59 protein-coding genes and 3 tRNA genes (1 of these 62 only partly in view) are annotated in these 55,014 nt (G+C 73.4%); 39 read left to right on the plus strand and 23 right to left on the minus strand.

Features of this window, described 5'->3' with window-relative positions; translation table 11 throughout:
• Positions 1–140 precede the first annotated feature (140 nt).
• From OZ948_15465 to OZ948_15500, 8 genes are all read left to right on the plus strand, one after another.
• The gene (locus OZ948_15465) at positions 141–662 is read left to right on the plus strand and encodes a hypothetical protein (GenBank protein ID MEB2346126.1); all 522 of its coding nucleotides are present in this window, start codon (positions 141–143) and stop codon (positions 660–662) included.
• Positions 663–675: 13 nt separating this feature from the next.
• A complete protein-coding gene (locus OZ948_15470) occupies positions 676–1,314 on the plus strand; it encodes a hypothetical protein (protein MEB2346127.1) in 639 nt (212 codons plus the stop codon).
• Between the two features lie 38 nt (positions 1,315–1,352).
• On the plus strand, positions 1,353–1,643 hold the full coding sequence (locus OZ948_15475) for a hypothetical protein (GenBank protein MEB2346128.1): 291 nt from the start codon (positions 1,353–1,355) through the stop codon (positions 1,641–1,643).
• Between the two features lie 163 nt (positions 1,644–1,806).
• Complete coding sequence (locus OZ948_15480; protein ID MEB2346129.1) at positions 1,807–2,097, plus strand: hypothetical protein; 291 nt, start codon at positions 1,807–1,809, stop codon at positions 2,095–2,097.
• Between the two features lie 14 nt (positions 2,098–2,111).
• Entirely contained in the window at positions 2,112–2,567 is a 456-nt protein-coding gene (locus OZ948_15485) for a hypothetical protein (protein ID MEB2346130.1), read from the plus strand.
• 116 nt (positions 2,568–2,683) lie between these two features.
• Positions 2,684–3,040 (plus strand): hypothetical protein, encoded by a 357-nt coding sequence (locus OZ948_15490; GenBank protein MEB2346131.1) that lies wholly within the window; start codon positions 2,684–2,686, stop codon positions 3,038–3,040.
• Complete coding sequence (locus tag OZ948_15495; protein ID MEB2346132.1) at positions 3,037–3,630, plus strand: hypothetical protein; 594 nt, start codon at positions 3,037–3,039, stop codon at positions 3,628–3,630. The genes OZ948_15490 and OZ948_15495 overlap by 4 nt, the downstream gene beginning before the upstream one ends.
• Positions 3,627–4,088 carry a hypothetical protein gene (locus tag OZ948_15500; GenBank protein MEB2346133.1) on the plus strand — a complete coding sequence of 154 codons (462 nt, stop codon included), beginning with the start codon at positions 3,627–3,629 and terminating at the stop codon, positions 4,086–4,088. The genes OZ948_15495 and OZ948_15500 overlap by 4 nt, the downstream gene beginning before the upstream one ends.
• Before the next feature lie 31 nt (positions 4,089–4,119).
• Here OZ948_15500 and OZ948_15505 read toward each other — a convergent pair whose 3' ends face one another.
• A complete protein-coding gene (locus OZ948_15505) occupies positions 4,120–4,674 on the minus strand; it encodes a hypothetical protein (protein ID MEB2346134.1) in 555 nt (184 codons plus the stop codon).
• A gap of 57 nt (positions 4,675–4,731) precedes the next feature.
• On the opposite strand from OZ948_15505, the gene OZ948_15510 reads away from it, so the two are divergent.
• Positions 4,732–5,598 (plus strand): hypothetical protein, encoded by an 867-nt coding sequence (locus OZ948_15510; protein MEB2346135.1) that lies wholly within the window; start codon positions 4,732–4,734, stop codon positions 5,596–5,598.
• A 2-nt stretch (positions 5,599–5,600) separates the two neighbouring features.
• Here OZ948_15510 and OZ948_15515 read toward each other — a convergent pair.
• Positions 5,601–5,677 (minus strand) — tRNA-Arg (locus tag OZ948_15515).
• A 159-nt stretch (positions 5,678–5,836) separates the two neighbouring features.
• On the opposite strand from OZ948_15515, the gene lnt reads away from it, so the two are divergent.
• From lnt to OZ948_15545, 6 genes are read left to right on the plus strand one after another with little or no spacing between them, the layout of a single operon-like run.
• A complete protein-coding gene (lnt, locus tag OZ948_15520; protein MEB2346136.1) occupies positions 5,837–7,429 on the plus strand; it encodes an apolipoprotein N-acyltransferase in 1,593 nt (530 codons plus the stop codon).
• Positions 7,426–8,268, plus strand: a complete 843-nt coding sequence (locus OZ948_15525) for a hypothetical protein (protein MEB2346137.1) — start codon at positions 7,426–7,428, stop codon at positions 8,266–8,268. The genes lnt and OZ948_15525 overlap by 4 nt, the downstream gene beginning before the upstream one ends.
• Complete coding sequence (locus tag OZ948_15530) at positions 8,265–10,622, plus strand: GAF domain-containing protein (protein ID MEB2346138.1); 2,358 nt, start codon at positions 8,265–8,267, stop codon at positions 10,620–10,622. Before OZ948_15525 ends, OZ948_15530 begins: the two co-directional genes overlap by 4 nt.
• Entirely contained in the window at positions 10,619–11,779 is a 1,161-nt protein-coding gene (locus OZ948_15535; protein ID MEB2346139.1) for a hypothetical protein, read from the plus strand. Before OZ948_15530 ends, OZ948_15535 begins: the two co-directional genes overlap by 4 nt.
• A gap of 20 nt (positions 11,780–11,799) precedes the next feature.
• On the plus strand, positions 11,800–12,420 hold the full coding sequence (locus OZ948_15540; protein MEB2346140.1) for a cohesin domain-containing protein: 621 nt from the start codon (positions 11,800–11,802) through the stop codon (positions 12,418–12,420).
• A gap of 35 nt (positions 12,421–12,455) precedes the next feature.
• Positions 12,456–13,544 carry a hypothetical protein gene (locus OZ948_15545; GenBank protein ID MEB2346141.1) on the plus strand — a complete coding sequence of 363 codons (1,089 nt, stop codon included), beginning with the start codon at positions 12,456–12,458 and terminating at the stop codon, positions 13,542–13,544.
• Between the two features lie 6 nt (positions 13,545–13,550).
• Here the strand turns inward: OZ948_15545 and OZ948_15550 are convergent, their stop codons facing one another.
• Positions 13,551–14,786 (minus strand): PQQ-dependent sugar dehydrogenase, encoded by a 1,236-nt coding sequence (locus tag OZ948_15550; protein MEB2346142.1) that lies wholly within the window; start codon positions 14,784–14,786, stop codon positions 13,551–13,553.
• Between the two features lie 131 nt (positions 14,787–14,917).
• Between OZ948_15550 and OZ948_15555 the strand changes: the two genes are divergently transcribed.
• Positions 14,918–14,994: transfer RNA gene (locus tag OZ948_15555), tRNA-His, on the plus strand.
• A 158-nt stretch (positions 14,995–15,152) separates the two neighbouring features.
• Here the strand turns inward: OZ948_15555 and OZ948_15560 are convergent.
• Complete coding sequence (locus OZ948_15560) at positions 15,153–15,611, minus strand: ester cyclase (protein ID MEB2346143.1); 459 nt, start codon at positions 15,609–15,611, stop codon at positions 15,153–15,155.
• A 215-nt stretch (positions 15,612–15,826) separates the two neighbouring features.
• Between OZ948_15560 and OZ948_15565 the strand changes: the two genes are divergently transcribed.
• Positions 15,827–16,828, plus strand: a complete 1,002-nt coding sequence (locus OZ948_15565; protein ID MEB2346144.1) for a threonine dehydratase — start codon at positions 15,827–15,829, stop codon at positions 16,826–16,828.
• A gap of 39 nt (positions 16,829–16,867) precedes the next feature.
• The gene (locus tag OZ948_15570; protein ID MEB2346145.1) at positions 16,868–17,824 is read left to right on the plus strand and encodes a nitronate monooxygenase; all 957 of its coding nucleotides are present in this window, start codon (positions 16,868–16,870) and stop codon (positions 17,822–17,824) included.
• A 27-nt stretch (positions 17,825–17,851) separates the two neighbouring features.
• On the opposite strand, the gene OZ948_15575 is transcribed toward OZ948_15570, so the two are convergent.
• The 3 genes from OZ948_15575 to OZ948_15585 are packed head-to-tail and all read right to left on the minus strand — an operon-like array spanning position 17,852 to position 20,767.
• Positions 17,852–18,271 (minus strand): HIT domain-containing protein, encoded by a 420-nt coding sequence (locus OZ948_15575; protein ID MEB2346146.1) that lies wholly within the window; start codon positions 18,269–18,271, stop codon positions 17,852–17,854.
• 1 nt (position 18,272) lies between these two features.
• Positions 18,273–19,511 carry a cytochrome P450 gene (locus tag OZ948_15580; protein ID MEB2346147.1) on the minus strand — a complete coding sequence of 413 codons (1,239 nt, stop codon included), beginning with the start codon at positions 19,509–19,511 and terminating at the stop codon, positions 18,273–18,275.
• 29 nt (positions 19,512–19,540) lie between these two features.
• Complete coding sequence (locus tag OZ948_15585; protein ID MEB2346148.1) at positions 19,541–20,767, minus strand: hypothetical protein; 1,227 nt, start codon at positions 20,765–20,767, stop codon at positions 19,541–19,543.
• Between the two features lie 63 nt (positions 20,768–20,830).
• Here OZ948_15585 and OZ948_15590 point away from each other — a divergent pair, with 63 nt between their 5' ends.
• The 3 genes from OZ948_15590 to OZ948_15600 are packed head-to-tail and all read left to right on the plus strand — an operon-like array spanning position 20,831 to position 22,741.
• The gene (locus OZ948_15590; GenBank protein ID MEB2346149.1) at positions 20,831–21,592 is read left to right on the plus strand and encodes a DUF1295 domain-containing protein; all 762 of its coding nucleotides are present in this window, start codon (positions 20,831–20,833) and stop codon (positions 21,590–21,592) included.
• Positions 21,593–21,599: 7 nt separating this feature from the next.
• Entirely contained in the window at positions 21,600–22,340 is a 741-nt protein-coding gene (locus tag OZ948_15595; GenBank protein ID MEB2346150.1) for a type I 3-dehydroquinate dehydratase, read from the plus strand.
• Between the two features lie 11 nt (positions 22,341–22,351).
• Entirely contained in the window at positions 22,352–22,741 is a 390-nt protein-coding gene (locus tag OZ948_15600) for an SgcJ/EcaC family oxidoreductase (GenBank protein MEB2346151.1), read from the plus strand.
• Here OZ948_15600 and OZ948_15605 read toward each other — a convergent pair.
• From OZ948_15605 to OZ948_15625, 5 genes are read right to left on the minus strand one after another with little or no spacing between them, the layout of a single operon-like run.
• On the minus strand, positions 22,723–23,328 hold the full coding sequence (locus tag OZ948_15605) for a hypothetical protein (protein ID MEB2346152.1): 606 nt from the start codon (positions 23,326–23,328) through the stop codon (positions 22,723–22,725). The genes OZ948_15600 and OZ948_15605 overlap by 19 nt on opposite strands.
• Positions 23,325–24,509, minus strand: coding sequence for an NADH:flavin oxidoreductase (locus OZ948_15610; GenBank protein MEB2346153.1), 1,185 nt, complete (start codon positions 24,507–24,509; stop codon positions 23,325–23,327). Before OZ948_15610 ends, OZ948_15605 begins: the two co-directional genes overlap by 4 nt.
• 9 nt (positions 24,510–24,518) lie before the next feature.
• On the minus strand, positions 24,519–25,190 hold the full coding sequence (locus tag OZ948_15615; GenBank protein ID MEB2346154.1) for a CAP domain-containing protein: 672 nt from the start codon (positions 25,188–25,190) through the stop codon (positions 24,519–24,521).
• Positions 25,191–25,214: 24 nt separating this feature from the next.
• Positions 25,215–26,618, minus strand: a complete 1,404-nt coding sequence (locus tag OZ948_15620) for an ATP-binding protein (protein ID MEB2346155.1) — start codon at positions 26,616–26,618, stop codon at positions 25,215–25,217.
• 5 nt (positions 26,619–26,623) lie between these two features.
• A complete protein-coding gene (locus OZ948_15625) occupies positions 26,624–27,340 on the minus strand; it encodes a response regulator transcription factor (protein MEB2346156.1) in 717 nt (238 codons plus the stop codon).
• A gap of 135 nt (positions 27,341–27,475) precedes the next feature.
• On the opposite strand from OZ948_15625, the gene OZ948_15630 reads away from it, so the two are divergent.
• The 6 genes from OZ948_15630 (at position 27,476) to OZ948_15655 (ending at position 31,547) form a co-directional block, all read left to right on the plus strand.
• Positions 27,476–28,519, plus strand: coding sequence for a metallophosphoesterase (locus tag OZ948_15630; protein MEB2346157.1), 1,044 nt, complete (start codon positions 27,476–27,478; stop codon positions 28,517–28,519).
• 35 nt (positions 28,520–28,554) lie between these two features.
• Entirely contained in the window at positions 28,555–29,055 is a 501-nt protein-coding gene (locus OZ948_15635; GenBank protein ID MEB2346158.1) for a hypothetical protein, read from the plus strand.
• A 399-nt stretch (positions 29,056–29,454) separates the two neighbouring features.
• On the plus strand, positions 29,455–30,003 hold the full coding sequence (locus tag OZ948_15640; GenBank protein ID MEB2346159.1) for a ferric reductase-like transmembrane domain-containing protein: 549 nt from the start codon (positions 29,455–29,457) through the stop codon (positions 30,001–30,003).
• Positions 30,004–30,235: 232 nt separating this feature from the next.
• Positions 30,236–30,793, plus strand: coding sequence for an RNA polymerase sigma factor (locus OZ948_15645; protein ID MEB2346160.1), 558 nt, complete (start codon positions 30,236–30,238; stop codon positions 30,791–30,793).
• Positions 30,790–31,206, plus strand: coding sequence for a zf-HC2 domain-containing protein (locus OZ948_15650; protein MEB2346161.1), 417 nt, complete (start codon positions 30,790–30,792; stop codon positions 31,204–31,206). The genes OZ948_15645 and OZ948_15650 overlap by 4 nt, the downstream gene beginning before the upstream one ends.
• Positions 31,207–31,301: 95 nt before the next feature.
• Positions 31,302–31,547, plus strand: a complete 246-nt coding sequence (locus OZ948_15655; protein ID MEB2346162.1) for a helix-turn-helix transcriptional regulator — start codon at positions 31,302–31,304, stop codon at positions 31,545–31,547.
• 84 nt (positions 31,548–31,631) lie between these two features.
• Here OZ948_15655 and OZ948_15660 read toward each other — a convergent pair whose 3' ends face one another.
• Complete coding sequence (locus OZ948_15660) at positions 31,632–32,912, minus strand: C69 family dipeptidase (protein ID MEB2346163.1); 1,281 nt, start codon at positions 32,910–32,912, stop codon at positions 31,632–31,634.
• Between the two features lie 31 nt (positions 32,913–32,943).
• Positions 32,944–33,726 carry a phosphodiester glycosidase family protein gene (locus tag OZ948_15665; protein MEB2346164.1) on the minus strand — a complete coding sequence of 261 codons (783 nt, stop codon included), beginning with the start codon at positions 33,724–33,726 and terminating at the stop codon, positions 32,944–32,946.
• A 336-nt stretch (positions 33,727–34,062) separates the two neighbouring features.
• On the opposite strand from OZ948_15665, the gene OZ948_15670 reads away from it, so the two are divergent.
• Both OZ948_15670 and OZ948_15675 read left to right on the plus strand, forming a co-directional pair.
• Positions 34,063–34,139 (plus strand) — tRNA-Arg (locus OZ948_15670).
• Between the two features lie 226 nt (positions 34,140–34,365).
• Positions 34,366–34,647, plus strand: coding sequence for a hypothetical protein (locus tag OZ948_15675; GenBank protein MEB2346165.1), 282 nt, complete (start codon positions 34,366–34,368; stop codon positions 34,645–34,647).
• Between the two features lie 228 nt (positions 34,648–34,875).
• Here the strand turns inward: OZ948_15675 and OZ948_15680 are convergent, their stop codons facing one another.
• Complete coding sequence (locus OZ948_15680) at positions 34,876–35,235, minus strand: hypothetical protein (protein ID MEB2346166.1); 360 nt, start codon at positions 35,233–35,235, stop codon at positions 34,876–34,878.
• Between the two features lie 813 nt (positions 35,236–36,048).
• On the opposite strand from OZ948_15680, the gene OZ948_15685 reads away from it, so the two are divergent.
• Together OZ948_15685 and OZ948_15690 are read left to right on the plus strand one after the other, a co-directional pair.
• Entirely contained in the window at positions 36,049–36,468 is a 420-nt protein-coding gene (locus tag OZ948_15685) for a hypothetical protein (protein MEB2346167.1), read from the plus strand.
• A gap of 207 nt (positions 36,469–36,675) precedes the next feature.
• On the plus strand, positions 36,676–38,058 hold the full coding sequence (locus tag OZ948_15690) for a S8/S53 family peptidase (protein MEB2346168.1): 1,383 nt from the start codon (positions 36,676–36,678) through the stop codon (positions 38,056–38,058).
• Between the two features lie 597 nt (positions 38,059–38,655).
• On the opposite strand, the gene OZ948_15695 is transcribed toward OZ948_15690, so the two are convergent.
• The 3 genes from OZ948_15695 to OZ948_15705 form a co-directional block, all read right to left on the minus strand.
• Positions 38,656–39,186 carry a cupin domain-containing protein gene (locus OZ948_15695; GenBank protein MEB2346169.1) on the minus strand — a complete coding sequence of 177 codons (531 nt, stop codon included), beginning with the start codon at positions 39,184–39,186 and terminating at the stop codon, positions 38,656–38,658.
• Entirely contained in the window at positions 39,183–40,151 is a 969-nt protein-coding gene (locus OZ948_15700; protein MEB2346170.1) for a fumarylacetoacetate hydrolase family protein, read from the minus strand. The genes OZ948_15695 and OZ948_15700 overlap by 4 nt, the downstream gene beginning before the upstream one ends.
• A 184-nt stretch (positions 40,152–40,335) precedes the next feature.
• Positions 40,336–40,977 (minus strand): TetR family transcriptional regulator, encoded by a 642-nt coding sequence (locus tag OZ948_15705; protein MEB2346171.1) that lies wholly within the window; start codon positions 40,975–40,977, stop codon positions 40,336–40,338.
• Between the two features lie 71 nt (positions 40,978–41,048).
• Here OZ948_15705 and OZ948_15710 point away from each other — a divergent pair, with 71 nt between their 5' ends.
• The 3 genes from OZ948_15710 (at position 41,049) to OZ948_15720 (ending at position 44,689) form a co-directional block, all read left to right on the plus strand.
• On the plus strand, positions 41,049–42,569 hold the full coding sequence (locus OZ948_15710; protein ID MEB2346172.1) for an AMP-binding protein: 1,521 nt from the start codon (positions 41,049–41,051) through the stop codon (positions 42,567–42,569).
• A gap of 150 nt (positions 42,570–42,719) precedes the next feature.
• Positions 42,720–43,337 (plus strand): isoprenylcysteine carboxylmethyltransferase family protein, encoded by a 618-nt coding sequence (locus OZ948_15715; protein MEB2346173.1) that lies wholly within the window; start codon positions 42,720–42,722, stop codon positions 43,335–43,337.
• 386 nt (positions 43,338–43,723) lie between these two features.
• On the plus strand, positions 43,724–44,689 hold the full coding sequence (locus OZ948_15720; GenBank protein ID MEB2346174.1) for an alpha/beta hydrolase: 966 nt from the start codon (positions 43,724–43,726) through the stop codon (positions 44,687–44,689).
• A 60-nt stretch (positions 44,690–44,749) separates the two neighbouring features.
• On the opposite strand, the gene OZ948_15725 is transcribed toward OZ948_15720, so the two are convergent.
• Complete coding sequence (locus tag OZ948_15725; protein ID MEB2346175.1) at positions 44,750–45,226, minus strand: hypothetical protein; 477 nt, start codon at positions 45,224–45,226, stop codon at positions 44,750–44,752.
• Between the two features lie 4 nt (positions 45,227–45,230).
• Between OZ948_15725 and OZ948_15730 the strand changes: the two genes are divergently transcribed.
• Positions 45,231–45,410: a hypothetical protein gene (locus OZ948_15730; GenBank protein MEB2346176.1), complete on the plus strand. Its 180-nt coding sequence runs from the start codon at positions 45,231–45,233 to the stop codon at positions 45,408–45,410.
• Between the two features lie 9 nt (positions 45,411–45,419).
• Here the strand turns inward: OZ948_15730 and OZ948_15735 are convergent, their stop codons facing one another.
• Complete coding sequence (locus OZ948_15735; GenBank protein MEB2346177.1) at positions 45,420–48,620, minus strand: VWA domain-containing protein; 3,201 nt, start codon at positions 48,618–48,620, stop codon at positions 45,420–45,422.
• Positions 48,621–48,849: 229 nt separating this feature from the next.
• On the opposite strand from OZ948_15735, the gene OZ948_15740 reads away from it, so the two are divergent.
• The gene (locus tag OZ948_15740) at positions 48,850–49,989 is read left to right on the plus strand and encodes a DUF5050 domain-containing protein (protein MEB2346178.1); all 1,140 of its coding nucleotides are present in this window, start codon (positions 48,850–48,852) and stop codon (positions 49,987–49,989) included.
• 76 nt (positions 49,990–50,065) lie between these two features.
• Here OZ948_15740 and OZ948_15745 read toward each other — a convergent pair whose 3' ends face one another.
• The gene (locus OZ948_15745) at positions 50,066–50,650 is read right to left on the minus strand and encodes a hypothetical protein (GenBank protein MEB2346179.1); all 585 of its coding nucleotides are present in this window, start codon (positions 50,648–50,650) and stop codon (positions 50,066–50,068) included.
• 222 nt (positions 50,651–50,872) lie between these two features.
• Positions 50,873–52,192 carry a group II intron reverse transcriptase/maturase gene (ltrA, locus tag OZ948_15750; protein MEB2346180.1) on the minus strand — a complete coding sequence of 440 codons (1,320 nt, stop codon included), beginning with the start codon at positions 52,190–52,192 and terminating at the stop codon, positions 50,873–50,875.
• Between the two features lie 563 nt (positions 52,193–52,755).
• Here ltrA and OZ948_15755 point away from each other — a divergent pair.
• The 3 genes from OZ948_15755 to OZ948_15765 are packed head-to-tail and all read left to right on the plus strand — an operon-like array spanning position 52,756 to position 54,453.
• Entirely contained in the window at positions 52,756–53,289 is a 534-nt protein-coding gene (locus OZ948_15755; GenBank protein MEB2346181.1) for a hypothetical protein, read from the plus strand.
• Positions 53,286–53,915 carry a molecular chaperone TorD family protein gene (locus tag OZ948_15760; protein MEB2346182.1) on the plus strand — a complete coding sequence of 210 codons (630 nt, stop codon included), beginning with the start codon at positions 53,286–53,288 and terminating at the stop codon, positions 53,913–53,915. The genes OZ948_15755 and OZ948_15760 overlap by 4 nt, the downstream gene beginning before the upstream one ends.
• Before the next feature lie 19 nt (positions 53,916–53,934).
• Positions 53,935–54,453 (plus strand): hypothetical protein, encoded by a 519-nt coding sequence (locus tag OZ948_15765; protein ID MEB2346183.1) that lies wholly within the window; start codon positions 53,935–53,937, stop codon positions 54,451–54,453.
• Here OZ948_15765 and OZ948_15770 read toward each other — a convergent pair.
• A protein-coding gene (locus OZ948_15770; GenBank protein ID MEB2346184.1) for a choice-of-anchor L domain-containing protein crosses the window boundary here: on the minus strand, positions 54,450–55,014 show its 3' portion. The gene runs 335 nt beyond the window's last position; the window shows 565 of its 900 coding nt (coding positions 336–900); its start codon lies beyond the right edge, outside the window; the stop codon is at positions 54,450–54,452. The two genes, OZ948_15765 and OZ948_15770, sit on opposite strands and share 4 nt — an antisense overlap.

Genomic DNA, 55,014 nt, shown 5'->3' on the forward strand with positions numbered 1-55,014 from the left:
GGCCAGCCTGAGGCGTCCTTGCGCGGGCGAGCGGAAGGCGGCTGGGTCAGGTGCGGTCGAGGAGCGAGCGCAGCGGGGCCTGGGCGAAGTGCTGCTTCCAAAGCCGCGGCGTGAGCTGCGCCACTGCCGAGAATGGGTGCGTGTCGATGCGCTACAACGTCGTCGCCCTGGGCGCTCGCCGCTACGAGCTGCGCCCCGGTCTCTTCCCGAACCGGCCGCCCGCTCCGCGCCCGGGCTCGCTGCAGGCCCGCGTGCTGGCCCGCCTGCGCGTAGGCCCGGTCGACCCCGAGCGCGACGCCGGCCGCCTGTTCGGCGCGAGCCCGGCGAGGGTCATGAGGAGCGTCAACGCTCTTCGGCGTCGGCGCGACCTGAACATCCGGCTCGCGGCGCCCGGCGCCTACGAGGTGCTGCCCGGGCGCTACTCGGAGCGCGGCTATTGGGGCCGCCAGCGCGCCCGGCTGACGCTCGACCTGCTCGACCTGCTGCGCGTCGCGCCCGAGGTGGACCTGGCGCGCGTGGCGAAGTCGACGGGCTGGCCGCTGCCCAGGCTGCGCTCCGCGATGCAGTCGCTCCGCTACCGGCACCCGGTGGCGAGCCTCGGCCGCAACCGCTTCGCGCTGCGGCGCGAGGTCGACGACCCCGCCGCCGAAGTCGCTGCGTAGGAGGAGGACCGTGATGTTCCGCAAGAGCACCGACACCGTCGCCGAGGCCGAGCGCCGGCTGGCCGAGATCGAGCAGGCCGCGCGCTCCGCCGCCGAGGAGAGCGCCGCCGCCCTCGACGCCCTGGCCATCGCAGTGGCCGACGGCGACCAGCGCGCCGCCGCCACGGCACGCGAGCGCTGCGAGCGCGCCGACCGCCTGGCCGCCGAGCTGGCCGCCGCGCTGCTGCACGCCCAGCGCCGGGTCGACGAGGCGCGCGCCCGCGTCGAGCAGGAACAGCGCGAGGCCGCGCGCCGTCGGGCGCAGGAGCTGACGAAGCGGCGCCTCGACGCCGCCAGCGCGGTCGACGCCGCGCTCGGCGCGCTGGCCGCCGCCGTCGCCCAGCACGCGCGCGTGGGCGCCGAGCTGGCACCCGCGCTGCGCGCGGCGAGCCTCGACGAGATGGCCATGCTGCTCGCGCGGCGGCAGTCCGACGCGCTCCAGCGCGCGGTCTGGGCCGCCGGCCACGAGCTCGGCGCCGCGCTGCAGCTCCACCGCCCGACGGCGACGCACTGGCGGCGCCTCGCCGAATACGAGCGGAGCACGCTGCAGGTGCCCGGGCGTCTCCCCGAGCGGCCCGCGCCCGACGAGACCGACGCCGCGACGGCCGCCTAGCGCCGCCGCCCCGAACCCCCTCAGGAGGAGACCCGACCATGCCCCAGCTCGAGGAAGTCCTGGCCGACGCCGCGCGCGTCACGAAGAGCGCGAACGGCGCCGCGCCGCGCTTCGGCCACAAGGTGTACGAGGACAGCATGTGCGACCTCGCCGAGCGCGAGGCGCGCGGGGGCGAGTCGATCGGCGCCGCGCTGTCGCGCCTGCATACGGACCGCGACGAGCGGCTGACCGCGCTCGCCAAGGCCGCCTACCTCGCCGAGACCGCCGAGATCGTGCTCGCCGAGCGACGCGCCCGCGCGGGCGGCGGCCACGAGAAGGCGGCGCCCTAGCCGTGTCTCCCGAGCGCCGCGGGGCGATCGGCGCCGTCGGCGCCGCCACGTGGCGGTGCTACGCGCAGGCGCGCGTCGCGCGGGAGTCGCGCGGCGGGTGGCCGTCGGTGCTGACGCTCTACCGGCTCGCGCTGTCGGAGGGGGGGACCCCTGGGCGCTGCTCGTGCTCACGCGCGGCGAGCTGCCGGAGCGCGGCGCCGGCCGCGAGGTGACCGGCCGCCTCGTGCCGATCTTCGAGGACGGGCTCTACACGCGCCCGCCGGCGATCGTCCCGACCTGCGAGGCCCTCTGGGCGTGCGTGCTCGCCGAGGACCGCCTCGTCGCCCGGCTGCGCGACCCCTGGAACCGCGACGTGCGCCGGCTCGGGATGGTCGCCGTCGCGCGCGACTGGCAGCGCTCGCTCGACCGCGGCGAGTCGCTGGCGGAGCCGCTGCTCGCGGTGGCCGCCCCCTGACGGAGGAGACGACGATGACCCAGCAGGCCACCGACACCACCAAGCGGAAGAGGCGCGTCATGCGCAGCCTCAAGATCGAGGAGCTGTCCGCCGTCGACCGGCCGGCGCAGGAGGGCGCCCGCGTGGTGCTGATGAAGCGCGCCGCCGCGGACCTGCCCGCGTCGCTGCGCGACGTCGGCGGCGAGCCGATCCTCCCCGGCGTCGATGACGACACGCCCGAGGAGCGGGACGCGATCCGCCTGCACAACGTGCGCGTCCGCGACCGCGCCGAGCGCGAGGCCGCCGCCCGCCTGGGCAGGCCGCCCATGAGCCTGCGCGACCTCGACACCATCTTGGAGGGGATGGCCGAGGAGCAGCGCCAGCCCGGCGAGGCGATGCACGCGGCCTACTCGCGGCTGGCCGGCGACCGGGACTCGGACTTCGCGGCGCTGCTGGCCGAGCGCGACCGGGTGGAGCAGGGGGGACCGTAGCCGGACCTGTTCTGCGGACTTGGTGGCATTCCTCGGTTGGGCCCCTATATCATGCGCTCTTGACAGGAGTTTCCCCGCGGGGAATACTTCTGTCCGAGCGTGCCATGGAGGGCCGCGTGACCGAAGCCTCCGACCCCGCCCGACCGTCGAAGGTTCGTTTCCACTACATCAAGAGCAGCGACTTCCGAGTAGTCCACGTGGACGGGGCGCACGGCGGAGTGACGCCCTCCGGCTACGTGCAGATGAGTCTCTACTCGGAACGTCTCCCCATCCCTCGAGTGACGGTCCAAGCGATAACGCCTGAGGGCAAGCTCGGCACGGAGCTCGCCGATGAGCGGGTTAGCCGGGATGGGCCGGTTCGCGAGGTCGAGATCTGCGCGGTGTTGGACTTCGCAACGGCTGTGGCGTTGCGGGACTGGCTGGGCACGCAGATCGACTTGCTCCGTGCTTTGAAGGAAGGAAGGCATCAGTGACGCTTCAACCCTGTCTCAGCTCAGCGGTAGCAGAAAAAGAAGAGGATCGGCGGGTCCCGCTTCTCGGCGGAAGGGCGACGGACTCGGCCGACTACCTGTGCTTCGACTATGCCGCTCGGGCCGAGGCGCACGCGTTGGTGGCGCGTGCCGTTCAACTTGCTCACCAGGCTCTGTTTGCATCCAGTGCGTCGCTGCGAGCGGACCCATTCTGCGGCCTCCTTGACCTCAATCCCGGGACCACACCCTGGCCGGATCTCTTCAATCGCCTTACGGAGTTGGCGACCCTGAGGGTCGATTGGGATCCCGAGGGCGCTGCTCCGCCGAACGCTGAGGCTCTGACATCGGCGCGATCGTTTCTCGCTCTGCTGCTTGATGCAGAGTTCGCTCCGAGCAGCATCTCTCCTTCGGTTGAAGAAGGGATCACGTTCAACTTCCGATCGGGACCGCGGTATGCCGCCGTTGAGTTCCTGAACAGTGGAGAAGTTGGCTTCGTTCTGTCAGAGCGAGGAAAGGGACCTGTGGTCGCAAGCATTGCGGCGGAGGACGCAGGCCTGTGTGATGCCATCAAGCAGATCCACGAGTTCATTTGACGAGCCCGCCGCCTGATCGCGATCCGCACTTCGACCCGGACGAGCGCCTCTACTACGCCGTGGACCCGGCCGACATCGAGGGGGAAGGGGAAGACCGCTCTCCCAACGTGAGCTCTATTCGGTTTCCCGATCTCTCGGTGAATCGAGGCAAGTACAGCTCTCCGCCCGAGGTTCTGGTCGGGCCCCGCAAGGACTGGGAGTCTTGGTACTTCCTGGTCTCCGAAGTGCCGCCGACTACCACCTTCGTGCCTAAGCCGCGTACTACTGACACCTACTCGTTCAAGGTCGAGCACGACCCCATTCCGGATAACTACGCCCACTCAGAAGTTCGCGCGTACAAGAACGGCGAGCGCCACAAACGAGGTCGTCCCGTGGAGGTACGACTCCATTTCCGTGATCACCTGCGACAGCAGTTGAAGTTCGCCTGTGGGCCAGGCAATCCGGACGCGGGGGTGTAAGGGGCGCCCTCGTGCGCCCGCTGACCACTCCCTAGCCCAGTCTCGCCGCGATCTTCTTGACCGCGGCTGCGATCTCATCCTCGGCGGGTGTACCGACGCGGCGAATGCCCTGAAGTTGCTTCGGCGTGATAGCGAAGCTCGGCGCGAAGGTCCGCCCGAGTGCATTCCGAAACCGGGCGCTGACCTTGATCGCGGGGACAACGGGCTCTTTGAGCAGGTCGAAGGAGCTGCCAAAGGTGGTGCGAATCTCCTGCCCAGGGGCGAGCTGGGAGAGTCCGTTAAGCAACTCCAAAGAGTGTATCTCGACTCCATGCTGCTTGAGCAGGTTCGGCGCTGGGACTACCTCCCAGGTGATGCCAACGGCTGTCCCGCGACCGACGTTCCGAATCACAAGGTCGACGATGTTCAGGAACCGCTCGTTCGGCGTGATGAAGACCACGACCGCAGGCTCGGTTTCGAGTTCCCGAAGGAGCCGGGTCTCCTTGACGAGTCTCGCAGTCAGGATCGCGTAGACGAGCGTTGACGCAGCCACCACCGCAGAGAACAGGAGGGTCAGGATTCCCTGATTCGCATTGAGGTACGCCATCACGGCATTCATCGGCGCTCCCTTCAGGCGACCAACGACACGCTACTGTATCAGCTCATGAAAAAGGCCCAACGCGGTCGGAGCAAGTCGCGGAGGAAGCGGAAGCAGGGAAAGAGCAAGCCGCGCGACCGATGGGTGTACGCAAGGACCGATGGAGTCGTCTCCGAGATCGAGGTGCGAGTCGATCCGCTTACGGGCGACATCGCCTTCGTGACTCCCGTCAAGAACATGTACAGCGAGGTGTCGTACGAGCGCCCCAAGGGACCGAAGGTCGTCGCGCGCACCCCGCTTCCTGGGCCGAGTCTCCAGGCCTCGCCCGACCGAGCGATGCGCGTCAACTACGACGCCTTCCTGGCAGTCGACACCAACACGAGAGTCATTCAGGACCAGAAGCTCTCGGTCACAGGGATCGTCCTGGGCAGCCGGACCATCGACCCTGCCAACGGAGCCCCGGCCGTCGCATACCGTGTGCCCTACTGCCTGGAGTTTGTCGACGTCGCCGAGGATCCTGAGCGCGTCGGCTGGGTCATGGCACTTCGGCAGCTCCGGGATGACGGGCTGCTGCCGACGGGCCGCGTCGCGATGATCGTTGACTCGAGCCTCTCCGCGCTCTCTGGGATCAACGCGCGCGAGGAGCCGATCGCCAGCGGCTTCTACCTCCCCGAGGGCATCACGATGGCCTACGCGAGCTCAGATGTGGGCGGCGGCGGAGTGGCGAGCAAGCTGATCCGGAGCGCGGATCAGGCTGCCGATCGAGTACTCGCCTATTTCGCAGCCGGGCGCGCGCCGCTGAACCGGGACTACTTTTCCGGGTTCCCATTCAAGGCGTTCCGCATCATCCCCGACAGGCGAGCTGCCGCAGCTTCAGGCCTCTCCTTCCTTTGGCCTTACTTCTCGTGTCGGTGGGCGCGTCTTCCGCCGTAAGTTGGCGCCCCGGGAGGGACTCGAACCCCCGACCCGCGGATTAGAAATCCGCTGCTCTATCCAGCTGAGCTACCGGGGCGCACCCGCCTGGCGAGCCTAGCCCAGGGCGCGGCGTGCAACGCCGGGTATCCACGCGACCCGTCCTGGGGATCTTCGTGAGTTCTTGCCACGGACCTGCGAAATCACGCCACACAGTGGGCAGGGAAGTCACGGGGTACGAGGGAGGGTCGGCTCCGGCATGGCGATCGGCACCCGTGCGATCGGTACCTGGTCCGCCGGCGCGATCGCGCCCGCGCGGGCCCGCCATGCGCTCGGCAGGGACGCCATGCCGGCACGCCTTGTGGCCGGTGCCAGCTCGGCGGCGCTCTATTCCCTGCTCTTCCCGCCCTTCGACCTCGGCTGGCTCGCGCCCGGGGTGCTGGCGCAGCTCTTCTGGGCGATCGCCGGCCTGCGGCCTCTCGCCGCGGCGGCGCTCGGCCTCGGGTGGGCCGTGCTCGCGACCGCCGGGGTCGCCTGGTGGCTGCCGCGGATGCTCGGCGCCTACTTCGGACTCGGGCCGGTCGCGTCCACGCTCGGCCTCGCGGGCATCGGGCTCCTGACCGTCGGCCCCTTCGTCGCGACCTTCGCGGCCTGGCTCGCGTGGCGCTGGCGGCGCAGAGCCCCGTCGGCGCTGGCGGTGGGCGCCGCGTGGGCGCTCGTCGAGTTCGGGCGCAGCTACGCGCCGATCCGGAGCCCCTTCGGGCTCCTCGCCTATGGCGCGCCCGAGCCGCTGGCGCAGCTCGCGGACCTGGCCGGGCCCTGGGGCATCGGCGCGCTCCTGGCCGGGTGCGCGATGGCGCTCGCGCGCGTCCTGCGCGAGGGAGCGAGCGCCCCCCCGGCTCGCCGCGCGCTCGCCGGGGCGCTCGCAGCGCTCGGGCTCGCGGCGCTCTACGGCCACGGGCGGCTTGCGCAGCGCTTCGACGAGGGCGAGCCGCTGCGCGTGGCCGTCGTACAGGGCGCGGTGGTGAAGGAGCGCGGCTGGGATCGCCACCGCGCGGGCGCGAACCTCGAGCGCTACCTCGCGCTCACACGTGCGGCCATGCCCGCGCGGCCCGCGCTGGTCCTGTGGCCCGAGTTCGCGCTCGACTTCTACCTCGCCGAGCGGAGCGCCCCCGGCGCGCACCTGCGCGCGCAGCTCCGCGCGCTCGGGGTGGAGCTCGTGACCGGCGCCAACCACTACGAGCCTGCCGACGGGCGTACGCGCTACTACAACTCGGTCTTCGCGCTCGGCGCCGACGGACGCGTGCGCGGCCGCTACGACAAGACCCAGCTCGTGCCCTTCGCGGAGTCCGCGCCGCTCGGCTCGCGCTGGGTCGCCGCCGACGGGCCCTACACGGCCGGGGCGTCCCTGCACCCGCTCCCGCTGCGCAGCGCCCGGATCGGCGCCTTCCTGTGCGGCGAGGCGCTCTTCCCCGAGGTGCCGCGCGCGCTCGCGCGAGCGGGCGCCGAGCTGCTCGTGAACCCCTCGAACGACCACTGGTTCCAGGCGCCCGACGGCGCCGAGCAGCAGCTCCGCGCGGCGCGCCTGCGCGCGATCGAGAGCCGCCGCTGGCTCCTGCGGCCGACGACGACCGGCTTCTCGGCCGTGATCGACCCGCACGGCCGGGTCGTGGCACGCAGCCGCTTCGGCGGCGCCGAGGTGTTGACCGCGGAGGTGTGGCGCTCGCACGCCGTGACCCCCGCGCAGCGTGCGGGCGACGCGCCGCTCGGGGCCGCGCTCGCGATCGTCCTGTCGAGCTCGGCACGGGGCGCGCGTGGAGCGCGCCCCGCGAGAGGAGGAGGGCCCGCATGAGGACCACACGGATCGGATGCACCGCCCTGGCGCTCGCGCTCGGGCTCGCCGGCGCGGCGAGCGCCGGGAATCCGGACCCCGCGAGCCGGAAGGAGGCGGTGGTGGCGGCCTTCGGGCAGGTGGAGGTCTGTCAGGGGCCGCCGAACGAGGGCGGCGTCTGCGTCGACGACGCCGAGTGCGACACACCCGGCAACACGGGCCCTCCGACCGGGACCTGCTCGGGCGTGCGCGGGGCGCGGCTCGTCGCGCGCGGGTCGCTCACGGTGATCGCCGACACGGTGCTCGCGCCGGTGCTGCCGCTCGCCGACCCCTTCCTCGAGGGGGATCCCGCGGCGCCCTGCACCGGCTGCGAGGGCCAGCCCGGCCGGAGCAGCTACACGCTGCTGCTCGAGTTCACCCGCAACGGCAAGCGCTTCACCTTCGCCGAGACCTACCAGGGCGTGCAGCAGGACAGCGTGAGCTCCTTCGACGGCCAGCTTCCCGGCGGCGCCGGCATCCCGGACTGGAACGTCGGCGCCTTCGAGACCACGGTGGTGAACGGCTTCGAGACCTCGCCCGACTACAAGATCCGCTTCGCGCTCCTGCCGCCGGCGGCCTCCGCGGCGATCGCCGCGGCGCTCGGCGAGCCGGGCAAGGTGCCGGTCGTGCTCGAGGCCGAGGAGGTGCCGGCGTGCACCGATCCGGCCGCCTGCCACCACTGCACGGCGTCGGGCAGCGACGAGTGCCTGGTCGACAACACCCAGTGGTCGAAGCACTCGGACCCGAGCGACGCGCTCGCGAGCGTGCGCCAGCTCAAGATCGGGATCGGCTTCATCGATCCTCCGCCGCCGGCGCCGTGAAGCGGCTGCGCGCGCGCGAGCGGGTCTTCCTCGCCGGCGTGCTCGGGGTGTTCGGGGTCTGCCTGCTCCTGCACCTCGACCGCATGCTGCGCGGCGAGCTGGCGTGGATCCCCACCTACGTCCACGCCGCCGAGAGCGAGACCCACCATCCGCGCGTGCGCGGCTTCTGGAACGGCCCCGCGCAGGACGCGCCGGGGCTCACGGCAGGCGACCGGATCCTCCGGATCGGCAACGCCGACGCGCGCGGGCTCGGCGCGCTCGGCTTCGTGGCCACCGTCTACCAGCAGGCCGCCGGGGGCCTCGCCGTGCCCGTCCGCTACGCGCGCGGCCACGAGACCGGCAGCACGGTCCTGCACCTGAGCCCGGTCCCGTACCCGTGGCGCAAGACGCTCATGGCGCTCGCCCTGGTGACGGTGGGCACCCTCGTCTTCTGGCGCCTGCGCGGCGGCCCGACCGCGCGCCTGTTCCTGCTCGCGGCGACCGGCTACGCGCTCAACTGGACCGACTTCTGGGGCGGCCCGCCCGCCCAGACCTACGCGGCGGTCGCCGCCTTCGGGCTCGGCATGGCGGTGGCGCTCCCGCTCACGCTGCGCCTGACCCTGCTGGTGCCCGACGAGCTGGCCCGCCACGACCGCGTGGCGCGCCTCGCGCCCTGGGGCTTCGCGGTCGTCGCCGTCGCGCTCACCTCGTGGGCCTTCGCCACGCCCTTCTCGCCGGGGATCGGCCTGCCACTCAACCACGCGACGACGCTGGCCTGGATCGTGACGATGCTGGTCGTCCTCGCCTCCCGCTATCGCCGCGCCAGCGCGGGCGGCCGGCGCCAGATCAAGTGGGTGCTGCTCGGCTTCTACGTGGGCCTCGTGCCGGCGCTCGCCGGGAGCGTGCTCACGCTCGTGGAGCCGCGCCTGTGGTGGCTCTACCAGGCGGGGCTCGCCACCGCGATCGCGATCCCGATCGGACTCGCCGTCGCGCTCACGCGCCACCAGCTCTTCGACGTCGACCGCCTGATCACGGCCGCCGCGTCCTACACCGTGCTGTCGGTGCTGCTACTGGCGGGCCTCCTGGGGCTCGCGCCGCGCCTCGCCCACACGGGCGCCGGCGTGGTCGACCCGACGCTCACGCAGGCCGGCGTGTCGCTCGCCGTCGCGGGGCTGGTGTTCGCGAGCCGGCCCCGGGTCGAGGGCCGCATCGGGCACTGGCTCTTCCCCGAGCGGCGCGCGCTCGAGCAGGACGCGCAGCGGCTCCGCACGGACCTCGCCCGCTGCAGCAAGCCCTCGGAGCTCCTGACGCTGCTCGGGGAGCGGCTCCAGACGCTGCTGCGGCTCGCCACGGCGGCGATCTACGCGCGTACGGACGGAGCGCTGGTGCCGGTCTTCGCGCACGGGCGCGCGATCGCGCCGGCGCTCGATCCCGGCGGAACGCTCGTCGCGCGCCTCGCGCGCCAGCGCGAGGCGGTGCGCACCGTCGAGCTCGGTCGCGACGAGGCGGCGCCCGCCGAGCGCGCCGCGCTCGCGGCAATGGGCGTCGAGGTCCTGCTGCCCCTCTGCGTGGGCCCCCGCCTCGAGGGCGTGGTCTGCCTCGGCGAGAAGGGCTCGGGCGACGTCTTCACGGCCACCGACCGCGCGCTGCTCGAGACCATCGTGGACCGCGCCGCTGGCTCCCTCGAGCGCTTCGCCGACGCCGAGCGCCAGCGCCAGGAGCGCGAGATGCACGAGCGCCTGCGCCGCTACGTGCCCGGCACGCTGGCCGAGGAGATCACGAGCGGGGCCGCCCTCGAGCCCGAGGAGCGCGAGGTGACGGTGCTCTTCGTCGACATCCGCGGCTACAGCCGCTACGCGCTGCCGCTCGGCGCGAGCGAGGTCTTCTCGACCGTGAACCGCTACACGGAATCGGTGTCGGCCGCGGTGCGAGCCGGCGGCGGCACGGTGGTCGAGTTCAACGGCGACGGCATGATGGCCGTCTTCGGCGCCCCGCGGGAGCTTCCCGCCAAGGAGCGCGCCGCCGTCGAGACCGCGCAGCGGATCGGGGCGGCGATGGAGGCGCTCGCGCTCGACGGCGCGGCGGAGCGGCGCCTCGCCGTGGGCGTCGGCATCGCGACCGGCCCCGCCTACGTGGGCAACCTCCGGGCGGTGGACCGCCTGATCTGGAGCGCGATCGGCAACACCACGAACCTCGCGGCGCGGCTCCAGGCGCTGACCCGCGAGATCGGTGCGGCGATCGTGCTGGACGGCCCGACCTGGGCGGCGGCGGGCCCCGAGGCCTGCGCCCGCTTCGTGGCGCGCCCGGGCGTCGCCATTCGCGGGCGCGACGAGCCGGTGGACGTGTACGCGCTCCCGGTGGAGGAGGTGGCATGAGGATCCCGACGGGACGGGCATGGCTGGGGATCGGTCTGCTCGCCGTGACGGCAGGCGCCGCGTGGGGCGCCGAGCCCGAGCCGAACGACGACCGCGCGGCGGCGCCCTCGCTCTCGGGCGGCCTCGCGCTGGGCGCCTTCGCGCCGAGCGGGGTCGCCGTGGTGGACGGCACGCTCGGCGACGGCGACATCGACCACTTCGCGTTCGGTGTGCGCGCCGGCGAGCCGCTGAGCCTGGCGCTCTTCGAGGACGCGAAGGGCGAGCTCCACGATGCGCTGCTCGTGGTCTTCGACGGCGCGGGCACGGAGATCGCGAGCAACGACGACGGCGGGCCGGGCTTCTTCGCCCGACTCGGGCTCGTGCCGGCCGCCGACGACGAGTGGACCGTCGCGGTGACGCGCGCCCCCGACGCCGCCCGTGACGGCGACTTCGGCGCACCCTTCGACTACCGGCTGGTGGCGGCCGTGGCCGGCCCCGGCGCGCTGCCGGACGCCGACGCCCCGCCCGGCACGCAGGGCGCGAACGACTCCGACGCGAGCGCGCAGCCGCTCGGCGGGGCCGTCGCGGTGGTCACGGGGACGCTCGTCCCGGGCGACCGCGACGTCTTCTCGCTCCCGGTGGCGGCCTCGGACCTCGTCACGGTGTCGGTCTTCGAGCCCGGGAGCGGCGAGCTCCACGACTCCGTGCTCGCGCTGCGGCGCGCGGGCAGCGAGCTCGCCGCCGACGACGACGCCGGGCCGGGGCTGCTCTCGAACCTGGTGCGACGCGCGGGCGCGGGCGAGGCCGGCACCTGGCAGGTGGAGGTGAGCGGCTTCGCGAGCCCGGCCTCCGCACCCCACCAGCAGGCCTTCACCTACCAGCTCGTGGTCGTGGCCACCGGCGACACGCCGGCGCCGCGCACCTGCGACGCCAACGGCGACGCGGCGGTCGACCGCCTCGACCTCGACGCGATCTTCGCGGCGCGCGGCTCGCCCGCCGCGGGGCCCGGCGACCCGCGCGACGCCGACGGCGACGGCACGATCACCGTGCTCGACGCGCGCCGCTGCACCCTCTCTTGCGACCGGCCGGACTGCGCGCCGGCGCCGTCGTGCGGCGTCGGCGCCGAGCTGGTACTCGCGCTCGTGCCGCTCGGCGCGTGGCTGCGGAGGCGGCGATGAGCACTCGAGGAGGACGCGACATGCAGGACCGGAGCCTGGGGGTGCGAGCTCGCTGCCGGCGGGCGGCGGTGCTCGCGACGGCGGCGCTCGTGACGGTCCCGGCCTGGCTCGCGGCAGCGCCGGCGGGCGCCGTCTCGCTCGGGCTCTCGCCGCCCGCGGTGAGCCCCGTGCCGGGCGGCTCGTTCAGCGTCGACCTGCTCGTCGCGGACCTCGGCGGCACCGTCGTCGGCGCCTTCGACGTGACGCTCGGCTTCGACCCGCTGGCGCTCGCCGTCACCGGCGTGAGCTTCGACGTAGAGCTCGGCGCGATCCCGGCCGAGGCGAGCGCCGAGGCGATCGCTGGCAGCGGCACGCTCTCGCTCGCCGGGTTCTCGCTCCTCCCGGCGGCCGCGCTCGAGGCCCTCCAGGGCGACCCGGTCCGGCTCGCCACGATCGTGTTCGGGGTGACGAGCGCGGCGCCGAGCGCGATCACGATCACGGCGGCGCTGCTCGGCGACGGCGCGGGCGCACCGATCACGCTCACCGCACCCCCATCCGGCACGAACGTGACACCGATTCCGGAGCCGGCGGGCACCCTGCTCTTCGGGTCGGGCCTCTGCCTGGCGGCCGTCGTCTCGCGGAGGCGCGCAGCGCCTGCCTGAGCGTTGACGGGGCCGGCGGCCGGAGCTATCGGGCGATGGCCATGGCTCCCGCCGCCGCCTGCCCGAGCGCCGTCGCCGTCGCGCTGCTCACCGGCGTGCTGCTGCTCGGCTGCTCGCGGGCGGTGAACGTCGCCGGCGCGGCGTCGGACGGCCTCGTCTTCGTGCGCCAGACTCCCAGCGGCACCGACCTCTTCCGCGCGCGGCTCTCCGATGGCGCGATCGAGCGCCTGACCCGCACGCCCGGCCGCAACGAGGACTGGCCCGACTGGTCGGATCGGGCGGGCCGGCTCGCCTTCCTGAGCGGGCCCGCCGGCGGGAGTCCCACCTGGGACCTGCTGGTCTGGTCCGCTGCGCGCCGGGACCAGGCCGCCGTCTTCGTGCAAGGCCGGAGCGAGTACTTCCTCGACTGGTCGCCCGCCGCGCCGCTCCTCGCCTATTCCCATCAGACCGGGGCCGGGGATTTCGTCGTGGCCCAGATCGACGTCGCGAACGGGACGCGGCAGCAGCTCGCGAGCGCGAGCGGCGGTGCCTTCCTGGCACGGCCCTCGTTCTCCTTCGACGGCCGGCGCCTCGTGGCGCAGCGGATCGAAGGCGGCCTGAGCCAGCTCCTGATCCTCGCGCCGGGCGAGCCACCGCGCCGCGTGCTCGAGACGAGCGCCTACGACGACCACGGCCGCTTCACCCGCGACGACGCCTGGATCGCCTTCGACCGGCGCTCCTCCCGGCACGCGCCCGCCGACCTCATGCTCGTGCGGCCCGACGGCAGCGAGACACGCAACCTGACCAACAGCCCCGACCTCGACGAGCATTCGCCGCGCGTCTCACCGGTCCGCGACGAGCTCACCTTCGTCTCGGACCGCAGCGGCACGAACGACGTCTACGTCGTCGGGTATCCCGGTGGTGAGGCGCGCAACCTGACCCACACGCCCGACACGAGCGAGTGGATGCCGCAGTTCTCGCCGGACGGTGAGCGGATCGTGTTCGTGATCCTGCCCGGGGGCTTCCGCGCCGACCGCGACCGCCTCGACTACGGTACGGCGCGGATCGCGGTCGTGGACCGCGAGGGCCGCCGGCTCTTCGAGACGAACGGGATCGATCCCGACTGGATGCCGGCCTGGGAGTGAGAGGTCCTAACGGACCCGTTCGTTGCGCCGGCGCCGGAGCGCAGCGAGCGACCCGAGCGCGGCGGCGGCGACGGCAGCGGCTCCCGCGCCCGGCTCCGGCACCAGCCGGAACAGCTCGCCGCCGGCGTCCACGAAGTAGAGCTCCCCGAAGCCGTCCTCGGCGATCGCGGTGATGTCCTCGATCTCGGCGCCCTGCGGCGTGACGTCGATCGTGCCGGTGCGCTCGACGACCTCCTCGGCTTCACCGGTCGACCGGTTCCAGCGCAGGCTCCAGATCTTGTGGCGGCAGTAGTCGGCGAAGAGGTAGAGGCCGTCGAGCGCCGGGTAGGCGCTACCGCGGTACACCGAGCCACCCGTCACCGATCCGCTGCACCAGCCCGAGCCGACGTGCGCGTACTCGAAGACCGGCCTCACCAGGCTCGGGTCGCCGCAGGGCAGCGCGGGCCTCGAGTCGTAGCAACTGCTCCCCTCCTCGACGTCCCAGCCGTAGTTCCGGCCGCCCGGGCTGTCGGCCCGCTCGACGTCGATCTCTTCGAAGGCGTTCTGGCCGACGTCGCCGATGTAGAGGTCGGCGGTCTCGCGGTCGAAGGAGAAGCGGAACGGGTTGCGCAGGCCCTTGGCCCAGTGCTCGGGCTCCCAGGGCACCGACACGTCGTCGAGGTCGAAGCGCAGCATCTTGCCGAAGTCCTGGGCGTCGTCCTGCGCACGATCCCCGCCGCCGCCGCCGCCGTCGCCGAGCCCGAGGTAGAGCCAGCCGTCGCGGATCGCGAGCGTCCCGCCGTTGTGGTTCGCCGCAGGTTGGTCGAGCTGGTAGAGGATCTGCTCGCTGGCCTCGTTGGCGTCGTTCGAGGTGGCCGGAGTGCCGGTCACGATGAAGCGCGAGAGGCGGCTCTCGAGGTCTCCCCCGGCCGTGGCGTCGGGAGCCGTGTAGTACACGAAGAACTGTCCGCTGTCGTAGAAGTCGGGGGCGAAGGCGAGGCCCAGGAGCCCGCCTTCGCCGTTGGTCTCGACGTCCCCTCGGATGTCGAGGAAGGCGCCGGGCAGCACGGAGCCGTTCTGCAGGACCCGGATCGTGCCCGCGCGCTCGACGATGAAGAGCCGCGCGTCGCCGGGCGGAGCCGCCACGGTCATCGGAGCGTCGAGGTCCGTCGCCACGCGCTCGGCGGACAGCTCCTGGGAACGAGCGGCGGCGGCGCCAAGGGTAAGGGCCAGGGCGATCATGGAGGCGAAGCGCGGGCTCATGGGTCCCTCCTGACTGACGGACTGACTGCCTGCGCAGGGTAGCCTCGAGCCCGCGGGGCCGTCTCGCCCCGGGCCGCCCCGTCCCGGCCTGTCCCGTTCCGGCCCCCGGCGCTAGCTTGCCCGGCTCCGCGGTGGGCGTAGCTCAGTCGGTTAGAGCGCCAGGTTGTGGCCCTGGAGGTCGGGGGTTCAAGTCCCCTCGCTCACCCCAAGCAACTCCGCGAATCGTCGAAGGTTCTTCGATCCGCGCCAATCTGACACTGCCCGGAGTCGGGCCAAACTCGGGCCACCGGGCGGGCGCCATGCGGGCGAGCAGGTCGAGGGCCCGGGTCCCCTCGCACGTCCCGGAGATCCCTGCGCGGCCGGTCCTCAGGCCGCGCCGAAGCGCGCCCCGGCGAGGCCGAGGCCCTCGGCGCAGTGGGGCCCGCCCCAGTGCTCGACGACCTTGCCATCGCGCATGCGCAGGATCGCGGTGCCGTTGATCGTGACGGGCCGGCCCGAGGGCGGGACGCCGAAGAAGGGCGCGCCGGTGTGGGTGCCCGTGAGCGTCCAGTTCGAGACGACGAGATCGCCGGACTGGATCAGCAGCTCGACGCGGAAGCGCATGTCCGGGAAGGCCGCGCGCGCGGAGGCCCAGTAGCTCCGCTCGTGGCCGCGGATGTCGCCGGCGGCGCCCTCCGGGTTCACGCGCGCGCTCACGTGGGTCCGGAACTCCGGCGCGAAGGTGTCGAAGACGGCGTCGAAGTCGCCGGCGGCCATGCGCGCGCTGTAGGCGCCGAGGGTGCGCAGGTCGGCCGCGCTCGCGGCCGCGTCGGTCTGGACGATCATGGCTCCTCCGGGATCGGGTGCTGCGGGATCGTACCTGCCTCCGTACCGTCCCGCGCACGAGCCCGGTTGCCGGCCCCGCCGTGGGTCTCTCCGACGGGAGCCCGGACGGGAGCGCAGCACCGGACGTGGTAGCGTCCGCGCATGGCGCCGCCCCCCGCGCTCCCATCGCACTCCCCGCGCTGCCCGGGGCGCGCGGAGCCGCGGGAGGCGCCCCATTGAGCGGGGCCGCGACCGGCTGGGCGCTCGGCGAGCTCGAGGCGGCAGCCGCAATCGTGCACGAGGTGTTCGCGCCCACCCCGGCGATCGCCTGGCCGCTGCTCGCCGCGCGCTGCGGCACCGACGTCGTGGTGAAGCACGAGAACCACCTCCCGACCGGCGCGTTCAAGGTGCGCGGCGGGCTCCTCTACACGCGCGAGCTGGCGGCACGCGAGCCGGCGGTCCACACGCTGGTGGCCGCGACGCGCGGCAACCACGGGCAGAGCGTCGCCTTCGCCGCGCGCCGGGCCGGGCTGGCGGCGCGGATCGTGGTCCCGCACGGCAACAGCGCCACCAAGAACGCCGCCATGCGCGCCTACGGCGCCACGCTCGTCGAGCACGGGCGCGACTTCCAGGAGGCGCTCGAGCACGCTCGCGAGCTCGGCCGGGCCCCCGGCCATCACTTCGTGCCCTCCTTCCAGCGCACGCTCGTCGCGGGCGTGGCGAGCTGGGCGCTCGAGCTCTTCGCACAGGCGGGCCCGCTCGATCGGCTCTACGTCCCGATCGGGCTCGGCTCGGGGATCTGCGGCGCGATCGCGGTGCGCGACGCGCTCGGCCTCGCGACCGGCATCGTGGGCGTCGTCGCCGAGAAGGCCCCGAGCTACGCGCTCTCCTTCGCACAGGGTGAGCCGGTGGAAGCCGCGCCGGCCGACACGCTGGCCGACGGGCTCGCGGTGCGCCTTCCCGACGCCGATGCGCTCGCCGTGATCCGGCGCGGCGCGGAGCGGGTCGTCACGGTCGGCGAGGACGAGATCCGTGCCGCGATGCGGCACTACTTCACCGACACCCACAACGTCGCCGAGGGCGCGGGCGCAGCGCCGCTGGCGGCGCTGCTGCAAGAGCGCGGCGGGGCGCGCGATCCGCGGGAGCGCGCCGGGGCGCGCGATCCGCGGGTCGGGCTCGTGCTGACCGGCGGCAACGTCGACGCGGCGCTCTACGCCGAGGTGCTCCAGGCCGGCTGAGCCCTTGCGAGCCCGCGCGGGCTGCCCCAGTGTGGGTGCGTGCAGACGCCGTTCACCATCCAGGTCGGCTGCGCGGCGCCGATCCAGCTTGCCGGCATGCCGGGGATCTCGACCGTCGAGCTTGCCGCCGCCGTGGCCGATGCCGGCGGGCTCGGGATGCTCGGCGGCGCCATGATGCCAGCGCTGGCCCTCGACGCCGCTCTGGGTGCGCTGCAGCAGATCACGCCGGGCGCCGTCGGCGTCACCTTCCTGGTCCCCTTCCTCGACCCCGAGGTCGTGTCGGTGGCCTCCCGCCGATCCCGGGTCGTCGACTTCTTCTACGGCGCTCCCGATGCGGAGATCGTGCGGGTCGTCCACGCCGGCGGCGCCCTCGCGGCCTGGCAGGTGGGCTCGGGCGACGAGGCGCGCGCCGCGGCGGATGCGGGCTGCGACTTCGTGATCGCCCAGGGCACCGAGGCGGGCGGCCACGTGCGGGGCCGCACGAGCCTCCTGCCGCTGCTCGACGAGGTGCTCGCTGCCGCGGCGCTGCCGGTGCTCGCAGCCGGCGGGCTCGCGAGCGGGCGCGACCTGGCCGCGGTGCTCGCCGCCGGCGCCGCCGGCGCGAGGATCGGCACGCGCTTCGTGGCGAGCGCCGAATCGGGCGCGCACCCGGATTACGTGGCCGCCCTGCTCGCTGCCCGCTCCGGTGACACCGTTCTCTGCGAGACGTTCTCCGTCGGGTGGCCCGATGCGCCCCACCGCGTGCTGCGCAGCGCGGTCGCGGCGCTCGAGGGCCTCCCCGACGAGCCGGTGGGCGAGCTGCGGATCGCGGGGACGCCGGTCGCGCTCCCGCGCGGCAGCGTCTTCTCGCCCACCCGGGAGACGCACGGGCGGATCGACGCGATGGCGCTCTATGCCGGTGAAGGCGTCGGGCAGATCCGCGACGTGCCGCCGGCGCGCGAGATCGTGGCCGCCCTGATCCGCGACGCCGAGGCCCTGCTGGCGCGACCGCGTTGAGTTCTCCGGCGCGCACGCGGCGGCGGCTCACGGAACCGCGAGCGCGCTCCGGATCGCCGCCACGAGCCGCTCCGCCTCGCCGGCCGCGAGCGGCCGTTCGGGCTCCGGGTGATCCCAGGGCGTGGCGAGTGGCGCCGTGTCCCAGGGCCCGTGGCGCGGGACCAGGTGCACGTGCACGTGCGGAACGACGTTGCCGAAGGCGGCGTAGTTGACGCGTGCCGCGCCCGCCGCCGCCCGCACCGCGCGGGCCGCGTCCCAGACGTCGCGCGCGAGGTCGCGCGCGGTCGCGACCGGCAGATCCTCGACGAGGGTGGCGTGCTCGTCGAGGACCAGGAGCGAGCGGCCCGGAAAGCGGCCGTCGTCGTAGAGCGCGAGCGTCGCGACCCGCAGCCGTGCGATCGGGCGCGGCTGCGCGAAGCCGCACGCGGCGCAGCGCCACCCGTCCAAGCTAGGCCCGGATCTCCCAGCGCATCGGCGCCCGCTTGATCCCGCCGACGAAGCTCGAGCGCGCGCGCTCGACGGGCCCGTCGAGTTCCGCGAAGACCAGCCGCTCGCGCAGCGCCGCGAAGGCGCAGCGCAGCTCGAGGCGCGCCAGGTGCGCACCCAGGCAGACGTGCTCGCCGACCCCGAAGCCCAGGTGGCGGTTCGGGCTGCGATCGACGCGGAACACGTCCGGGTCCTCGAAGATCTCCTCGTCGCGGTTCGCCGAGGGGTAGAAGAGGCAGGTGCTCTGGCCAGCGCGGATCGTGCGGCCGCGCAGGACGTAGTCGCGGCGCGGCGTGCGGCAGAACTGGATCACCGGCGTCACCCAGCGCACCACCTCCTCGACCGCCAGGTCGAGCACGCCCTCGTCGCGGCGCAGCCGGGCCCACTCGGCCGGGTGCTCGAGGAACGCGATCATCCCGCCGGTCATGGCGTTGCGCGTGGTCTCGTTGCCGGCCACGACCAGCAGCAGGTAGTAGGAGAGGAGCTCCACGGCGCCGAGCGCCGCGTCGTCCACGGCGCCGTTGGCCACCACGCTCACGATGTCCTCGCGCGGCCGCTCGCGCCGCTCGCGCGCCATCGCGTCGAAGTACTGGAACAGCTCGATCCGGGCCGCCTCGAGCGTGCTCTCGGGGCCGCCCCCGCGCTGGAACTCGGGATCCTCGGGCGCGATCACCTCGTTGGTCCAGCGGAACAGGAGCCCCCGGTCGCGGGCCGGGACCCCGAGCATCTCGGCGATCACGGCGATCGTGATCGGCGCCGAGACGTCGCGCACGAAGTCGCCCTGGCCGCGGGAGGCAGCCTCGTCGAGCACCTCGCGCGTGATGCGTTCCACCTTCTCGTGGAGCCCGTGGACCACGCGCGGCGTGAACTGCCGGCTCGCGACGTTGCGGTACTTGCCGTGGTCCGGCGGATCCATGTTGAGCAGGTGGTGGATCTCCGCCTCGGGCGGCGGCGGCAGCTTGTTGCTGAACACGGCGAGGCGTGGCGCGTTCTCGAACAAGGCGGGCTGCTTCGAGAGCTCGATCACGTCGGCGTGCTTCGTGATCGCCCAGAACGGGTCGTAGTCGGGATGCTCGATCCAGGCGACCGGCTCGTGCTCCCGCAGCCACGCCCATTCGTGATAGGGGTAGCCGGCCTGCTCGTAGCGGAGGGCCGAGATGCAATCGAGCGAGCCACGATCGAAGCGGGTCGATGCGCTCATGGGACGGCTCCTGGGCAGGTCCGGAGAGGCTACCGCGCGGCCTCTCCGGCGGCCTCCCGCACCACGCAGATCGCCGAGAAGCCGCCGCCCGGCGTGCGGAGGTTCGTCACCTGCCCCTGGTAGGCGCGGGCGCCGAGCAGAAGCACCTCGTCGCGGTAGGCGTAGGCGCGGACGTCGAACTTCATGCGCCGGGGACCCTCGCCGGTGGCGACCACCACCTCGCCCGGCTCCACCCGGCGCTGCGCCACGAAGCCGCCGGCGGCCGCGATCTCCTCGAGCTTGCGGCGCGAGATCTTGTCGCCGCGGTAGACGGCGCGGCTCGCCCAGGCGGCCTCGGGCTTGAAGACCCACTCGCGACGCGTGCGCCAGGCCTCCTCGACGCCGAGGGCGGCGAGCACGCGCGTCTCGGGCACGACGGCCGCGAGCAGCGCGGCGTCCTCCGGCGAGGCGCCGAGTGCCAGGAGCGTCTCCCGCGAGGAGAGCCAGGCGAGCCGCCCCTTGTGCGCGAGCAGGTGGTGCTCGCGCGGCGAGGGCGTCACGACGACCTCGCCGGCCAGATACGCTGCCCGCAGCGCGGCGCTACGCGGCGCGTCGAGACGCCAGTCGGTGTCGCGCAGGTAGACGAGGTCGAGCGGGTCCGCCACGGCTTCGCCCGGGAGGCCCTCCGGAGCCCGGACGCGCAGGCCCCCTTCCGGCGCGCGCACGAGGTCGCCCACGTCGCAGACCACGGCCGCGATGCCGGCGGCCGCGAAGAGCGCCCGGAAGAGCTCGAACTCGGCGCGCAGGAACTGCGCGCCGGGGCGCTCGTCGGCGATCGCCACCCGGGCGAGCGGCCGCCCGGGGTGCGCCGCGGCCTGCTCGGCGACGAAGGTCGCGAGCAGCCGCTCGCGCATCGCCTCGACCGGCAGCAGCGCGCTGCACAGGCAGGCGAGCTGGGCCGGCGGGCACAGCGCCGCGGTGTGGAGCCCGTTCAGGAGCGCGCCGCCCGCGTTGGTGTTGACCTCGATGAGGCGCGGGCCGGCGGGGGTCAGGTGGAAGTCGTAGCCCATGAAGACGGCGTGGTTCGGGGGCCGGTGGCGCGCCACGGGGCCGGCGTCCGGCTCGGCATCGGCGCGGCGCTGGTAGGCCTCGCCGTGGGCCACCCGGAACAGGGCGGCCACGCTGCGGCGGATCGTCTCGAAGGCGCCCGGCTCGAGGGCGACGATGCTGCGCGCGTAGGGGACCGTCGCTTCGAGCGCCGCCTGGGCTTCGGGCACGGCGCGGACGATAGGCAACGGTCGCTGCGCGGGCGACGGCGGCTGGTCTACCTTGCGCCCGCCGTGGATCCCGAACGCCTCTACTTCTGGGGCCTGGTCACGCTGGCGCTGGCGAGCGTCGCGATCTTCGTGCTGCTCTTCTTCGTCTCCGCCCCCTACGGCCGCCACGCCCGCGCCGGCTGGGGCCCGGGCCTGCCGACGCGCCTCGCCTGGATCGTGCAGGAGCTGCCCGCCCCCCTCGTCTTCACGATCGTGTTCTTCACGGGCGAACACGCCGGGCGGCTCGTCCCCCTGCTCCTGCTCGGGCTCTGGCAGCTCCACTACGTGCAGCGCGCCTTCGTGTACCCGCTGCGGATGCGGGTGGGCGCCCGGCGCACACCGCTCCTGACGGTGGCGCTCGCGATCGCCTTCAACGTCCTGAACAGCGCGCTCAACGCCTACGCGATCAGCCACGGCGCCCTGCGCCACACCGATGCCTGGGTCCGCGACCCGCGCTTCCTGGCCGGGGTGGCGCTCTTCCTCACGGGCTTTGCCGTCAACCTCCACGCCGACGCCGTCCTGCGCCGGCTGCGCGGACCCGGCGAGGCGGGCTACCGGATCCCGGCCGGGGGCCTCTACCGCTTCGTGAGCTGCCCGAACTACCTGGGCGAGATCCTCGAGTGGTGCGGCTTTGCGCTGGCGGCCTGGACCTGGGCTGCCGCCGTCTTCGTCGGCTTCACGATCGCGAACCTCCTGCCGCGCGCGCTCACCCACCACCGCTGGTACCGCGAGACCTTCCCGGACTACCCGGCGGAGCGGAAGGCGCTCGTGCCGGGCCTCCTGTGAGCCGGCGATGACGGCGCACCCGCCGCCCCGCCCGCTGCGGATCGGTCCGCTCGCGCTCGGGGACGTGGCGCGCATCGCCGTCCCCTTCGACGACGGCGTGACGGAGGCCGCGCTCGCGGCCCTGCGCGCGCGCGGCCTCGACGTGGCCGAGCTTCGCATCGACCACTTCGCCGCCCGCGACCCGGCGGCGGTGCGCCGGGTGCTCGCCCGCTGCGCCGGCGTCCCGACGCTCGCCACGATCCGGATCGCCGCCGAGGGCGGCGGCTGGCAGGCGGGCGAGGCCGAGCGCACCCGGCTCTTCCTGGCGCTCCTCGACGCGGTCGACGCCGTCGACGTGGAGCTCGCCGCCGGGGAGGTGCTGCGCGAGGTGCTGCCGGCCGCCCGCGCGCGTGGCCGGCTCGTGATCGCCTCGCACCACGACTTCGCCGCGACGCCCGCGCCGCCGGTGCTCGCCGACGTCGTGGCGCGGGCCCTGGACGCCGGCGCCGACGTCGTGAAGATCGCCGCCACCGCGCGCGGCGCCGCCGACGTGCGCGCGCTCGCGGGCGTGCTGCTCGAGCCGGCCCCGATCGGGCGCATCGTGATCGGGATGGGCGAGGCCGCGCTCGCGACGCGCGTCCTCTTCCCCGCGCTCGGCTCGCTCCTGACCTACGCCCACGCGGGCCGCGCGACGGCCCCCGGCCAGCTCCCGCTCGACGAGCTCGTCGCGCTGCTCCGGCGCCTCGGCCTGCGGCCGGGCTCCCCGTGAAGGAGGAACCGATGCCCGACCGTCCGGCTCCCCGCACGCCCGAGGAGTGCGACCGCCTGTTCGGCGAGTACGCGAGCAGCGGCGACGTCGACGGCCTCGTGTCGCTCTACGAGCCGCAGGCGTGCCTGACCAACCCCGACGGCAGCATCGCGGTCGGCCTCGAGGCGATCCGCGCGGCGCTCCAGGGTTTTGCCAGCGCGCCGGTCAGGATGCAGATGAACGTGGTGAAGGTGGTGCGCGGCGGCGACCTCGCCGTGCTCACCAACGAGTGGCGCGCCACCGGGCGCAACCCGGACGGGAGCCCGCTCGAGATCGGGGGCCGCGCCATCGAGGTGGTACGCCGCCAGGCCGACGGCACCTGGCGCTACGTCGTGGACGATCCCTACTCGGAGTTCAGCTGACGCGCGCGCGCCGGCGCCCGGCCTCGGGGCGGGCCGGCGTCCCCCGTCTGGTCCTCGTGCACGAAGCCCGGCGCGAGCGAGCGGACCAGCAGCGCCACGCGCTGGCGATCGCCGGGCCGCACGAGCCAGCCGCTCGTCACCACGCGATCGCCCACGATCTCGACGCGCACGGAGCCGAGGTCGTTCATCGCAAGCTGGCGCTCGAGGCGTGCGCGCAGCGCGTCCGGGCCCGTCAGCTCCTCCTCGAGCGGTGCCGCGGGCGGCTCGGCCACCCAATCGGCCGACGGCGTCGTCGCGGGCGGGTCGATCGCCTCGGCCTCGGGAATCGGTGCGCCGGGAGCGGCCCGCGGCCCGGGCTCCGCCGGCGCGGGCGCCGCGTCCAGGGGCTCGCCCTCGGGTGCGGAGCTGCCCGCTTCGGGCGGATCCGGGAGCAACGCGCGCCGTACCTGCGGCTCGGGGATCATGCGTCCGAGCGGGAGCGAGGCGAGCCACAGCCCGCCCGCGGCACCGAGCGCGACGAGCACCCAGCCGAGCCAGCCGCGGGCCGCTCGCGGCTCCTCGCGTGGCTGCTGCTCGCTGCCCGTCAAGCCGCTCGATCGTGGAGCACGCAGCGCGTACCGCCCCGCTCCATCGTGGTCATGCAGCGGTTGCACTGGTTGCAGCCCGACTCGGCGGCGCCGGCGCGATAGTGCCGGACCAGGTCCGGGTCGAAGAGCAGCGCGCGCGCCATCGCCACGAACTCGAAGCCCTCCGCCATGGCGCCCTGCATCGTCGCGAGGCGCGTGACGCCCCCGAGCAGCATGAGCGGCATCCGCACCGCCGCGCGCACGCGGCGCGCGGCCGGCAGGAAGAAGGCCTCCTCGAAGGGGTAGGGCTTCACGATCGAGGGCGCGAAGAGCCGCATCCCGAGGCGCCGCACGGCGCTGCGTTCGGCGGCGATCATGTCGGCGATCGGCACCTCGCCGCGCATCAGGAACATGGGCGTGCGGCCGGTGAAGCCGCCGGTGAGCTGGAGGGCGTCGAGCGCGCCGTCGGCGTCGAGCAGGCGGGCGACCTCGACGCCGTCCTCGGGCGAGAGGCCGCGCGCGAAGCCGTCCTCCATGTTGAGCTTGGCGGTGACGGCGGCGCGGTCGCCGACCGCCTCGCGCACGGCGCGGGCCACCTCGCGCAGGAAGCGGGCGCGGTTCTCGATGCTGCCGCCGTAGGCGTCCCGGCGCCGGTTCGTGTAGGGCGCCAGGAACTGCGAGAGCAGATACCCGTGGCCCATGTGGATCTCGAGGCAGTCGAAGCCGGCCTCCACGCCGAGCCGCGCGGCGCCGGCGTAGGCCTCGCGCAGGCGCGCGAGGTCGGCTGCGTCGGCCGCGCGCGGAAAGCCCATGCCGTAGGGGCTGAAGACGCGCGAGGGCGCGACCGCCGGCGCACCGCTCGCGCGCGGGTTCGCGAACCAGCCGGCGTGGCCGAGCTGCGCGCAGGCGGCCGCCCCTTCGGCGTGGACGGCGTCCGTGAGACGGCGCAGGCCGGGCAGCGCCTCGGGGCGCATCCAGATCTGGTGGCGGTAGGTGCGGCCCTCGCTCGAGACGGCGCAGTAGGCGAGCGTGGTCATCCCGACACCGCCGCGTGCCGGGCGGGCCACGTACTCGACGAGCGCGTCGGAGACGAGCCCGTCGCGCGTCATGCCCTCGAAGGTGGCGGCCTTGACGACGCGGTTGCGCAGGCGGAGCGGGCCGAGGCGGGCTTCGGCGAAGACGTCGGGGGCGCGGGTGGTCATGGGGCGAGTCTAGGCGCGCGTGCCCCGGAACGGAATCCGCCGCGCGCGCAGCGCCGCGAGCAGCAGCGCGGCCACCGCGGCGCGGGCGGCCGCCGCCGGCTCCGGCACGCAGACCGGCGCGCCGCCGGGGACCGGGCAGCAGGCCTCGTCGAGGAATTCCGAGTCGGGGCCGTCTCCCGTCGTGCCGGCCCAGAAGCCCCCCGCCCAGAAGCCCTGGCCCTGGAACTCGAGCAGGCAGCCGGCCGGGCGATCGGCACGGCCCATGCCCAGGTGCCGCGCCTGGAGGTCGACCAGGATCGCGCGGTGGCCACTCGACTCCATCCACGAGTCCACGACCTGGCCGGGCGGGTACGGGAAGCTTCCCGCGGCGGCGACCTCGCCGATCCCATCCGGATAGGCGGCCTCGGCCATCCGCTCGAACGGGGAGGAGCCGTCGCTGCCGGTGTGGGAGAGGAAGCAGCCGTCGCGCATGTCCTCGGCGTGGCGGCGCGCCGCCGCCGTGAGCCGCACGTCGAGGGCGAGGGGCGGGCGGCCGAGCGCCGCCCGCTCCGCGTTCACGAGCGCGAGCACCTCGCGCTCGGCACCGCTCGCGCAGACCGCTTCGACCTGCGCGCGCGCGGCCGCGGGCGCGAGGAGCCCGAGGAGCAGGGCGAGGGCGTGCGCATGGCGGCGGGCGTACACGCCTTGCCTTCGGCCGGGCGCCGGTCACCCCCTGGTGACGGCCGTCACGTCGGGGGCGCGCGGGAGGCGCACCGTGAAGGTCGAGCCTCTGCCCGGCGCGCTCTCGACCTCGATCGCACCCTGGTGGGCGCGGGCGATCTCGCGCGCGAGGGCGAGCCCGAGGCCCATCCCGTCACCGGCCGAGGAGGCGCTGCCGCGCTGGAAGCGCGCGAACACGCGCGCGCGATCTTCCTCGGTCATCCCCGCCCCGTCGTCGCGCACGGCGACGGACACCTCGGTGCCGGTGGCGGTCGCGGCGATCTCCACGCGCCCGCCCTCGGGCGTGTACTTGAGCGCGTTGTGGAGGATGTTCGCGAAGAGCTGGTGCAGCCAGGTCGGGTCCCCGATCACCTCCGCCTTGGACTCCCCGGTCACCGACAGCACGATGCCGCGCTCCTCGGCGAGCGCGACGAAGAACTCGACCACCTCCTCGACGAGCGGGTCGATCGCGACGCGCCGGCGGTGGGCCGGGTCGAGCCCGCCCTCGGACTGCGCCAGGCGCAGCATGCCGTCGACCGTCTCCGACAGCGTGGCCACCTGCACCAGCATGTCGCCGAGCACCACCCGGTACTCGTTCTGCGTGCGCTCCTTGGCGAGCGTCACCTCGATCTCGTTCTGCATCGCCGTGAGCGGCGTGCGGAGCTGGTGGGCGGCGTCGACCGAGAAGCGCTTGACCCGCTCCACGCCGTCGCGCACGCGGGCGAGCATGTCGTTGAGCGTCGCCGCGAGCTGGTCGAGCTCGTCGCCCGAGCCGGTGCGCGGGATCGTCTCGTCGAGCTGGCTCGCCGAGATGCGGCGGGCGGTGCGCGTCATGTCGGCGATCGGGCGCAGGCTGCCGCGCGAGAGCCACCAGGCGAGGCCCGCGGTCACGAGCAGCAGCACGGGCAGCGCGCCGAAGAAGGCGTCGCGCACGCGCGCGGCCGAGCGCGCGAACAGGCGCGAGTAGACGAGCACCTGGACGGTGCCCTCCTCGCCCGCCCGGGCCAGCGCGAGGAAGTGGTAGTTGCGCCCGAGGTCCACCTCGCGCAGCTCGCCGAGCAGCGGCTCGGGCGGCAGCGCCACACCGGCCCCGAAGGCGCTGCCCGCCTCGTGGATCACCTCGCCCTTCGGGCCGAAGATCGAGATGCCGAGCCGCAGGTCCGGGTCGGCAGCGCCGACCTGGCGCTGCGCGAAGGCGGTCCAGCTCGCCGCGTCGTCGGGGTGCGCCTCCATGTACTCGAGCGTCTGCGCGAGCTGGAGCTTGATCAGGGTCTTCGCGTCCTTCTCGATGCCACGCTCGGCGCGCTCGTACACGTAGGCCGAGAAGGTGCTGGCCGTCACCAGCATCACCGCAGCGATCCGCAGCGTCCAGCGCGCTCCGATCGAGAGACGGCGCAGCTGGACGCCCATGCCGGCTAGGCGACGGCGCCTTCGCCGGCGCCGGCCTCGCCCTCGTCGTCCCGGGTCTCGAGGATGTAGCCGGCGCCCTTCACGGTGTGCACGAGCCGGGTCTGGAAGCCGTGGTCGATCTTCTTGCGCAGCCGGTTGATGTGGACGTCGATCAGGTTCGAGAAGCTCTCGAAGCCCCAGCCCCAGACGTTCTCGGTGATCATCGTGCGCGACACCACGTGGCCCTGGTGGCGCAGCAGGTACTCGAGCAGCGCGAACTGCTTCGGCGAGAGGTCGATCCGGCGGCCCGCCCGCTCGACGGTGCGCCGGTGCAGGTCCACGCTGAGGTCGCCGGCGGCCAGCCGCCCCTCCTCGGGCTCGCCGAGCCGGCGGCGCGAGACCGCGCGGATCCGGGCCAGCAGCTCGGCGAAGGCAAAGGGCTTCGGCAGGTAGTCGTCCGCGCCGAGCTCGAGACCGCGCACGCGGTCGCCCACGGCGCTGCGTGCGGAGAGGAACAGGACCGGCGTCTGCACGCCCGTCTGCCGCAGCCGCCGCAGGACGTCGTAGCCCTCCATGTCGGGCAGCATGACGTCGAGGATGATGAGGTCGTAGGAGCCGTGCGTGCCGCGCTCGAGGCCGCCGCTCCCGTCCGACACGACCTCGACCAGGAAGCCGTGCTCCCCGAGCCCCTTGCAGATGTACTGCTGGGCGGCGGGATCGTCTTCGACGTACAGGAGCTTCACGGGGGGGAAGACTAGCGGGCCTCTCCCGCCACGGCCTGAACGCTGAATGACCACACGGGCGGCCCCGCGGGGTCCAGGATCACTCGCGCACGTCGCAGGTTGCTGCGGAGCACGGCATCGCGATCCTCCCGCTCCGTGCCCCGCTCCCCGAACCGGATCCGGACCCTTGCCGCCGCTGCGCTGCTGACCGCGGCCCTCGCCGCGCTCGTCTTCGCGCGCGAGCAGCGCGAGCGCGCGGTCGCGCCCGAGTGGCCGCCGCTGGCCGGCGAGGTCACGTGGTCGCTGCTCGCCGTGGGCGACACCGGCGCGCCACCGTGGTGGATCGGCCGCTCCTTCCAGCAGGTCGTGCGCGTCGGGCGTGCGATGGCGGCCGAGGACGTGCGCCGCCCGGCCGACGCGCTCGTCCTGCTCGGCGACAACTTCTATCCCGACGGCCTGCACGCCCGCGAGCTCGACGCGCGCGTGCGCGCGAACCTGGGCGAGCCCTTCTGTCGCTTCCTGCCCGCGCCGGGCGTGCCGTGCGCGACCCCCTCGCGGCCGGCACGGGTGCTCGCCGTGCTCGGCAACCACGACCACAAGAGCGACGAGAGCGTGCGCCTGCAGCGCACCGAGATCCGCCGCCGGCTGCCGTCCTTCCGGCTGCCGGAGGCCCCCGTCCAGACGATCGATCTCGGAAGCCAGGTCTCGATCGTCCTCTACGACGGGGTGGAGCTGCTCGCGGCCCGCAGCTTCGAGCCGCTGCGCGCCGCCGTGCGGGCGAGCCGCGGGCCATGGCGGATCCTCGCCAGCCACCAGCCGCTGACGCTGCGCGAGTCCGACGAGGAGGGCCGCGCGGCCCGCGAGGCGATCCGCGGGCTCGGCGTCCCGGTCCACCTGCACCTGGCCGGGCACCGCCACTATCTCGAGCTCGCGCACACCAGCGTGCCGCCCTTCCTCCAGGCCGTCGCCGGGTCGGGCTCCAACACCCGTCCGCTCAAGGCGCCGCTCGAGGGCTCCGTGTACCAGGCCCGGCGCCCCGGCTTCGCGCGCGCCGACCTCGTCACCGGGCCGGACGGGAGTCGCCTCGTGGTGTCGCTCGTCGCGCTCGCGGACTCGCTCTGCGACCACCCGGAGGTCGTGGCGCGCTGGTCGGTCGGGCTCGCGGGCGACGCGCGCGCCGAGCCGCTCGCGGGCCGCTGAGGGCCGGCCTACGTTGCGCCCGCCAGGAGGGCGCCATGATTCCCGACCCGCTCCACCCCGCGATCGTCCACTTCCCCGTCGCCATCGCGGCGCTCCTGCCCTTCGCGCTCGCGCTCGCCGCCGGCTCGATCGTGGCCGGCTCGCTCGACCGGAGCGCATGGGCCGGCGTGGTGCTGCTGCACGCGGTGGGTGCCGGGACGGCCTGGGCCGCGCTCGCCACCGGGCACGCGCAGGAGGAGCGCGTCGAGCGCGCGCTCGGCGAGGCGATCGAGGAGCCGCTCCACGAGCACGAGGAGTCGGCCGAGCGGCTGCTCTGGGTCTTCGCGGGGAGCCTTCCGCTGACGATCGCGGGCCTGCTGGGCGGTCCCACCGGCAGCCGCGCGCGCGTCGCGGCCGTGGTGGGAGGGATCGTCGTCGGGCTCGTCGCGGTGCCGGCAGGCCGGAGCGGCGGGGCCCTCGTCTACGAGCACGGAGCCGCCGCGGCCTATGCGCCGCCGCCGGCTCCCGCGCCGCCCGCGTCCGAACCGGGGTCCTGAGAGCCTGTGAAGAAATCGGCTCGGTCGCATCGCTTGCGGCGGCAGGCCATCTGCTGCGTTGCTCCTCCTCGCCCTCTCTCGATAGGACTCGTCGTCGCGCCTTGCGTCTGGCCTACCGGCGACGGCGCGCTGCTCGGTCGCCGGTTCCTTCACGGGCTCTGAGCCGCCCCACCTGCCGGGCGATCCGCCAGCGGCGGCCCGCGGCGCTCGTGCGCGGGGAGCTGTCGGGCCCCTGACGTGCCGGTATGCTGCGAGGTGATGGCGCGTCATGGGCCGGGGAGACCGCCGGAAGGGCGATCGGGACGGCGATCGGCACGGCGATCGGCACGGCGATCGGGCTGGCTCGAGGGGCCGATCCTGCTCGCCTGGGCCGCACTCGGCCTGATCCTGCTGACCGCTGTGGTCACCTACACGCACGGCCTTGGCGACGCCGGCATGCGCACCCTGCTGCGTGCCACCGCCGCCAGCTCGCTCGCGACCTTCACGGCGGCCTTCGCCGCCTCCCGCCTCCACCGCCTCGTGCGCCGGCCCGCGACCGCGTGGCTCCTCCGCAACCGGCGCTGGGTCGGGCTCGCGATGGCGCTCTCCCACACCTTCCACCTGGCCGCGATCGTGAGGCTCACGGCGGCGTCGCCCCCGACCGGCGCCGCAATCCCGGTCGCGACCCGGGTCGCCGGCTCGCTCGGCTACGCCGTGCTCGCCGCCCTCGTCGTCACCTCGAACGACCGGGCCGTCGAGCGGCTCGGGATGCGGCGCTGGCGGCTCCTGCATCGCAGCGGCTGCTGGATCCTGTGGCTGATCTTCGCGCTCAGCTACGCGCCCGGCGCGACGGTCCATCCGGGCGACGCGCTCGCGCTCGCGGCACTCGCCGGGGTGGCCGGGCTGCGTGCCTGGGGCCACCTCGCCGAGCCCGTCCGGAGCACCGCGCCGGGCCCTCCCGTCCTGTGAGGGGAGCGACGAGCCGCCACCCCGAAACCAGCGGGCCCGCTCGCGCGTCGAACCGGGTGCGGGGCGGGGGCGAAGGGACGATCGCGAAGGGACGCTCGGGGTGGACGGCGCTTCCACGAGATCCGCGGGGCCGGAGGGGCCGCTCGCGGTGGCGGGCAAGCCGGGGCCGGCGGAGCCGGCAGGTCCGCTCGCGGTGACGGGCAGGCCGTCGCCGCGGGACGCGGGCGGACCGGTGCGCGCGCCGCTCGCCGGCCAGGCGCTCACCGACCTGCACGGCCGCTACCGCCGGCCTCTCGAGGCGGTGGCGTTCCGGCTGCTCCACGACCACGACGAGGCCGAGGACGTCGTGCAGCGCGTCTTCGAGGCGCTGCCGCGGGCCGGCTTCCGCGGGCATGCGAGCGTGTGGACCTACCTCTATCGCGCGGCCGTGAACGGTGCCCTCAGCGTCCTGCGCAAGCGCCGCCGGCGCGAGCTGGCGGAGACCGAGCTCCGCGTGCGGGCCGCCTTCGGTGACGTCGTGGCGGCACAGGCGGGCCCCGATCCCGAGACCCGTGTCCTCGAGGGCGAGATCCTCTCGGCGGTGGCCTCGGCGCTGCTCCACGTGAAGCCCCAGCACCGGCGCGTCCTCGTGCTGCGCATCGTCTGGGGCCTCTCGAACACCGAGATCGCCGAGCGCGAAGGGGTGCCGCTCCCGACGGTCGGCACCTGGCTCAGGCGGGGCCGGGAGGAGCTGCGCGCCCGGCTCGGCCCCCTGCTGCGCGACCTCGACCCGGGGGAGGACCCGACGTGACCCATCGCCGTGCCGCCCGCCTGCTCACCGGCCTGCTCGACGGGGGCCTCTCGCTCGCGACGCGCCGCGCCGTGCGGGCCCACGCCCGCGCCTGCCCCGCCTGCCAGCGGCGCCTGCGCGAGCACGAGGGCGTCGAGGCCCTGGTCCGCCTGCTCCCCCCCTCGCTGCTGCCCGCGGCACCCGACCGCAGCGCACAGGTCCGGCTGTGGGGCCTGGCCGGATGGTTCACGGATCCGGTGGCCCGGGCCCGGGAGCGCCTCGGGCTCTCCGCGGTCGGGGTGGTCGCCTTCGCCCTGGCCACGGTCCTGACGATCACGGTCTCCTCCTGGACCTTCGCGGCGGCGCGGGTCCAGGGAGTCGTGGTCGCCCAGGCCGCGCCCGACGCGGCGATGCTCCCCCTCGGCTGGCGCTGACCGGGTGCCCGGGCTGGGCCCTTTTCGCGCCTCGTGGACCCCTGCGGCCGGAGCTACCATTCCGGCGTTTCGCCGGGGGGCACGGAGACGCCGACATGAACCGCATCCGCGCCGCCCGACAGGCGTTGGGATGGACCCAGAACGAGCTTGCGAACCGGGCTGGCGTCTCGCCTCGCACGATCCACGCGGTGGAGCAGGGCCGCTCCTGCCGCCAGGCGACGAAGCGCAGGATCCTGACCGCGCTCGGCGTCTCGTGGGAGCTGCGTGCCGACTACTTCCCCGGCGCGCGCTCGGTCCGCCGCCCGCCCGTCTCCGTCCCCGCCCGCATCGACGCCGCCTGACCCGAGACCGGGGACGAGCCGGAGCCGGGACGCTGGTTGCTCTGCTCGCGCCGGGGCGCGGGCCGGGCGCGCCGGCGACCGCGTTCAGCCGAGCTGGCTCGCCAGCTCGCGCGCCTGCGAGATCGCAGCGCGCCAGGTGCGCGCCACGAACTCGCCGAGCAGGTCGCTCGCCTCGGCTGCATCCCCCCCGCGGCGGGCGCGCGCCGCGCTCGCCTCGACGCGCGGGCGCTCGGCTGCCACGCGCGCTTCGAGTCCCTTCCAGGCCTCGCGCACCTGCGGCGTGTGCAGCGCGAAGTCGGCGGCGGCGGCGTCCTGCAGCACCTTGAACGCCCACCAGGCCGAGTCGGCGTCGGGCTCGGGGCCGCCGCGCGCGAGCTCCGGGGGCAGCACGGCGTCGATGTAGACGGGCAGGAAGGCGCCCGTGCAGGGCGTCGCGAACGAGATCCACACGGGCCACGGCGCGCGCCGGTCCGCGACGAGCGGCGCGACCAGGCTGGCGGTGGTCGTCCCGATCGGCTCGCTGTGCATGCACAAGGTGAAGTACGACTCGTCGTCGGGCGATCCGCCCGCGAGGCGGGTCGCTCCGCCGGCTCCGTGGTCGCGCAGGAACGACTGGAGGGCGGCGACGTCGAGGCGCCCCGCATGCGCATCGAGCAGCTCGCGCGAGCGGCGCAGGCGGCCTTCGGAGATGCGCCCGGGCACGCCGGCGTTGCGATACGCGGCGGCCACGTCGATCCGGCCGGGCCGCGTCCACCAGCCCGCCGCGCGTGCGAAGGACTCGAGGTCGCGCGAGCCGATCTCCCAGTCGGCGCCGAGCGACAGGTGGTTCGACACCGCGTCGCGGCGCACGCGCCGGGCCGCCCAGCGGCGGTTCGAGGTCTGCAGGACCCAGGCCTCGTCCGGGTCCGCGATCAGGAAGCCGTTGTGGTAGCCGGCCTCGCCGGGTCCGAAGGCCGGGCCGCCCTGGCCGTGGGTCTCGAGCAGGGTCGCCATCACCTCGAGCGCTTCGCGCGCCGAGCGCCCGCGCTCGAGCCCGAGCCGCACGAGGTCCATCCCGATCAGGCCCGGCCGCTCCTCCAGCTCCTCGCGCGAGAAGACGGTCTCGTTGCCGATCGCGACGGCGTGCTCGTTCACGCCGTGCTCGAAGCCCCAGCTCCACCACGGCGAGTGTCCCATCACGGCGTAGCTCTCGGCCACCTGCGGGATCTCGACGTGCGTGCACAGCACCGTCGAGCCGGGGGCGTGGAAGGCGGCGGGGGCCTGCAGGAAGGGCTGACACTCGTGCGCGTGGCGATCGCTGTTCTTCGCGAACAGCGTGGCGCCCTCCCGGGTCTCGGGCGCGGTCGCGACCAGGCAGTCGCACATGCGGCGAAGCTAGCAGGCGGCCCGCCGGCGGTCAGTCCGCGGGCGGATCCGGCTTCGGGGCCACGACGAGGGCGTTCGGCACGCCCCAGGCGCCCTCGATCTCCGCCTCGAACGAGCCCCAGCGCGCGTGGAGCTGGGTCGAGCCCCCGCCGTCGAGGTTGAGGGCGTCGCGGCAGCCGAAGCCGCCGGCGCCGGGCGGCGCCGCGAGCCGCTGCGCGAGCGCGGTCGCGTCGACGCGCGCCGTGGTGGCGAGCAGGGTGACGTGTTCCTCGCCGATGCAGATCACGGTGCGCTGGGCGCTCTGCGGCTTGAGCCGCGGAACGGCGCCCGCGACGACGAGACGTGGCAGCCCCTGCACGACGAGCTCGGCGCCCGCGCCGTCCCCGAGCGCTGTGCCCGGCACGATCGCGGGCCGCCCCCCCTCGAGCACGAACGCCGCCCAGCGCGCGAGCCGGCGCCCCCCGAGCGAGCGGCCGCGGTCGATCACGAGCCCCATCGTGCGCTCCGCCTCGTCGAAGAAGCTGGCGTTCGTGACGATCGCGTCACCCGCGGGCGCGAGCCCGGCCACGCGCGCGCGTCCCCCGGCCGCGGGAACGACGCGCAGCTCGACGTCGGCCGGACGGAAGCGGAAGGCGTGCCCCTCGAGCACGCCCTCGAGACGCTGGTGCTCCACACCGCGGCCGAGCGGAACCCAGGGCTCCACTTCCCCCGCGCGCGCGCGGCCCGCGACGCCCGCCGCCCAGAGCAGCACGACCCCGGCGAGCGCCCGCCCTGCGAGCCGTCGAAGCAGCCCGCCCACCCCGTGCTGCGCCACGACGCCTCCCAAACGGGCGCGACTCCTCCCCGCCCCACCCACCGCACCCTAGCGCGCCGGGGACAGTCCCGGCGATCCGGCGATTCTCCGGCAACCCGCCGCCTGGTCCTGCGTCGCTGTTCGATGGCGCGGCCAACGGCGGTGTGGTCGTTCGCACGTCTCGCGCTCGTCACGCAACCCCGGGGCACCGTGATCGCGCAACGCCAAGCGCCGGGTCGGGTGTGTCAGGCGCAGCGCAACGCCCGAACGAGAGGAGAGATCCCGGCCACTCCATCCCTTCCGGCCGCCATCCGTCGATTGGCGCTTCCCACACCGCTCGGGTATCCAACCTGGACCGCGCCGGTAGCTCAGCTGGATAGAGCACCAGGCTTCGAACCTGGGGGTCGGGGGTTCGAATCCCTCCCGGCGCGCCAGCAACATCTGTAGTTCCAAGTACTTCCGAAGTCGCGTTCTCGGTTCGTGGCTCCGTGACACCCGGTGGGTGTCCATGGGGTGCCACTGCGAATCCATCGGCTGCGAATTCGTCGCCGATTCGAGGATCTGGCGACTCTCAGGAGGTGCCTCATCGCAACCGCGCGCGACGCGATGGAGGCGGCTCGGTGGTAGCCAAGCAGGTGGCTCGAGACATCGATGGCAAGGGTGCGCGACGGGCTCGCCACGCGGCAAGCGGTGGAAACCCGCTGCGCCGCCGCGCGGGAGGGCGTGACCCGGGGATCCGCCGGGTTTCCGGAGAACGCGTCACTCGCGATCCAGGCCCAGGGGTGGGTCTTCCCAACCGGGATCATGACGCACGTGCTGTTGGTGGCGGGTTTACGCAATCCCACGGTGCGGCGGCGCTACGAAGCCGCGCGCGATCTCCTGGCGGATCACGACGGGCTGGACCTGCACGATCGCCTGCTGGAGCTGCTGGGAAGCGAGTGATGGACGACCGGCGTGGCGAATCGCCACCTCGATGCTCTCACGAGGCTCTACGATGCGGCGATTCCGGTCGACGCTCCAACGACCCGTTTCGCCTCGAATGTTTCAGCGATCGTGCGGCTGATTTCCATCGACGGCAGCAACGACATGATCCGGCGCGGGTTCCATCGCGAAGCGGCGTTCTGGCTCGTCGTGGCGGGATCGCGGGGGCTCCAGGAACTGGCGCACGGATCAGGATCGACGGTGGCGCAGCCCGGCGAGCGTGCCGGCGGCGGCGAGCGACCCGAGCAGCGTGTCGGGCTCGGGAAGATCCGTCACCGACACCTCCCAGGTCAACGTGTTCAGGTCCGCCATCGCGCCCGACGAGGCGGCCGAGCAATCGAGGGATCCGGACTCGGCCGGATCGAGCGTGCGCTCGACCTGGAACGTGTAGGTGCCGGCGTCGAGTGGCGTCGCTCGCGTGTCACCCGCGAGCACGACGCCGTTGTACTGGCAGGCGACGAGCTCGGCCGCGCTGAGCGCACGCGTCGTCGAGACGAAGCCCGTGATCCAGAACGTGGTCGGCACCGCCACCTGGAAGTCGATCGACATGACGACGTCGGAACCCGCCGAGGCTGCCGTGCCCAGCGGTGCCGCGGCCGCTCTCGAGGAAGATATCCTCGGAGACGTCCGGTGGGTGGAAACCCTTGCTGTCGAGCGGGAAGCCCTGCTCCTCCGCCATGACGCCGGCGTCCTACTCCGCTTGGAGCGTCGAGCTCGTGAGCTGGGCGCCCGCGCGCGGTGCTGCGAAGGCAAGCGCCAGGTGGCGTGGGCCCGGAACTCCAGCCACTCCGCCTCGGTCACCACAGTCGTTCGGTCACCTCCGAGACCGCCGTGCGCGAGAGCATCGACTGGCGCTGAACTCGTTCGTCGAGAACTCGATCGCCCCGAGAAGACCACGGTGTTCACCGACGCGCGGGGCTCCTACAAGGCCCTGACCCACCTCGGAATCGACCACCGCCCCTCAGCTACCGCTTCGATCGCCGCTGGCGCGAGGGCGAGCTCTTCCGCTTCGTCCTGCGCCGCGGCGTTCGTGGCCAGCCGCTTCCCTACCGGAGGAGCTGATGCGACATCGCGGGCGGGTTTGGGCGTGGACGATCTTGCTCGGCCTTGCGGCGGCTGCGCCCGCGGCGGCGGCGGCGTGATCAACGGCCTGGAGGCGCCGGTTCCCGCGGTTGCGAGCCTTCCCGTCGTGGACGCGCGGACGGGCGACCCGATCGACTGGTCTGCCGAGGCGACCGAGCTCGTGCCGGTCGCGACCAGCTCGGGCTTGGAGGTGAGAGCTTTGTGTGGCCGCGCGGACGGTCTCGAACGCGTGGTCGAGACGAGCGAGAGCTCGAGCGCCAACAAGGCGGTCGAGGTGTCGTGCCCCTCCGGCAAGGTGGCGCTCTCCGGGGGTTCGAGCTCCTCGGCTCGACGGCCGGAGTCGGCGTCTACGAGGAGATCGTGGCGTCCCCCGAGCTCCAGGGGCGCGTGCAGCTCGTGGACGTGGTCGCGCTGCTCTCGGGACCCGAGCGCGACCGCTACGTGCCGGGCTTCGACGCTTCGCGGTACATCGAGACAAGCCACGCGTCGGCCTACGGGTGCTCCGCCATCGCGTCCGTCCTGGACCGCGCGCTCGGCGAGGCCGAGCGAGGAGGCCTACGGCGCGCGGGGCCGCGACCGGTAGAGCACGAGCCCGGGCCGCGCCACCGCCGGCCGGAGCGCGAGCCTCCACGCCGCGGGCGCCAACACGTCGCTGAATCCGAACCGCTCGCCAGCCGCCGGAGGCTCGAGGCGGTCTGACACCCCCGGAGCACACGCGTCGTTCCCGTCCGAGCGTCGTTTCCCACGTTGATCCCAAGATCGAGCGTTGCCTCGGCGTGTAGAGTTGCCCGGATGAGCAGGCCCCACGAGAGAATGCGCGCTGCGACGCGCGGCCGTCGCCTGGCGACAGGCATCGGGCCCTGGCGCGAGACGTGCATCGGAGCGGGGTGTCCCGGAGGGAAGCCGATGTTCCGGCACGCGTGCTCGCTGGCTGTCGTGACCGTCGCACTCGGGACCGCGCTGGTGGTCGCCTCCTCGGCCGGCACCGTCCCGCGCGTGACGAGCGAGGTCCGCCAGCGCATCGCGGAAGAGGGCCGAGCGCGCGTCGTCGTCGCCTTCGGTGTTCCTGGATCCCGCGAGCCGATTGCGCTGGCGCGTACCGCCTCCGAGCGGGCGGCGGTTCGCGCGACGTCCCTGCGCATCCTCGGATGCCTCGCCCCGGGCGAGTTCGAGGTGACCGAGGTGCTCGAGGGCCTCGGCGCGCTCGCGGGCTCCGTCTCGGAGGCCGGCCTCGCCCACCTGTTCGAGGACCCGGCCGTCTACGCGGTGGGGCTCGACCGGGAGCTGTACCCCGCACTCGCCGAGTCCGTGCCCCTGGTGCGCCTCGCGGCGCTTCATGCCACCGGCCTGACCGGCACGGGATCGAAGGTGGCCGTCGCCGACGGTGGCGTCGACACGGACCACCCGGACCTCGCCGGAGATCTGGTGGACCAGGCATGCTTCTGCTCCACCGAGCCCGTGCCGTGCTGCCCCGACGGCACGTCCCGGCAGACAGGGCCGGGGAGCGCCGAAGACGACGACGGGCACGGCACGGCGGTCGCGGGAATCGTCGGCTCGGATGGGCTTGCCGCGCCCGCGGGCGGCGCCCCCTCCGCGAGCGTCGTCGCGGTCAAGCTCAGCGGGAGAGCCACGGGGGGCGTCCTGGCCTCGGACGTGCTGGCCGCTGGAGACTGGATACGCCGCGGGCACCCCGATACCGACGCGATCAACCTGAGCTTCGGCAGCCCCGAAGCGCTCCAGGCGCCTTGCGACGAGTACGATGGCACGACCGCGGTCGGCGCGATCCTGGTTCGGGCGCTGAGGGAACAAGGCATCCTGGTCGTGGTATCGGCCATGAACGACGGCCGGCCCGACGGGCTCGGGCTTCCCGCCTGCCTCTCCGGCGTGATCGCCGTGGGCGCCACGTACGACGACGGTCCGCGGCTGGACCAGATGACCGACTTCAGCAACCGCGACGCCGCCATCGCGTTGCTCGCGCCCGGCCACTCGATCGACACGAGCGCGCTCGGAGGAGGCGTGACGACGTTCGGCGGTACCTCGGCCTCGGCGCCCCTCGTCGCGGCGTGTGCGGCCGTTCTCCGGGAAGCGAAGCCCGACGCGACGGCCGACCAGCTCCGAGCCGCACTCACCACCTCACCCACGGTCGTTACCGACGGCGTCACCGGACGACGGTGGCCGCGCCTCGACTGCGAAGCGGCGCTCGTCGCGTTGCCCGAGCCCGGGCCGGCCGTCCTGCTTCCAGCGGCTGCCCTCGTTCTCCTGCTGATCCGCCACGGGCGGCGCGCGTAGCCCCGGATTCGCCGTCGGCAGCTCGGCCTCGCAGGGGCGAGCATGCGGGCCCGGAGCGGCCTCGCTCGTGAGACCTTGGCCCGCGCTTGTCCCGCCGCAAGACGCCCGACGAACGCCCCCCTGGCAGTCTGTAGTCGCTCGGGGCGAAGACTTCGACCAGCGCAGGTGACCGGCGCGACGTCGGACATCACCGCGCTCGGCACCTGTGCGCGCGAGCGCGTTCTCTGCCGCGGCTGCCGCTCGGTCGGCGATGGACGCGCTCGTCCTGCCCTGCGACACCCTCGGAGTGCTTTGCCATAACGGGGTTCGGCACCACGCCCGTGCGGACGTACACGAGCGGCCCGATCGGCCCCCTCGCGAGCGGCTTCGGCTGCTCCGGCTGCCTCGGCCAGCTGCGCAACGCGTACGCGGGCGACGACGAGGACGTGGCCTTCGACGCCGACCTGCTCGGCCTCGACGACGACGGCGACGGCCAGCGCGATGTCCCCGGCGACTCCGACGGCTCCGAACCGGCGGACCCGACTTCGGCGCCCCGGGCCCTGCGCACCGCGACGAGGCGGCGCCCCCGCCCCGGGCGGCCCTGGAGCGGCCCGCGCCTCAGGCCGGGTGCGAGTCGATCAGCACGGCGACGAGGACCGCCGGCTCGTCCGAGCGGTTGGCCCAACCGTGCATGCAGCCCTTCTGGACGACGACGTCGCCGGGCCGTAGCAGCACGTCGCGGCCCTCGGAGAGCGCCCACAGCTCGCCCGACGCGAGCACGAAGTAGTTCAGCGTGTCGGTCTTGTGCATGGTCGGGCTCTTCGCCGAGCGCAGGTACTCGAGGCTCGGCACGTGCACGCTGTGGATCGCCTGGTGGTACGCGACCATCATCTCGGGCGTGACCTCCGGCATCTCCCTTGCGGGCGGGAACTTGAGCACGCGGAAGATCGCGCCGCCGTCCGGGGGCTCGTGATACATCGCCTGGTCGGCGACAGGGTCGGCCGGGTCGGACAGGTCGGCGGGGGTCTCGTCGTTGCGCCAGAGCTCCTGGCTCTGCAGGCCCGGCGCGGCGAGCTTCGCGGACAGATCGGTCTCGTCGACGACGTCCGAGAGCCCGTCGGGGCGGTTGGCCATCACGTAGCGCTTCATCGCTGCTCCTCCGGCGCGCCCCGCCCGGGTAGCAGGACGCGGGTGCGCAGCACGCCGATGCCATCGACCTCGAACTCGACGACGTCGCCGTGCTCCAGGAACTCGCCGCGCTCGAGCCCGCAACCCCCGCCGACGGTGCCCGAGCAGAGGATCTCGCCCGGATGGAGCGTCTCGTCGCGCGAGACGTAGGCAATCAGCTCGGCGAACGAGAGCGACATGCTCGCGCTCGAGCCCTCGGAGCGCAGCTCGCCGTTCACGCGGACGCGCATGGCCGCTCGGGTCTCGTCGAACTCGTCGGCCGTCACGATGCAGGGGCCGAGGACGTTCGCGCCGTCGAAATCCTTCGACTTGGTCGGACCGAGCATTCCGGGCATCTCGAGCATCTGCTGGTCGCGAGCGGAGAGGTCGTTGAAGATCGAGAAGCCGAACACGTGCTCGCGCGCCCGATCGGCTCGGATGTCCCTGCCGCGCGTTCCGATCACCGCCGCGAGCTCGAGCTCGTAGTCCATCAGCTTCGAGTACGAGGGCCAGGTGACGTCTGCGTCCGGTCCGACCACGGCGAAGCGGTTCGCCTTGTAGTAGATCGGCCGCTCGCGGAAGGTGGCGTGCATCGCGGCCTGGGCCGGAGGCACGGATCCCGTCGCCGCCTTCGCCCGCTCCATCAGCGCGGTCAGGTGCTCCTCGAAGCAGAGGCAGTCGCGGATCTGCTCGGGGCGGGGGAGGGGCGCGAGCAGCCGCGTGCCGGCGAGGGGGAGCAGCTCGAGCCGCGCCGGTTCTGCGAGCAGCCGCCGCAGCGCGGAGAGCGCCGCCGGGCCGGCCTCGATCAGCGCCTGCATCGAGGCGAAGGCGGGCTCGGGCGAGCCGCCCCTCTGGCGCACGCTCGCGGCGACGTCGACCACGCTGTCGCCCCCGCGGAGCGCTCCGAGGCGCTCGCTGCCGTCGCGGTGGAACGTGACGAGCTTCATCGGTCGACTCCCGGGCCGCTCTCACGCGGCGCCATGGTGGTACTATAACGAGAGTTTTGGTACCACGTCAAGCCGGGCGATGCAGCTCTCTCCGATTCGGCAGAAGCCCGAAGGGGACGCTTCCCGACCGGCTCGCGGACGCCTCTGCCGGGTCCGGGAGCAGAGTGCAGGTACCGGAGAAGCCTCAGCGTTTTCCCCGGTCGGAACGCCCCGGGCGGCGCTCCGGGAGGAACAATCCGTGGAGCAGGAGCTCGTAGAGCTCGGCGAAGGCCTCGCTGAAGCGCAGCCGCGCCTCGGCCAGGAAGGCCGGGTCGTTGATGCGGGTGATGGTGACGAGCAGCATCTCGGCCACGAGGTGCGAATGGAGCGGCCGGAAGCTGCCCCGGGCGATCCCCTCCTCGACCAGCTCGCGCAGGAAGCGCACGCGCTCGCGCTGGTGCGCCTCGAGCAGGGCGCGCGCGGGCGCGAAGGCCTGGACGTCGGCGACGAACGCCGAGCTGGCCTTGCGCGACTCGCTGACGCCGGGCTCGAGGAAGGCGGCGATTCGCTCCTGGGGTGCCTCGTGGGTGAGCGCCCCCTGCCAGCCGAGCTGGCGCACCCGCTCGAGCCAGCGGCGCACGACGAGGAGGAAGATCCGCTCCTTGCTCGGGGCGATCTCGTAGAGCGTTCGCCGCGAGCAGCGCAGGGCCGAAGCGAGGGTCTCGACGGTCGTGGCTCGCAGGCCCGCCCCGAGGAAGTGCGCCTCGAGGGCGTCGAGCAGCGCCTCGCGGTCTCGGCGCGGGGGCGTGCGCTGCCCTCGCGCCTTCGGTCTGCTCGCGCCCGCCACGCCGGGTTCCCTCCGCCCGGGCGACGCTACCAGACGGCGGCCGCGGCGCGCCCGGCCGGGGCGCGGCTCGCGTGAGCGCGCCGACCTCGGCCTCGCTGCTGCGCCAGGCCCTCGCGCGCCATGGGAGCCGCACCGCCCTCGTCCACGGAGACGTGCGCTGGAGCTACGCCGACCTCGACCGCGAGTCCGACCGCGTCGCCGGCGGCCTGCGCGGCCTCGGCGTCGGCGCGGGCGACCGCGTCGCGCTGCTGCTCCACAACGGCGCCGAGTACGTGATCTCCCACCTCGCCCTCGCGAAGCTCGCCGCGGTGCGGGTGCCCCTCCACGACCTGCTCTCGCTGCCCGACGTCGAGCACGCCTTCGCCCACTCGGGGGCGCGGGCGCTGATCGCCCACCGCTCCCTCGCCGGGATCGTGCCCGCCGCCGCGCGGGGCCGCTGCGTCTTCGCGAACGACGTGGCGGGGGACCCGGTCGAGCCGGACTTCGCCTCGCTCGCGGGTGCGGGCCGCTTCGCCCCGGCCGAGGCCGACCCCGGCGCCCCGGGCCTGATCCTCTACACCGGCGGCACGACGGGCCGGCCGAAGGGGGTGGTCCACTCCTTCGGCGCCCTCGGCGTCGGCCTGCTGGCCCACGCGCTCTACGGCGAGATCGCCCCCGACGAGCACCTGCTCGTCGTCTCGCCGCTGCCGCACTCGGCGGGCTTCCACGTCGAGGCCGCACTGATGCAGGGGGCGCGGGTGACCCTCCACGCGCAGTTCGACGCGGGCGCCGTGATCCGCAGCATCGCGGGCGAGGCCATCACCTGGACGTTCCTCGTCCCGACGATGATCTACCGGCTGCTCGACCACCCGGCGCTCGCGGGCGGCGGCCTGGGCTCGCTGCGCACCGTCGTCTACGGTGCCGCTCCCATCGCCCCGGCGCGGCTCGCCGAGGGGCTCGCCCGCCTCGGCCCGGTCTTCCTCCAGCTCTACGGCCAGAGCGAGTGCCCGAACTTCGCGACCACCCTCTCGAAGGCGGACCACCTGCGCCCCGAGCTGCGGGGCTCCTGCGGGCAGGCCGTGCCGGCGGTGCGAGTGAGCGTCCGCGACCCGGCGGGCACGCCCGTCGAGGTCGGCACCGTCGGCGAGGTGTGCCTCCAGTCGAGCTACACCCTGCGCGGCTACCACGGCGACCCCGAGCAGAGTGCCGCCGCCTTCCACCCGGGCCGCTGGCTGCGCACGGGCGACCTCGGCTACCTCAGCGCGTCGGGGCACCTGTTCCTGGTCGACCGCGTCAAGGACATGGTGATCAGCGGCGGCATGAACGTGTACACCGCCGAGGTCGAGCGCGCGATCGCCGAGCTTCCCGGAGTGCGGCAGGTCGCGGTGATCGGGCTACCGCACCCCGACTGGGGCGAGGCGGTGACGGCGCTCGTGGTCCGCGACGGCCCGGAGCCCGAGCGCGAGGCGATCCTCGCCCACTGCCGCGCGCGGCTCGCGCGCTACAAGGTGCCGAAGCGGATCGAGCTCGTGGCGAGCCTGCCCCTCACCGCGTACGGAAAGATCGACAAGAAGCGGCTGCGCGCCGGGCTCGCCCCGGCCGGCGCGGGATGAGCCCGAGGCGGCTGCGCGCCGGGCGCCGGTTTCGCGGTGGACCAGCTCCCGGCGCGCCCGGCGCCCGTCGGGCTCGGCTAGCCTCGGCGCGGCCCGAGATCCAGGGAGATTCCTTCCCGATTCATCCAGCGCCCGAGACGAGGATCCCCGATGGCCCGGCTCGCTCTCGCCCTCTACCTCGTCTTCCTCGCCCTCGCCTTCGGGCTGCGCGGCTGGCTCCAGTGGCGGCGCACGGGCGACGCAGGCTTCCGCTTCGGCGGGCTCACGGCCTCCGGCGCGGAACGCGCGGGCTCGCTGCTGTTCGTGCTCTCGCTCGGGCTCGGGCTCGCCGGACCCGTGCTCGAGCTGCTCGGCGCCCTTCCCGCCCTCGAGCCGCTGCGCCGGCCGCTCGCCGGCACGCTGCTCGCGCTCGCCGGCATCGCGGGCACCCTCTACGCGCAGCTCGAGATGGGCGCGTCGTGGCGCGTCGGCGTCGACCCGAGCGAGCGCACGCTGCTCCGCACGGGCGGCCCGTTCTGGCTGGTGCGAAACCCCATCTTCAGCTTCATGATCCTCGCCTCGACCGGGCTCGCCCTGCTCGTCCCGAACGCGGCGAGCCTCGGCGCCCTGCTCGCCCTGCTGGCCGCGATCGAGATCCAGGTGCGGCTCGTCGAGGAGCCGCACCTCGCGCGCGTGCACGGCGAGGCGTATGCGCGCTGGGCGAGCCGCACCGGGCGCTTCGTGCCCGGCGTGGGGTTGCGCAGCCCGAGCGTCCCACCCCGCCCATGAAATCGCCGGTGCGCCGGCGTCCCGCCGGCGGCCCGGGTACCTCCCTCACGCGCTCGGGCACGTCGTCGAACCCGAGCCGCAGCGCACGCGTCATCACCGCGTGCATCCAGTCGAGGCCCACGACGTAGGTGAGTTCGAGGACCTCCTCCTCGCCGAGGTGCTCGCACAGCGCGACGAAGGTGCTGTCCTGCACGCGGCCGAGCTGGAGCACCCGCTCGTCGGTGTACGCGAGCACCGCGGACTCGGCCGGCGAGGACGCGGCCGACGCGGCCCGCGCCGGCACGGCCGCGATCTCCTCCTCTTGGAGCCCACTCCCCGGATCGGCACGCCGGGGATCCGCCGGGCACTGACGGAACGCCCGCTCGGGATCGCCTAGGCTCCGCGGCGTGCGTGCGCTCGGAACACGGCTTCGCGGCGTCCCTGCCCTGCTGGCGGCCACGCTCGCCTGCTCCCCGCCGCCCGATGCCGGGCGCACGCGACCCGAGACGGTACGCGCCACGCCCTTCGAGCAGCGCGACGCCCGCGTGCTCGGCCTGCGCACGCGCTACATCGACGTCGGCCCGACGGAGTCTGCCGGCGGTCCCGCCGCCGCGCCCGCGCTGCTTCTCGTCCCCGGCCACACCTCGCGCATCGAGGAGTACGACGCGCTGGTGCCGGCGCTGGCGCGGCGACACCGCGTGGTGGTGATGGACTACCCGGGTAGCGGCTGGGCCGAGAAGCCCGACCGTGAGTACTCGCTGCGCCTGTACGAGGACGCGAGCGTCGCGCTGCTCGACCAGCTCGGGATCGGCGAGGCGCTCCTGGCGGGCGGCAGCCAGGGCGGGAACCTGGTGCTGCGGCTCGGCCATCGCTTCCCCGAGCGCTTCCCGCGCCTCGCGCCGTGGGCGCCCGGCAGCGCCTGGGAGGCGCAGCCGCGGGTCGGCCGGCTGATGCGCGCCGTGCGTGGCTACGCCCTCTTCTGGCCGATCGTGTGGGTGCAGTCGCGCTTCTGGTACCGGCGCGACTGGCCGGGCCGCGACGCCGCGCTGGCCGAGACCTTCGCCTACTACCGCGAGGTGATGGGACCGGGTTTCGTGCGCATGTACTTCGAGATGGCCGCCGACCAGGTGGAGAGCAGCCTGTTCGACATCGCTCCCGCCATCCACCAGCCGGTGTGGCTCGGCTGGGGCGACCAGGACGACGGGGCCAACATGGGCGAGGGCGTGGCGCGGCTGTGCGCGCTGCTTCCGCGCTGCGAGCTGCGCATCTTTCCGGGCGCGCGCCACTCGCTGGCCGCGGAGATCCCGGACGAGCTGGCCGCGGCGGTCGAGGAGTTCTTCACCCGGCGCCGGGAGGCCGCCGAGCCTCCGTGAGGAACGCCACCACCGGCCTCGCCGCCCGGCGCGCGGCCGCCCGTCCACGTCCCAGATGCACTAGCCCAACTTCCGCAGTTGGAGGGTCGTGATCGAGGCTTTTCGGGCACTTAGGGTCTTCGGTCGGCACCACATTTCGTCGACGTTCGAGGGGACGCGGAGCCGCTCGGGCAGGCGCAGACCGAGCCGGTCGAGCAGCATCGCCTGGGCCTTGTCGGGGCGCACGACGCAGCGCAGCCGCAGCTCGCGGCGCGAGCCGTCGGCCAGCGGGAGCACGACGTCGGTGCTCTGGATCCGGCCGAGCTCCTCCAAGATCGTGCGCGGGCTGTTGCCCAGGCCCGCCCGCTGTTGCCACTGCTCGAGCGTCTTCCACAGCACGTAGGCCAGGAAGCAGACGAGGATGTGGGCCTGCACGCGCTCGGCCTTCTGGTGCCAGATGGGCCGGATCGAGAGGTCCGTCTCGCCGCCTTCCCGGTCACGGTGCACTACGTCACCAACTCGCAGGTCGAGCTCGACGGCGACCGCGCGCGCCCTCACGCTCGTGCACAACCCGATGTTCTTCGCGAAGCCCGACGGCTCGCTCCAGGACTTCACCGTCGGCGCCACCTACGTCGACGAGCTGGTCTGGACCGACGACGGCTGGCGCATCGCCAGGCGCAGCGAAGAGGCCGGCTACGTGCAGGGCGCGCTACCCGGAGCGGCGCGGGCCCCGAAGAAATGACTCCGCGCTCTACGGTGTCCCGTCGCGACGGCTCCGCTCGCCCGAGCGCCGCAAGCGACGCCGCGCCAGGAGCGCCAGCGCCAGCGCCGCAAGCGGAGCCGCCGCGTCCGGCTCAGGACACTGCTCGAGCGTTCCGATGCAGTCGTCCACGTCGTCGCGCACACCGTCGCCATCGGCGTCGCTGTCGAGAAAGTTCGGGGTGCCGTCCGCGTCGATGTCGCCGGGAGGCTCGTCGGCGTCGGGCAGCTCGTCGTTGTCGGCGTCGCTGTCGCAGGCGTTCGGAAGCCCGTCGCCGTCGCGGTCGGTGGTCATGCCCTCGCTCGAGTTCGGAAGGCCGTCGTGGTCGCAGTCGCTGCCGTCGGGATACGGCGGGAATCCCGGCGTGTCGAGGAAGAAGCTCGCGCGCGCCTCGCGCGTGAAAGGAGGCGGTCGCGGCTGCGCCAGCACGCTCTCGGTGTCGGCCTGCTCGCCCGGCGCCAGGCGCGCCGACGAGGTGGCCTCGCAGCGCACCACCGCGTCGTAGCGGCCGCGGTGCTGCAAGCCCGTGAGCACGGCGCGCGCGCCGACCAGCGATTCGTCGAGCGCGAGCGGAACGCCGTGGAGCGCGATGTCGTTCGGACCATTGATCTCCGCGGTGTAGGTGGTGCCGCGGCCGAGCGCGTCCTGGAAGGAAGCCGTCGCTTGGATGGCCGGGGAGGTTCCCCCGAGCCGGGTGTCCGCCGGCGACGCGCTCGCCCAGCAGTCGGGCAGCGGATTCTCCAGATGGATCCAGTAGTAGAGCTGCTGCGGAATCGGATTGGTCGAGAAGAGGACGAGCGTCCACTCGCCCGGCTGCGGGGCCGCGACGCGCGCGAGCCGGTAGAAGGCGTCGTGTACGACGGAGGGGTGCGTGTGGGTCAGCACCGGCGCGCCCCCCGGCGCGAGCAGCCGGAATCCCGGCGCCCAGGTGTTGCCCAGGTCGTTGCGGTTCGAGAGCAGGATGTCGAGCCGCGTGGTGCCGGGCTCGACGCGGATCGGCACGTTCACCGGCGGGCCCGGCGTGGTGGGACCGCCGGGGTCGAGCGAGAGCGGCGTGCGCGTGGCGAGGGGCGTCTCGCCGCGCAGGCGCGCGTAGAGGTCCGCGTAGATCGTGGGCAGCTCGAGCGCGGTCGGCGCGTCGTACATCTCGCCGCCCGTCTGCTCGGCGATCTGGGAGAGCTGCTCGCCGCTGGCCGCGTCGCCGACCGGCATGGTGTAGACCACGACGCCGGCGTCGCGCAGCTCGTTGGCGACCGCGAGCGGATCGGCGCCTCGCATGTTCTCGCCGTCGGAGAGGAGGAGCACGGCCTGCGTGCGGCCGCCGGCCTCGGCGGCGAGCAGGTCGCCCGCCGCAGCGAGCGCGTCGCCGATCGCGGTGGTGCCGTCGTGCTCGAGCGCATCGACCGCGTCCGCGATCTCCGCCACCTCGTTCGTGTCCGGCAGCCCGCTTCCGGTCGGCACCGCGGGCGCCAGGCTCAGCTCTTCGACGACGTCGCCGTCGAAGGACAGGAGCGCGACCTCCATGCCGGTGCCCGCAACGAGATTCGCGAAGCCGCGCACGCCCGCCTTGGCCCAGTCGAGACGCGTTCGCGTGTCGTTCACGTACTCGCGGTCGGTGCGCATGCTGCCCGAACGATCGACCACGACGACCACCTGGTCCGCGCCCTCGACTTCGACGTCGAACTCGATCGGGATCGCGCACGGGATCGGCTCCAACGAGACCGGCAGCCCGGCCGGCTGCTCGAGCTCGAGGCCGTAGGCCCGATCCGCGTAGTCGAGCAGCTTGGCCCAGTCCGACTGGATCGGGCGGTCGTTGCGCAGGTCGCTGCGCGTGGTGGCGGCGGCCTCCCAGCGCTGCGTAGCGGTGTTCCAGAGCATTTCGCAGTTCTCGGTCTCGGTGCAGAGCCCGAGCTGCTGGAAGTCACCAGCCAGAACCCGCGTGCCCTCGCTGAACGAGGTCCGCTTCAGCGTTCCCCCGCTTTGCGCTTGGCGCTCGGAGAAGTCGTCGAAACGGACCCCAAGCGTGGCGTCGGGAGCCCCGTTCGCGAGATCTGCGATCGGGATCGCGCACGAGTCCGCCGAAGTGCCGGCGGTGCCGTTCACGCTGGCCACCCGCCGGTGATGGAACAGGCCGCCGTTCGGCTCGATCACGTCGAAGCTCGGCGGATCCTCCATCACGACGGTGCACGACTCGAGCCAGACCGGAAGATCCGCCGTTCCCTCGTCGAAGTGCTTGCCGTCCATCGCGAAGTGGAGCTGCCAGGCGTTCAGCGCGACGTGCTCGGCGTACACGTACAGCGCATGCGCGGAGCCCTCGTCGTAGCCGGTCACGTCGCCCAGGGCGTCGATCCAGTCCGTGACGAACCGCCGCGTGGCGGTGGCGTCGGCGGTCGCGAAGCTGGTCGGATCGAAGAGGCCGCCGGGCAGATCCTCGCCGAGCCAGCCGCCCACCGAGACGGTGTCGCCGGCGCGCGGTGCCGGGCAGGTGTTCTCCGCCAGCACCTCGTCGCCGCGCAGCAGGTCGTGGTTCAGCGCCGTCGAGATCTCGCTCATCAGCGCGCCGGTCGGACAGCTCTCACCGAGATTGCAGTCGGCCGCGTCGAAGCAAGGGCGCCCGGTCCCGACACCGCCGCCGGTCACGCACTGCTGCCAACCCGCCTGCTGCATGATGGTGTGGTTGTTCTCGTCCATCGCGTCGAGCTCGAAGGAGCGGCCCTGTCCGCAAGCGCCGCCCATGCGCCGCTGCTCGTCGTACTGGTCGCCGAGGTCCATGACGAGGTGCCCGAGCTCGTGCGCGAAGACGTCCGAGCGGACGTCCTCGTGCGAGAGGTAGACGTGGCCGTCGTTCTCGCTGAGGCGCCCGTGCGCCGACGAGCGCGGGGTGGTACCCGGCGGCTGATACCAGATGTCGCCCGCCGGCTCCGCCGTCCCGCCCGCCGTGAGCCGCATCGTCGCAATGCGCATCTGCCCGTCGGTGGCGTCGCAGAGGATGCGGCTCGCGCGGCCCGCCTGCTCCTGCACGCGGGCGATGTCCTCCGGCTGCGGAGGGAAGCGGAAGTGGAAGTTCAGGTGGATCTCGCCGTCGTCCGCGTCGACGAAGCCGGCACCCGCGAGGGCGCGGTCCGCCGCGGCGATCGACACGAGAACGATGAACACGGTCGTGAGTCGATCCGTTCGCAGCGGGGTATCCATGAGACCCTCCGCGATGGGGCCCCATTATGCCTGCTCTCGCGGGGAATGGGGGGCATTCTCGGCCGGCGAGGCGTGTCGGCCGTTCGCGTCGGGTGGAGCGAGCAGACGGCGCCTGCGGCCCTTCCGCCGCGCGTGGCCGGTTCGCAGCTCGGTGTCCCCCCTACCTGGCTGCGTCCGGCCGTGCTACGCAGGGCTGCAGCGCAATGGCTTTGCGTGGAGGGGAGGAGCCTTGTCGCGATCGTGGCATGGGGCGGCACTCGCCGGCTGGATTGGGCTCGCGCTGTGCGTCGGCGGCGCGAGCGCGCGTGCGGCGGGCACGCTCTACTTCTCCGAGCTCTACAACCCGACCTTCGACGACGGCAACCTGCGCCGCTCGACGACGAGCGGCGGCGCCGCGCCGATCCTGGCGAGTCCGGGAGGCGGCCTGCGCGGTGTGGCGGTCGATGCGGTCCACTCGAAGCTTTACTGGACGGACCGCGATGTCGACGCCATCTACCGCGCGAACCTCGACGGCAGCGCGGCTGTTGCGATCGTGACGCTTGCCGACATCCTGCTCGTCACCCCCCAGGCGATCCGCGTCGATCCGCTCGGGGAAACGATCTACTGGGGCGAGCTGAGCGGATCGATCTACCGCGCCGATCTCGACGGCTCGAACCCGGCCCCGCTCATCACGACCAGCTTCGCGGGCGGGCTCGACCTCGATCTCGATCACGGAAAGGTGTACTGGACGTCGAACGACGGCGCCGGAAGCACGCGCGTGATCCGCCGGGCCAACCTGGACGGAAGCGTCGTCGAGACGCTCGTCACCGGGCGCGAAGCCTCCGATCTGGCCGTGGACGCGGCCGGCGGCAAGCTCTACTGGACGGACTTCGTGAACGACATCGTCGCGCGCTCCAACCTGAACGGCAGCGGCTTCGAGTCGCTCTACGAGGTGGGCGCGAACGACAATCCCGGCGGCATCGCGCTCGACCTCGAGGACGGCAAGGTCTACTGGGGCCAGGACATCTCGGGACCCTCGCCGTACCTGGGCAAGATCATGCGCATGAATCTCGACGGAAGCGAGCAGGAGAACGTGCTCTCCGGCAGCGCGATCGGCTCCGTCGTGGACATCGCGCTCGTGGTCCCCGAGCCGGGCGCGACGCTCGCCGGCTTCGCCGCACTCGCGGCCCTCGCAGCCCGCAGCCGGCGCAAGCGACGCCGCGCCAGCGGCGCGAGGGTCGCGCCCGCGGCGAGGCCGGTTGCCCAGCCCAGCGGCTCCGGCGCGCGGAAGGCCGCGATGGCGACCGCCCCGCCGCCTTCTCCGTCGGCGATCTCCTGGAAGGACCAGAACCGCTGCGAATCGCTCGGGTCGAGCACGGTGGCGCTGTAGTCGCCGAAGCGCGAGATCCCTCCGAATCCGATGATGCCCGTCCCCGCCATCACGGCGAACGGCTCACCGAATTCCGTCACAGCTGCGCGCGTCTCGCCGAACGCCGCGAACGAGGAGGCGGGCAGCGACGGCCCCGAAGCGCTGAAGCCCACCAGCACCTGGCCGTGCGCGTTGGCGGCGATCGACGGATAGAGAAGGTCGAGGGTCTCGCTATCGAGGAAGCCCCCCCCTGACGCACCGCGAGCGTCGCCGGCTCGAGCTCGAGCCAGCGGATCGCCGCGTGGCCCCAGAAACCCTGCACGCCGTGCGCGACCCAGATCGAGCCGCCGATCTGGACCGGAGAGGCGAGGTGACCGTCTCCGGTGTCGAGCTGGCTTCCGCTCGGCTGGAGCGCGTTGGCCGGCTCCGGCCGCTGTGCGACCGGAAGATACGGGCCCGACGCGAGCGTCGGCGCGGTGGCGGAGCCGCCGATGCGGGTGGTCTGGACCAGCCCGAGGAAGGCGAGCGCGGTCGAGATCATCCAGCCCGGGCGCCCCAAGGCCTCGGGCTCGAGCCGCGTCAGCGGCTGCGGGGCGAAGCCGGTCCGGGCGAGGAGAGCCCGCTCGAAGAAGGTCGCCTGCGCGATCAAGGGCGGATCCGCGAGCAGGTCGGCCTTGGGCACGACCAGCACGTCGACCGCGATCGGAAGCCCTTCCAGCAGGATGGGTGGCATGCTGCCGTCTCGGAGGCCACTCCCCGGAGGGTGTTTCCATAACTGCCGCCATCGCCCCGAGAACGATCCACCGCTGTCGAGTAGCCCGGGGCAGTTGCCCACCCCGGGCCCTCTCCAGATCCGGACAAGGAGATTTCCACCATCCGGCTCCTCCGTGGAGGCGGCTCGTGGCTACCGGCCCCAGATGCGGACCGTGATCCGGGGACGCGGGAACGGAAGCTGTTCGAGAAGAGCAGCGAACCGCTCCCAGGTGAGACGTGTGCGCTGGCTGCGACGACACAGCCACTTGTACCAGGCCCGCTTCGCCGCTTCGACGAGCAGCAGCAGACTGCGGAAGTTGCCGCTGACGCCGAAGTAGTTGAAGTGGCCCCGCAATCGTCGCGTGAGCGCTGCGTGCTGAACCCTTACCGGAAGGTGCCGATGGAGATGGCACCAGTCGGTGATGGACTGGATCGCCCGTCTCAGGCTCGCACGCCGAGTCTTGCACGTGATCCACCAACGACCCCGTCGAGAGCGCGCCCAGTAGAGCGTGAACCCGAGGAAGTCGAAGGTGGCCAGACCTTTCCCGCTCTTCTGCCCCGCCGGCGGGCGCCGGAAGGGCAGCAGCCGGGTCTTGTCCGGGTGCAGGGTCAGTCCGAAGCGCGCAAGCCGCTTGCCCAACACCGCCAGGACACGCCGCGCGTCCTCCTCGTGCTCGAAGCCGATGACGAAGTCGTCGGCGTAACGGATCAGGGTGGCCCTGCCCCGCAGCCGCGGCTTCACTTCGGTCTCGAACCAGAGGTCCAGCACGGAGTGCAAGTAGACGTTGCCGAGCAGCGGCGAGAGCACCGACCCTTGGGCGGTGCCGGTCTCCGGCGCGGAGAGCTCCGCGCCGTCGAGCACGCCCACGTGCAAACACTTGCCGATGAGCCGCAACAGCGACCCATCGGCAACCCGAATCTCGAGCATCTCCTTCAGCTTGGTGCGATCCAAACTGTCGAAGAAGGACACGATGTCGGCCTCGAGAATCCAGCTCACCTCGCCCCAGTGCACGATCTGGTTCAGGGCTCGGATGGCGTCATGGGCACTGCGTCCGGGCCGGAAGCCGTATGAGCAGTCCAAGAAGTCCTGCTCGTAGATCGCCTCCAGCACCTCGCGCACGGCGTCCTGGACCAGCTTGTCCTCGAACGCCGAGATCCCAATCGGCCGCGTCTTGCCCTGTTCCTTCGGGATGCGGACCCGTCGGATCGGCTGATGGCGATACCGCTTCGCCACGAGTCGCGCGTGCAGGTCCTGGAGGTTCGCCTCCAGCGCCTGCCCGTACTCCTCCTTCGTGATCCCATCCACACCCACCGCCGCATCCTTGCGCATGCGGTGATAGGCTCGTTCCAGGGCCGACACATCGAGGAGATGCGCCAGCGAGTGGAACCGTCCTTCGGGCTCTCGTTGCGCTCGTTCCACTACCTTCAGCAGTTCCGGTGACACGTCTCCCAACGTCGAGGCGTTGGACATGGTTCCCTCCTGAAGCTCATCTCCACACGGGCCGCCTTTGCTCGGCCGGGTCCGGGCACCACCCCGTTCCCCGACGTCGACGCTCCTATGCAGCCCTCCGACTCCCTCGCCCCCTTCGGTCGTGGCTTCGGTTCCCCTTGCGCACGGCCTACCTCGATGCGGGCGCTTGTTCTTGGCCGGCCGCGCGTGCGCCTGCAAACGCGCGACACGTCGGAGACGGATCTCCGGCTCTCCGCATCACCGGTTGCGATCGAGGCGACGCGAGGGCCTCCCAGGTTCCTGGGCCGTCCTCTTCCTGCGTGCCGTGGTCGTACACCCCGCCGGATACGATCCCCTCCTCGCCCATCAAGACGGAGAGGTCGTCGTCGCCTTCAGGTCAAACAGAACCCTGGGCATCCGGGATGACATAGATTTCGAGGCCGCAAACCCCACGGCCCACACGCTCGCGTGCCTACGCTTCGCCGGTCGTGTTGCCGCGACCGTCGCCAGGCTCGCTACCGGCTCGGGCGGGCTCACCCTTGGCCGGGCGGGCTTCGCACCCGCGGGACGACAAACGAAGTTTCATGGAGTCATCGCATCCTCCAATCCCCTTCGACCAGCAGGGCCTGGTCGCACTGTTCGCCCTACGCATCGAGATGGGCGAGCAGCTCCCGGTGCACAAGGATCCGCCGACGGCGGGCGGCCGCTACCCGCTCCAGCTCACGGGCGGCCACACGCGCTGGAGCATCCACTCGGCGTGGCGCGACGACAAGCTGATGCTGCAGCAGCAGCGCGGCGAGCCGGTGGCGTACATGAGCGTCGACGACGCCGCGGCGCGCGGCATCCGCGACGGCGGGCGCGTGCGCGTTTGGAACGACCTCGACGCCTTCGAGATCATGGTGAAGGTGGCGCCGGGCGTGCGGCCGGGGCAGTTCATCATCTACCACGCGTGGGACAACTTCCACTTCAAGGGCCACAAGGGCTTCCAGGACCTGATCCCGACGCCGCTCAACCCGGTGGAGCTGGCGGGCGGGCAGTACCACCTGCGGCCGATAACGATCTGCCTGCAGCCGAGCCACACCGATCGCGACACGCGCGTCGAGGTGGCGCCGCTGTGAGCGGTGCCGACGCCGCGCTCGCCGCCGCGACGCGCAGCCGCGCGTACCTGCTCTTCGTGCGCGCCCTCGACTATCCCGACGCCGAGCACCTCGAGGACGTGCGTTCGCGCGCGCTCGCCGAGGCGCTGCGCGACACGCTCGCCGCGATCGACCCGCCCCTCGGCGAGGGCGACTGGGCCGCGCTCGCCGACGGCGGCAACGGCGACGAGGCACTCGCGGTCGAGTACGCGCGGCTCTTCGACGTCGGCACGAGCGGTCCGCCCTGCCCGCTCCACGGCGGCCTCTACGGCGGCATGCGCATGCAGACGATGGAAGAGTGCGTGCGCTTCTACAATCACTTCGGCCTGACGCTCGCCGAAGCGCCGCGCGAGCTGCCCGACCATCTGGCGACGCAGCTCGAGTTCCTGCACTTCCTCGCCTTCCGCGAGGCCGAAGCGCACGAGGCGGGCGCCGACGCCGGACCGTGGCGGCGCGCCGCGCGCGACTTCGTCGAGCGCCATCCGGGGCGCTGGGTGCCGCGGCTGCGCAAGCGGCTCGCCGAGCAGAAGTCGGCGCCCTTCTTCAGCGCGCTCGTCGACCAGCTCGACCGCTTCCTCGCGAGCGAGCGCGCGCGCCTCGCTTCCTGAGCACACGCGCGCCGACCTGTTGGCCTCGTTCGCGGAGACGGTGCAGGGAACCGACACGGGCCACGCCTACTTCGACTACGGCGACGTGGACCTCGTGCTCGGCGACGACGCCGCGCGCCTGCTCGACGACGCCGGCACCGGCCCGACCGAGACGCCGGTGCTCTTCGAGGCGACCGCCGAGAGCGATCCCGCCTTCGAGGCGGTGGCCGCACTCCTCACCAACGGCGAGCCCGACGAGTTCGTGATCGAGCTCACCGGCGCGTCGGGCGGCGGGATCGGCGTCGGCACCAACGACTGCGGCCTGTTCTGGAACGACTACGAGTGCGGCGCCGGTATCGACCTGCAGGGCGGTGCGATCGACCGCATCACGCTCGCGGTGCGAAGGCTCGCGCTCGCGCCGATCGACCCGTTCGGCACCGAGATCGTCTTCGAGGTCGCGCTCGAGGTGTGCGGCACGCCTGAGCCGGCGGCGCTGGCGTCGGGCCTCGCGGCGCTCGCCGCGCTGTCGCTCACGCGGCGCGCTCGCAGCGCGCGCTAGCGGCGACGCCTGGCGCGGAAGAGAACGCCGAGCGCGCCGAGCGCGGCGGCGAGCGCCGCGCTCGAGCCCGGCTCCGGCGCGGTCAGGCCGGAGATGTAGACGGTCGAGTCCCAGGCCGAGTCGTCGCGATCGCCGATGATGAAGCGCAGTGTGTTGCCCGTCGGGTTCACGGGCCCGCCGAAGACGAGCAGCGGGTTGCCGCCCGGGGCGAGTACCCCGTTGAGCTCGGTGCCGGCGATCGCCGCCATGTCGGGGTGCGTGATGTTGACGGGCTGGCTCGCGACGAAGGCCACGTTCGTGCCGTTCAGGAACATCCCGAAGCCGTCGAAGTAGCCGACCTCCGTGAACTCCGGGTACTCCTCGGAGCCGAACACCACGTTGAAGCGCACGTAGCCTTGGCCCGGCTGCATGTCGAAGGTGACGAGCAGCTCGGTCACGTCGAAGTGTTCGAAGGTTTCGGCCCCGACGGTGGTGATCGGGTCGAGCAGCGCCTCCTGCGCGGGCGTCGCCTCGGCGAACCCGTAGTTGACCAGGTCGAAGTACACGCCCGAGGTGTCGTCG

It is taken from the genome of Deltaproteobacteria bacterium (assembly GCA_035063765.1).
Classification (GTDB): domain Bacteria; phylum Myxococcota_A; class UBA9160; order UBA9160; family PR03; genus CAADGG01.

Excerpts from the sequence above, each read along its gene's own strand:
- OZ948_15470 (MEB2346127.1), top strand. The coding sequence starts at position 676 with ATGTTCCGCAAGAGCACCGACACCGTCGCCGAGGCCGAGCGCCGGCTG.
- OZ948_15610 (MEB2346153.1), bottom strand. The coding sequence starts at position 24,509 with ATGACCACCCGCGCCCCCGACGTCTTCGCCGAAGCCCGCCTCGGCCCG.
- OZ948_15660 (MEB2346163.1), bottom strand. The coding sequence starts at position 32,912 with ATGTGCGACTGCCTGGTCGCGACCGCGCCCGAGACCCGGGAGGGCGCC.
- OZ948_15535 (MEB2346139.1), top strand. The coding sequence starts at position 10,619 with ATGAGGATCCCGACGGGACGGGCATGGCTGGGGATCGGTCTGCTCGCC.
- OZ948_15505 (MEB2346134.1), bottom strand. The coding sequence starts at position 4,674 with ATGGCGTACCTCAATGCGAATCAGGGAATCCTGACCCTCCTGTTCTCT.
- OZ948_15595 (MEB2346150.1), top strand. The coding sequence starts at position 21,600 with ATGACGGCGCACCCGCCGCCCCGCCCGCTGCGGATCGGTCCGCTCGCG.
- OZ948_15545 (MEB2346141.1), top strand. The coding sequence starts at position 12,456 with ATGGCCATGGCTCCCGCCGCCGCCTGCCCGAGCGCCGTCGCCGTCGCG.
- OZ948_15735 (MEB2346177.1), bottom strand. The coding sequence starts at position 48,620 with ATGGATACCCCGCTGCGAACGGATCGACTCACGACCGTGTTCATCGTT.
- OZ948_15550 (MEB2346142.1), bottom strand. The coding sequence starts at position 14,786 with ATGAGCCCGCGCTTCGCCTCCATGATCGCCCTGGCCCTTACCCTTGGC.
- OZ948_15635 (MEB2346158.1), top strand. The coding sequence starts at position 28,555 with ATGATTCCCGACCCGCTCCACCCCGCGATCGTCCACTTCCCCGTCGCC.
- OZ948_15560 (MEB2346143.1), bottom strand. The coding sequence starts at position 15,611 with ATGATCGTCCAGACCGACGCGGCCGCGAGCGCGGCCGACCTGCGCACC.
- OZ948_15655 (MEB2346162.1), top strand. The coding sequence starts at position 31,302 with ATGAACCGCATCCGCGCCGCCCGACAGGCGTTGGGATGGACCCAGAAC.
- OZ948_15485 (MEB2346130.1), top strand. The coding sequence starts at position 2,112 with ATGACCCAGCAGGCCACCGACACCACCAAGCGGAAGAGGCGCGTCATG.
- OZ948_15600 (MEB2346151.1), top strand. The coding sequence starts at position 22,352 with ATGCCCGACCGTCCGGCTCCCCGCACGCCCGAGGAGTGCGACCGCCTG.
- OZ948_15680 (MEB2346166.1), bottom strand. The coding sequence starts at position 35,235 with ATGTCGATCGACTTCCAGGTGGCGGTGCCGACCACGTTCTGGATCACG.
- lnt (MEB2346136.1), top strand. The coding sequence starts at position 5,837 with ATGGCGATCGGCACCCGTGCGATCGGTACCTGGTCCGCCGGCGCGATC.
- OZ948_15510 (MEB2346135.1), top strand. The coding sequence starts at position 4,732 with ATGAAAAAGGCCCAACGCGGTCGGAGCAAGTCGCGGAGGAAGCGGAAG.
- OZ948_15700 (MEB2346170.1), bottom strand. The coding sequence starts at position 40,151 with ATGAAGCTCGTCACGTTCCACCGCGACGGCAGCGAGCGCCTCGGAGCG.
- OZ948_15715 (MEB2346173.1), top strand. The coding sequence starts at position 42,720 with ATGGCCCGGCTCGCTCTCGCCCTCTACCTCGTCTTCCTCGCCCTCGCC.
- OZ948_15695 (MEB2346169.1), bottom strand. The coding sequence starts at position 39,186 with ATGAAGCGCTACGTGATGGCCAACCGCCCCGACGGGCTCTCGGACGTC.
- OZ948_15620 (MEB2346155.1), bottom strand. The coding sequence starts at position 26,618 with ATGGGCGTCCAGCTGCGCCGTCTCTCGATCGGAGCGCGCTGGACGCTG.
- OZ948_15540 (MEB2346140.1), top strand. The coding sequence starts at position 11,800 with ATGCAGGACCGGAGCCTGGGGGTGCGAGCTCGCTGCCGGCGGGCGGCG.
- OZ948_15755 (MEB2346181.1), top strand. The coding sequence starts at position 52,756 with ATGGAGTCATCGCATCCTCCAATCCCCTTCGACCAGCAGGGCCTGGTC.
- ltrA (MEB2346180.1), bottom strand. The coding sequence starts at position 52,192 with ATGTCCAACGCCTCGACGTTGGGAGACGTGTCACCGGAACTGCTGAAG.
- OZ948_15690 (MEB2346168.1), top strand. The coding sequence starts at position 36,676 with ATGTTCCGGCACGCGTGCTCGCTGGCTGTCGTGACCGTCGCACTCGGG.
- OZ948_15525 (MEB2346137.1), top strand. The coding sequence starts at position 7,426 with ATGAGGACCACACGGATCGGATGCACCGCCCTGGCGCTCGCGCTCGGG.
- OZ948_15475 (MEB2346128.1), top strand. The coding sequence starts at position 1,353 with ATGCCCCAGCTCGAGGAAGTCCTGGCCGACGCCGCGCGCGTCACGAAG.
- OZ948_15580 (MEB2346147.1), bottom strand. The coding sequence starts at position 19,511 with ATGAGCGCATCGACCCGCTTCGATCGTGGCTCGCTCGATTGCATCTCG.